Origin of the sequence: Agrobacterium pusense (genome assembly GCF_900102105.1) — a bacterium.
Lineage (GTDB): Bacteria > Pseudomonadota > Alphaproteobacteria > Rhizobiales > Rhizobiaceae > Agrobacterium > Agrobacterium pusense.
This window is the reverse complement of record NZ_FNBB01000015.1, coordinates 1-55,104: the sequence shown is the minus strand read 5'-3', so window position 1 is coordinate 55,104 and position 55,104 is coordinate 1. Positions and strand designations below refer to the sequence as shown.

The window sequence follows — 55,104 nt, the reverse complement described above, 5'->3', positions numbered from 1 at the left end:
CTTGGGGCTCGTCCGGCAATGGCCGCGGATCGGGTTCGTCCTGGAAGGGGCGATAGCCGAAGACCTGCATCTCGTAGATGAAGCGGTCGGTCGGGGAGGATGTATGGTGGGGCTCGAAGGTGTCTTCGGGGTGAAGGATCAGGTCCATGGTGGTCTCCATCGGTTTGGGGCCGCGCCTCTCGCGGCCTGACGGCGAACCCGATCACGCGGGCCGACGCCGGAACCGCAAGCGAAGTGCCGCGGCCCAGCGAAGCGCCGGGCGGTGGAGGGATGGTATCTTGATCCGCGCGGAATGACGGACCGCACCCGCGGTCTGGCAGGGGAAGAAACCCGACCGACCCGCTGAAGGCCCGGAGGCCCGCGTGGTAAGGGTCGCCTCTCGGCAGGCCCGCGGGCGCGCGCCCATCCCGAATGAGGCCAATGGATTGCGCCTCGCCAGTGCCGCGGCCGGGCCCTCCCCAACCTCTGTCCCCGACGTCAGGCTGGAAGAAAAGCCATCGCGTCTTCCGGGACGAGTTGTGCCCTGAGGTTTGCCGTCAGCCGGTCCCGGCCCAGCCAGCGAAGATCTTCATTGAAGTCGCCGAGCTCCGGCGACAGCACCAGTGGCAGGATCCCGCACTCCTGCGCCCGGCGGCTCATGCCCTCGATCCCATGCCGGCCGGCGGCATCCGCGTCTGCGGCGATATAGATGCGCCGGCATCCGGGCGGGAAACGGAAGGCGGCAAGGTGGTTGGCCGTGAGCGCCGCCACTATCGGCATGCCGGGCATCACGTGTTCGAGCGACAGCATGGTCTCGAGCCCCTCGCCTGCCGCCATCACCGGCACAGGCGCATTGACCGGAAAGTCAAAGCGGACGCCGTTACCGAGAAGCCCGCCAAGTGCGCGGCGCGGATCGTTGACCTTCGCCTTGCCGGCGCCGTCGGGATCCAGCCAGCTGCGATGCACGCCTGTGATTGCGCCGGCGGGGTCGGTCACCGCTGCGATCAGGGCCGGATAGCTGCTCGTATGGCCCGTGACGAGATCACGATAGTAGCAGGACGGATGGAAGCGCAGCGCCGCATGCGTCGATGCCCGTAAGATGCCGCGCCCGCGCAGATAGGTGTCGGCAAGCGTGCCCGCCAGAGGCTGCGTCATCCGGAACAGCCGCTGTGCCTGCACGCCCGTACACCGTACCACCGGGGCGAAATCATAAGCATCGGTCCCGCGAGACGACACCGGCTCTGGTCGAGGCAGGCTGAGGAAATGACGCGCCTCGTCTGCAACGTCCCGGAAGTCGACGAGACCGCAAGTCTCCCGGATCAGATCGAGCAGATCACCGAACTGGCCTGTCGCCGCGTCGGTCCAGCGGCCGGCGCGCGGGCCGACGAGGTGCACATAGAGCGACCGGCCCTTTCTGTTGCTGACATCGCCAACGAGCCAGTAGTTGCCGGCACGACGGCCGGCGGAGAGATAGTGCCGGCAGACCGCCTCCGCGTCCCGCGCGAGACGGCCCGCCAGATCCGAGGCGGAGTGCATGGCAGACCTCCATCATGACCGGTGTGCGACATCGACAAGGCGATGACGATCATTCAGCTTCGACAGGATCGCCGTGCCCTCACCTGCGACAGGCACAAAGGAACGGAGCTTCCAACTGATCATCCCCTTGGATCGGCGCGTGTGGGTCGGCGAGAGCCGGGCCACCTTCATCAGCATCGCACGCGCCGATTGAGGCGACTGGACCCGGGGAGGTGATTGAGCGGGATAGAAACAAGACCTGGGCGACCTCTGTTGGTTTATAGCATCCTTCCAGAGCCAGAGGCCCTCGGCGTCACTGCCGCCGAATACGTCCGTCATGATCCGTTGCAGGTCGGCTGAGGTGAGGACTTTACCTTGCTCCAGACGCGACGTGACTTGACCGGCAGCATTCCTAAAGGCTTCAGGGCGTGTTTTGATATCAGGACGTGGAGAGGTGGAAACGTTTTGGCGATGCGAGATGATATTCATCGAAGGTTGCTCCATGAGTGAGGAAAGAACGGCGGAGCCCGACGTCCTGCCGAACGGGTCGGAGGAGCGAAATCGGGCAGCCAGGAGGGATCGGGAATGCCAGTAAAACCGTCGGCGATTGTCAGCGGTTAGGTCGCAGGGCTCGCAATGAAGCCGGTTGGATCCTCTGGATCCGGCGGCAGGTAGGCGGCGTAAGGATTGCCGTCGGCCAGATGACCAAACGGTGTGAAGACGTATTCGCCGACACTGCGGCCGACGGCGCAAAGTACGTAACGCGGCTCGCGTGTAGACGCATCGAGACACTCCACAAGAGCAAGATTGCCATCGGCTGCGGCGCGCAGCAGTGTGTCGAAGTTTGTGCGGGCATGATCGGGGATAGCCATTGGGATTCTCCAAACAAAATGTGGCCCGGCGCTTGACCGGGCTCTGGGATGACTGCGATGGGGTTTGCGGATGCGGCCGGGTCCGAGCCTGGCGCGCATCAAGATGTCAGGCAGCGCTTTCGAGCAGCTTCTTCGCTTTGCCTTCGAGCTCCAGGCGCGTGTCCTGATTGGTTTTCGTGCGCGCCAGTGCGGTGATGCCCTGCACGAAGTCAAAGATCGACTCAGGCGGTCTCCCCTCCTCCGACAACACCATCTCGATCACCTTGCCGGTCTCGCCTTTCGAGAAGCCTCGCCGACGCAGGAAGGTTTCGCGGTCGTCGTCCTTGCGCGCGACGATCCGTTCGCGCGCCGCCTTGATGCCGGCGATGAACGGAGCGGGTGAGGATTTGGCGAAGCTTGTCAGCGCGGGTGCTGCTTCGTGCGCAAAGCGCTGGGCGGCGAACTTTGAATGGCGGATGGTGATCTCCTCGAAATTTTCCGTTCCCCACAAGTTGCGGTTGGCGCAGACCGCCCGCAGATAGAAGGAGGCGATGCCGAGGGTCTTCGATCCAACTTCCGAGTTCCAGGTATAAAAGCCGCGGAAATAGAGATCGGGTTCGCCGTTCGGCAGTCGTCCGGCTTCAATCGGATGGGTGTCGTCCACCAGGAACAGGAAAACGTCTCGGTCGCTGGCGTAGAGCGTGGTCGTATCGTTGCTGATGTCGATGAAGGGATTGTGCGTCATTGTCGCCCAATCCAGGACGCCCGGCACTTTCCACATGGTGTCACCGGTCCCATTGCCGGCTACCCTCATCACGGCGGACACCAGTTCATGATCCCAGATGCGGCCGTATTTCGGTCCGGTGACGGCGCGCAGTTCAAGGCGCCCATCGTCCATCTCGAGGGTCTTGACGAGCTCGGCACGATGATTGAGCAGGCCATGCTGCAGGTTGATCGCCGCAAGCGGGGCCGGCAGTTGGCGCATATAGGTGGCCGGTGCGCCAACCAGGCTGCAGAGCTGGCCATAGCTCCAGTGGGTCGGAGCGATCGGTTGTCGCTGACCGGGAACGAGAAGTTCAAGCCGCTCCGCATTGTCGCGGGTTGCTTCGACACGGATCGCAGCGCTTTCGATGGTGCGAGCATGAGCCCGTTCGGCTCGGGATCGAACGGTGTCGTAGAGATCTGTGAGTGACAGGAAGCGTTCGTCGTCAGGGCGCGAAAACCATTCCGAGGAAACGCGGCCGATCCGCTCACCGCGCGAGATATCGACCTTGAAGCTGGAGGAAGCCGGTTGGGCATTGGAAGCAAGTGGGGTCATTGCATTGTCTCCACGAAACGGAAACCCGGCGCGATGGCCGGGCGAGGTTGAGGGAAGTGGGAAGAGGAAAGATCAATCGGACGTTAGCCGGTGGTGCGCCGATCGGATCGCCGAGAGCGCCGCCTGGAACTCGGCAGTGCCAATGACGTCGGAAAAATCCATCGTAGTGGCGATGGAAAGGCAGGCGGCGTGGACTTCATCGTCGGTCACCGCTTCGCGTGATAGAGCTTTGAAGGCCGGATCGATTTCGAGCACGGCGGCGATTGAGTCGCGCACGCCAGCCTCCTGAAGCCTGGCCAGGACGTGGGAAGGCGTTGGTCGGGCGACCGGCTCTTCAGGATCTGGTTCTTCGGTGAGAATTGCTTCTCCTCGGGCAATCGCCCAGGCAGATCGAGCTAGCCATTCGAGCGATGGCGGCCGGGCCGAACTGATGTCATCCAACAACATCGTCAACAGTCCGAGCAGGATCTCGAAATGACGCGCCCGGCGCTGGACAGGTTCGTCGAACTGCTGCGGGATCTGGAGCGGCGGACCCGCATAGGCCGCATGTGTGCCGTCCCAGATGCCGGTGACATGAACTGGACCGGAGGAGTCGAAGTCCTTCTCGGCGATCTCCCAGCTGTCGTCGTCAATGGCGGCACGGCAGGCCGCCTCCAGCGTGTCGGCCGCGTAGGTGCGGTGCCGGAAGACCGGCAGGTGGTAGGTGGTCTCGATCGTGAAGTCAGGCATAGATGCCTCCTGAAACGGAAAAACCCGGCGCGATGGCCGGGCGGAAGAAGACCCGACCGCAACGGCGATCGGGTCAGGCTGATGGATGCTGGTGAACCTACTCGGCCGCCGCGAGATGCTCGCCGTCCATGCCACTTTCGGTATCGCCGGTGTCGTCGTCCGATGTTTCCGGCTGGTCGAGCAGGAAAGCGGGCAGGTCCTGAGCTTCCCCAGTCTCAGCATGATCGGAACCAACGGTCTCTCCGGGGGCATCGCTTTCGCTGATGCCGTCCTCGACCGTTATGCGAAGCGGTTCCGGTAACCAACTGCTGCCTGTCATCAGCCGTTCGGCCTCGCGGGCCATGTCAGTCTTCTTGAGATGGCCGATCAGCTCCGCCGCCTGATCACCCTTGGCTTCTCGAACCGCCTGTAGGATCCGCGCCTTGGTGACACGGCCGAGATAGTTGTCGGCGGTCGGTGTCCAGCCGGCCTGCACCATGTCGAAACCAATCGAGCGGGCAAGCTGATCGGCATGGGCGATCGCCCGGGTCCGCTTGTTCCACGGTTCGATCACCGCGTTGACCGACAGCGAGGCGCAATGGGCAAACAGAGCCTGCCGGCTGACCTCGTCAAGCGTGATCAGGAAGTCCCAGAGATCATCCGGATCCTTGGGAAGATCCTGGCCCCAGCCTTCGTGCCGCTGCTCGATCTCCTTTGCCCAGACTGTATCGCCGAGGCCGGGCGTCTGGGCGAAACGAGCGCTTTGCAGCGTCACCTCCAGGCATGAATCCGAGCCGTAAACGTAGAAGGTCTTCAGGACGAAGGCATGCAGGACCGCGATGAAGGCGATGACAGGATCGTTCGCGAGCGCGTTGCGCAAAGCGACCGTGCGCGCCGCCGTCAGATCGAGAACCATGCGGTCGGGAAGTGGCTTGATCGCTTCGTCCTCGTCGTCTGGTTGGGTGTCCTCGCCACCGGCGGCGCCTCTTACCGAGAGTTCATTGCCACGATCGTCACGATTGTGACCGACATCACTCGAGAGATCGGCTTCACTCTTCAGTTCGTCCTCGGGCCGCACGAAGCCTCGCTCGATCTTGAGCTCGCCACTGGCGCCGAGCGACACAAAGACACCGCCGTGGGCGATCTCTTGCGGATCGAACAGATATGGGCGGTCGTTGAGCCGGTCGAGCTCTGCGCCGAGCTCGTCCAGCTTTTGTTCGGTCGTTTCCGAGAACTCATCTGCCTCCGAATATTCCGCGTCGAGCTTGTCGTATTCGGCACGCGTGGCATCATAGCGCGCCAGTTCGTCTTCCGTCATTTCCGCCTGCTCGCCGTAGAAGCGGCGCAGGCCGGACGTGTGACCGTAGGGAAAGTCGAGAGCCGCCTCGACCCACTTCCAGCCTTCGCTCACGCGGATCGCCTCGGCGTCGGCCTTCAACTTTTCCATCACGAGCTGCTCGAGCAGCGCCGGATCCTGCAGCCAGCCGCCCTGATCCTGGTCGAACAGATCGCGCATGGTGACGCCGCCCGCGGCCTCGTAGGATTCGATGCCGACATAGACTGCGCGGCGGTCGCTGGCGCGGATCGCGGTCTCCGTCAGTAGTCGGCGGATATAATAAGGTTCACGGCTATGGGAGCGGGAGACCGTATCCCAGACCTGCTCCTGGCGAACATGGTCGTTGGTGATCGAGAAGGCCATGGTCTGTTCGAGCGTCATCTCGTCCTCCGCATAAAGATCGAGAAGCCGTGGTGAGACGGAGGCGAGCCGCAGGCGTTGCTTGACGGTGGTAACCGAGACGAAGAAGCGTGCGGCTATCTCCTCCTCACCGAGCCCCTGTTCACGCAAGGTCTGGAAGGCGCGGAACTGATCGAGTGGATGCAAGGATACGCGCTGGACGTTTTCGGCGAGCGAATCCTCGACCTCGAGGGTTTCGCCTTTGCTGACGATGCAGGGAACGCCGGCAGTCTTGGCAAGACGTTTCTGCGCGACCAGGCGCTCAAGCGCGCGGTAGCGGCGCCCACCGGCGGGGATGCGATAGATGCCGGTCTCGTTGCCATCGCCATCAAGCTCGGGACGGACGTTGAGGCTGGTCAGCAGCCCGCGATGGGCGATGTCTTCCGCCAGGTCCTCAATCGAGATGCCCGCTTTGATCTTGCGGACGTTCTGCTGGCTGAGCACCAGCTTGTTGAAGGGAATATCCCGGGCTGCACTGAGGGTGATTTTCTGGGTGGCTTGAGCCATGTCGTTTCTCCATGGCGGACCGGCCGGAACCTCTCTCCAGCCTCCTAACCCGCCACAAATCCCACTTCCCTCCTCTCCCTCTATGCCGCCCGCCTGGAGCTCGCCCTACGTCACGCTCATCGCCTGACTGATAAGGCAGTTTCACCCCGACTTCCCGGAAACTGTCTGGGCGCCGGCGAGAATTCATGGTCGATGAGCTCATTCAGTCCGTCGATAATATCAGCGGGCCGAACCGACAGGACGCCTTGCGGACTTGGCACCGCCGCCCGGGTGGTCCAGACTGTTCCGGCAAACAAATAGCAGGAAGCCGTTGCAGTGCCCGAGGCTCATCACGACATGTTGGAAAAGCTGCGCCGCCTGGCGGCGAAGGATCGCCGCCCGACCGTCGCGCCCGACGGGATCGGCAGCTATTCCACGCTTTTTACCTTTGTCACGCGCGAACGCGAACGCATCGCTGGCTCGGCCTTTTCACAGGTTTCGATCGTCACCATCCTGGAAGGGTCAAAGGAAGTCGTGAGCATGGGACGGCAGCGACGCTTTTCGGCCGGCAAGGCCCTCGTGCTGCCAGCCGGTTGGCGCGGCGATGTCGTCAATGATCCCGATCCGCAGACTGGTGTCTATCGGGCGATCTTCATCGCCTTCCCAAACGAGTTGACACGGCGGGCAGCGAAGGCTTTTCCACCTTGCCGGATCTCTTGCCAGACAGAGTTGACGCTCGACCCGTTACTGGCCGCGGCCATCAACCACGCCGGCCAGGGCATCGCCAACGGCAATGTGCCGGTCCCTCTGCTCGAGCACCGCCTTCTCGAAATCCTGATGGTGCTCGCGGTACGCGGCGCCCTGCCCGGTTTGCCGGAAACGACCGCCGAGGCGGTGCGAGCGCTGGTGCGCTGGCAGCCGGATCGCGCCTGGACCGCCGATCTGATCGCCGGGGAGCTCGGCACGAGCAACGCCACGCTGCGTCGCCGCCTGTCACGCGAGGGTGCTTCCCTGCGAGATGTTGTGGCGAGCGAACGGGTGGCCCTCGCAAAGACCCTCCTTGCAGAAGACGGGCTGTCGCTGCGGGAAGCCGCGCTCGCCACAGGCTATCGCTCGCCGCGCCGCTTCACCGATCGGCTTCGCAGCGCGTGAGCGTTTGCAGCTCCATATTGAGCGTTTTCGTGCACCGCCAGCCGGTACGACTTCGTTAGACCATGCCCTTGCAGCTCACCGAAGCAAACGCGAAAGGGCAACATTATGAAACCCATGCTCATACTTCTGAACGTCACCGTCGTCGCAGCAATCATCGCCACCCCGGCCCTGTCGGCCGATCTCAAGGTGACGTTTTCAAAGAGCAATGGCCCGATGCTGTCGCCGGAAAATGCCTCCTGCATTTCGACATCGTCCAGCAAGTCAGTACCCGGCCCCAACAAGAGCCTTGCCGTCTCCTGGTCGAATGGCCCCAGGGGCACGCGATCCTATGCGTTGACGATGGTCGACCCGGACGTACCCGCTGATTTCTCGCTGTTCAACAGGGCGGATAAAATCATCCCGGAGGATTTCAGGCGGATGGAATTCGTTCACTGGGTGCTGGCCGATATTCCTCCATCGCGCACGAGCCTTGGTGAAGGCACGGACGGAAACGGTCCGTCCGCCAATGGCCTGCCGCTCGAGCGCACGGCCCATGGGCGGCGCGGGCAGAACGGCACCGGCGGCGGCAACCTGGAGGATGGACCACATGGTGGTTATGTGGGCCCGTGCCCGCCGTGGAACGACGAGCGTGTCCACAGCTACCACGTTACGGTCTATGCGCTGGATGTCGACCGGCTGAACCTTCCCGATCTCTTCACCAGCGCCGATCTCATCGCTGCCGCGAAGGAGCATATCTTGGCATCGGGCAGCAGGGACCTGTTTTACACATTGAATGCAAAGGCTGGGAAATGACCGGGACGAGATGGGATGCCGAAGCGCGGGCCGGGCCGGAAACCGCGCATTGGATGCGAAATCTGATTGTTTGCCTCGTTGGCTCGTTCACGACGATCGTGGCGATGACGCTCCTGCTCCCCTTCCTGCCGCTCTATGACGAGGAGCTCGGCGTCAGCGACAAGGCCGCGATCGTGCAGTGGTCGGGCATCGCCTATGGCGCCACCTTCTTTGCCGCCGCGTTCGTAGCGCCGCTCTGGGGACGGCTTGGCGATATTTATGGCCGAAAGCTGATGCTGATCCGCACCAGCCTCGGCATGACAGTTGCCATCTCGCTAATGTGCGTGGCGGGCAATGTCTGGCAGCTGGTGGCGGCGCAAACGCCGAAGCATCGCTCCGCCTGGGCGCTGGGCACGCTATCCGCCGGCGCCTTCACCACCATTATTGCCTCCCTGTTTGGTCGCTTCATGTGGCACGGCAACGAGGCGCGGAAAGGTCGCCGTAAGTTCTTCGGCATTGAACTGTTTTGGGAACTGCCTGTCGCTCTCGGCATGGCAGTCATCGGCGAAAGTGCCGCCGCCTATGCCGATCTTGGTCAGCCTGCCTCAACCGGGCTGATTGCGCTTCTGGCCTATCTCGGGCCGCGTGGTGTCGAAGCGCTCTTCCATAAATGGTTTGACCGACGCATGGCCGGTTGATCAACTCTGTTAGTATCGTCAAAGCCGTCCGGTTCGCGCCGGGCGGCTTTTTGCGTTTCGGTCGTCAGCGAAGGCCAGATAGCTTTCGCAAATCGCTATTGATGCGTGATTGCCATCCCTTGCCCATCGCCTTGTAATGCTCCACCAAATCAGGGTCGAGACGGATAGTAACCGGCGTTTTAGGTGCGTCCGCCTTCGGCCTACCACGGCGCGCAATCTCCCGGTCGATGCTCTTGGCAAGGTCGGGAAATGCTTCGCCAAAGGGCTTGGCTTGCGCCATCTCTTCATCCGTGGCTTCGGGCGCGTCGGGGTCCGACGCAATCATCCGCTGAATTTCCACCTCTTCCTTCTCAGTGAGGGGGCGTTTCGAAGAAAACTTTGCGGGCATTAGAGCCTCCTTTCCTTGGCGCTGGCTGGCCGCATGGAAATGACGGACAGAGCCTGCGAACCTAACGGGCGAAACACCACTGCGATGATGATGCGGCCCTGAAACTCACCTACGGCCATGAAGCGGTTTTCCTTGGCAGGAAGGACAATAGAGCCCGCAAAAAACTCAATCGTCAAATCGGCAAAATCGAGACCGTGTTTCTCGAGATTCGTCAGCCGTTTCGTTTCGTCATAAGTGATTTTCATAATCTGTACGTACAATAATTACGCGGCCCGCGCAAGCTTTTTGTACGTACACAATATACAATCTAGCTCGTGCCGTTTCGTGCGGCAATCATCCGCCGCCGCAGCCAAGACACGGTAAGAGTGGCTCCATGGATATGATCGGCCGGAGTTTGCCGTAGCGAGGCTGTAACGCGCACCCGTCCAGCATACCGACGCGTTTGCAGCACCAGGACGGAAAAATATTTTATTACGGCAGAGAAAAGATAAGAGATACCGATGTTGTGAATGCACATGGTCTTTACACAACCGTATTTTCGCATGCAATACGGCAGATCGATGCTTATTGTGAGAGCATCGGACAGAACTTCGTTTTGATCGTTGACGAGCATTCTGCTCGGAAAGAACTATTGGAGACTGCCGCTAAAACTATGTACGGGAATGCTCCGACGCGGAAGCTTTTGAGTCCGCCATTTGAAGTTGAGAGTTACCTTAATCAGAACATGCAGGCTGCAGATTGGATTGCCACTATCGTAGGGCGCCTGTGGTCGTACCGCATCTGCACTGATGATTACAAAATGCTTGAGCCCTATGAAAAATACTACTGGCAGAGGCTGCATGCAGTTACGACGCATAGCACAGTCATGACCCGGCCCAAGAAGTCTGCGCCAACATTTTCAGGATCGAAAGGAAAAATCGGCTCCTTAGGTGCCGTTTTGCAGCAGGCAATTATTCAAAAAGAAACATTGGTCGTAGCGGAAAAAACCACGGTCGTAGTGCAAGATTCTCTGCCTAGGAAGGTCTAGATCAACCGAGCGCGCACCATTGTTTGCTCGTTGATGTGAAGTTTAGGCGAATCGTTGTTCGATGAACTGACGAAGTTTGGCATGGGCCTGACCATTTCGATCTGCCATTCCCCTAGAGTAACAATCTCGTTCCGCGTCGTCTGTCGTGAGCTTAGTGGTACAACAACAGTCAGGGCGGCAGGCATTCGACACTTTTTAAAGAAGCGTAATGGTTGCGTGGAAAAAAAGAAGTCCAGACGGCGACCAAGCCGCTGATTTCGTTTAGAATCAGCGGCCCGTACGGAGGCCGCCATCGCTTTGCGCCAGGATCGTTTACAGGTGTCCATGGGCGACGTTGGCATCGCAGGCGTCGAGCTTGCAAGCAGGTTTTCAGGCACAAACGCCGCAGCCGATAGCCGGGTTTGTTCGCAGGAAATTTTCGCGCGGCAATAATTCATTGAAAATTCCGGCTCTTCACCTTGAGCGTTTCGATATGGAGATCAGGCACGAACATATCCCTTGGGACGACCGGCTTCAGCCGATCGCGTGAATCCGGCCCGCCGCCTCCGTGGGCAAACTCATCGCCGCGACCAGCCGGCAGCCTGAACTCCGTATCTCGATCGGCAAGGCCAACCAGATCGCCTGAGAGATCGAAGAGTTGCTGGGCGACGAGATGGACGACCTCCCCTTCTCGCTGAATCCGTCCGTTGATCGCCATCATCGAAGATCCCAGCACGATGCGCCTGCGTTTCTCGAACAGGGTGGGCCAGACAACGATGTTGGCAGGTCCGGTCTCGTCCTCGATGGTGATGAACATCACACCCTTGGCCGATCCCGGCTTTTGCCGCACAAGAACAAGGCCAGCCGTATAAACCCAACGCCCATGCCGCGCATTCATTGCCTCAGCACAGGTGATGATGTTGCGTGCCGACAGGTCCTCGCGCAGAAAGGCGACAGGATGCTGGCGCAAAGTCAGCCCGATGTGGCTGTAGTCCTCGATGACGTTATGGCCGTCCGTCATTTGCCGAAGCGCCACCTCTGGCTCCTGCTGCTCGGCAATCGCCGTCGCCTCGCGTTCGGCTGCGGCTGCAAACAACGGCAAGGGCTCGTCGCGCAGCGCCTTGATCGCCCAAAGCGCATCGCGTCGTTCGAGTTTCAGCGATGGCAGAAAGGCGTCGGCCTCCGCGAGTTGAACAAGCGCTTCGGTCGGCACGCTAGACCGGCGCCACATCTCATCGACTGAGGCGAACGGGTTGTTCATGCGCGCTGCAACGATCCGTGCGGCGTCCGCGACAGCCAGCCCTTTCACCTGCCGAAACCCGAGGCGCACAGCATGACGATCGCTGCCTCCAATCCTTTCCAGCGTGCAGTCCCATCGCGAGCGATTGACGCAGACCGGCCGCACCTCGACGCCATGCTTGATCGCGTCCCCGACGATCTGGGCCGGAGCATAAAATCCCATTGGCTGGCTGTTGAGAAGGGCTGCACAAAAGACGTCGGGGTAATGGCACTTGATGTAGTTCGAAGCGTAGGCAATCAACGCAAAGGAGGCCGCATGACTTTCCGGAAAGCCGTATGAGCCAAAGCCCTCCAACTGCGAAAAGGTCTTTTCGGCGAACTCGGCCGAATATCCGTTCTTGACCATCCCTGACACCAGCTTGTCCTTGAAGCGCGAGACGCCGCCGGTGAACTTGAAGGTCGCCATGGATTTGCGCAGCTGGTCGGCCTCACCACCGGTAAAGCCGGCACAGACCATGGCGACGCGCATCGCTGACTCTTGAAACAGCGGCACGCCCAGCGTCTTGCCGAGCACCGCCTCCAACTCGGGTGTCGGATACTCGACCGGCTCCTTGCCTTCGCGACGACGGAGATAGGGATGCACCATGTCACCCTGGATTGGGCCCGGCCGCACGATCGCTACCTGCACGACGAGATCGTAGAAGGTCCGCGGTTTTAACCGCGGCAGCATCGCCATCTGCGCACGGCTTTCGATCTGGAAGGTGCCGAGCGTGTCAGCCTTGCGGATCATTGCATAGGTCGCCGCATCCTCTTGGCTGATTTTCGAGAGATCAAGATCCTGCCCTTTGTGCTCGCGGATGAGATCAAAAGCCTTGGCCATGCAGGTGAGCATCCCGAGCGCCAAGACATCCACCTTCATGAACTTCAGTGCCTCAACGTCATCCTTGTCCCATTCGATGATCTGCCTGTCTTTCATCGTCGCCGGTTCGATCGGCACGAGATCGTCCAGCCGGTCATGGGTGAGGACAAAGCCGCCGGGATGCTGACCCAGATGCCGAGGCGCGCCCATCAGCTGCTGCGCGAGTTTCAGGGTGAGCGCCAGACGCCGGTCATTGGGGTTGAGATTGAGTTCCCTGATGTTTCTGTCGGGTACTTCTTCCGACCACGACCACATGCCTGACGATAGCGCCTTGATGACATCCTCCGGCAAGCCAAGTGCCTTACCGACATCGCGGATCGCGCCCTTGGCGCGGTACCGCGTAACGGTGGCGCAGAGGGCCGCCTTATCCTTGGTGTAGGTCTTGTAGATCCACTGGATGACCTCCTCGCGCCGTTCATGCTCAAAGTCGACATCAATGTCCGGCGGCTCGTCGCGCTCCTGACTGACGAAACGCTCGAAGAGCAGATCATTGGTCGAGGGATCGATTGAGGTGATGCCGAGAATATAGCAAACAGCACTGTTGGCGGCGGACCCCCTGCCCTGACAGAGAATGCCCTGGCTTCTGGCAAAACGCACGATCGAAAACACCGTCAGGAAGTACGGCGCGTATTTCATGGTGCGGATGAGATCGAGTTCGTGGCGAACTGTCTTTAAAACATCCGGTGGCAGGCCTTCCGGATAACGATCGGGCGCACATTCCCAGACGTAATGCTCGAGCGAGGCCTGGGCGTCCTTGCCCGGTACGATGGCTTCCTCCGGGTACTGGTAGGTCAGCTCCTCAAGCGAGAATTTGCAGCGACGCACGATCTCCACCGTCCGCGCCAAGGCCTCTGGGTAGCGTGGAAACAACCGTTCCATCTCCTCCGGCGGCTTGAGGAACCGATCGGCATGGCGCTCGCGCTCGAAGCCGACATCGTCGATCGTGGTGTTGTGCCTGATACAGGTGACGATGTCCTGCAACTGCCGCCGGCCCGGCTCATGAAACAGCACGTCATTGGTGACGACGGTTCTGACCTTGAACCGCGCCGCCATGTTGGAAATCTCATGCAGGCGCAGCTGGTCGTTCGGTCGCCGACGCAGACAGAGAGACACGTAAGCGCGATCGCCAAACAGCTCAGCCATTTTTCGAAGCTGAGCGGCACAGGTAGCATCTGGCAGATCAGGCACGAGAATGCCGATCATGCCCTCGGAGTAAGCGACGATATCGTCCCAGTGCAGGATGCAGTTGTTCTTGCCGCCGCGCGATTTGCCCAGCGTGATGAGGCGCGTCAGGCGCGAATAGGCGGATCGGTCCATCGGATAGACCAGCACCGACATCCCATCCGCGAGATCGAGCCGACAGCCGACGACCAGGCGCAGACCGGTGGCGCGAGATGCTTCCAGGGCGCGGACGATCCCGGCCAGCGAATTGCGATCGACGACGCCGAGTGCTTCGATGCCGAGCTGTTCCGCCGTCTCGAACAATTCCTGTGCAGAGGAGGCGCCGCGCAGAAAGGAAAAGTGGGTCGTGACCTGGAGCTCGGCGTAGCTCATGCGAAGATTCCGTGGCAGAACCAGCGATGGGACCCGGTCTCGGGATCCACTCCGTCGCCGGAGCGGAACACCCACAGGCGCTCGCCTGCCTCGTCCTCGATGACAAAGTAGTCCCGCACCGCGTCCATTTCGGCGTCACGCTGCCACCACTCCCCGAAGATGCGTTCCGGGCCGTCGGCGCGTTTGACCTTACGGCGCTTGCCGCGCCAGACGATGGAAACAGGCGGCCGGTCCGGCATCAGCGCAATCGCCTCGATCAGTTCGGGTCGTGGCAAAAGCCGGACTGGACGGCGCCAATGGCTCACCCAGGCAACAGGGATCGGTTCAGCAACGGGACTGATCCGCCGGACGGAACGTTCCGGCACATCGGATGCAACCGGCGCGACGCGATAAACCCGCTGGCCCCGATTTCCATAGATATCGATGAGCGGTGTCACATCGGTGATGTCATCCTCGGCCAGAGCAGAGACTTTCTGCGCCTCCTCCAATGGCTCTACCATGACGGCGACGAGGGTGAGCCTCTCGATCCCGAAACCCGGCTCGATCTTTTCCGTCCGGTCCCGAAACAGTTTCGTCAGCCAGGCAACGTCGCGGGCCGGCTTGGCAGTGCCTGCGCGAATGGCTTGTCTGGTGCCGTCGACCTTCTCGACGATCAGGTCGGCGCGGCGCACCCCAAGGCCGCGCTTCTGAAGCTCATCGACCAGTTGCACGACCAGGCGGCCGACATATTTGTTGATCGTTTCGGCAGCGCCAATCGGTTCAGCGAAGGCTTTCGAGACTTCGAGCAGCTCAGGCGTCCGGATCGGCTCGATCGGCTCGGCGATGCGACAGAGCGTCTGGTCGAGACGGCGCCCAACCTCCGGTCCAAAGCGCAACGTCAGCGGCGCGCGCGGGGTATTGGCAAGCTCACCGATCGTCTGAAATCCGAGAATGCGGAGATCGCTGACAATCTTTGCCGGCAGGCGCAGGAGCGATATCGGCAGCTTTTCGACGGCCCGCACTGTCTCACCCGACGGAATGACAATCGTCTCGCGCTTGATTGCGCGGGCGCAGGCATGAGCTGCACCCCAGCTGTCGGCGACCGCCACGCGGGCAGTCAGCTTCCTGCCTAGAAACTGGTTGGCGATCTTTGTCACCATTGGCAGCTCGCCGCCCTGCAGGTGGTCGGCGCCTTCGGTGTCCATCACGATGCCGTCGATCCCGTCAATCGCGACGATCGGCGAATAGATTGTTAGTGCCCACAGTGTGATGCGTTCGAGGGCTACCCGATCGGCTTCGATATCCGCGTCGACCATCATCAGGCCATGAAACAGCGACTGCGCCTTTGCCGCCGGCATGCCGACATGCACGCCTGCCGCCCTGGCAGCCGGGTCGGCAGCCGAAACCCATCGCTTCGACCCGCTTCTTGCGATCACGGCAATTGGCTGTTCAGGCGAAATGGAGGGATCCGCCCGCCGAATACGATCCGTCGGCAGATCCGGAAGATAGATCGAGACGACCCTTGTCATCACACGCCCTCACGAGAAACTCAGCACACTCACCCGCTTTCACGCGCATCAATTCAAGAAACCATTGAGGCCTGCCCACCCCCGGTACCGGCAGCTCTTCCGATGGCATCACACTGACCCGCCATCTGGTTGTTGACGCCGTCGGCTGGCCAAAATCATTCGCCTCGGTCTGCCGTCGCCATCGCCGGACGGCAAGAGCCATCGTCCCGGTTCGCTCGGCGGCTAGCTGCAATCGGCGGGAACTGACCATCGGCAGGCGGACAAGTTCGCCGACGACCGCCCCGAGGCCGCCGAACGACAGTCCCTCCTCCATATTGGCCAGAACATCCTCTTCCCTGTCGGACTCGACAAAAATAACGCGGTCAGGATGGAGGCCTACCTGAGCAAGCGCCGGAAAAAACAGATCCGGTCGCGTCAGACACCAGATGACCGGGCCTCTGGTTCGCGCGGCAATGCCCGCCACAAAAAGCGCTGCTGCTGCGCCATCGACCGTACCGGATCCTCCGCCCGCAAACTCATGCAGGGCTCCATAGGCAAGCCCGCCGCCAGGCAAGGCCGCATCGATCTTGGGGACACCGAAGGCGAGCGTTCCGGGCCGCTTCGCGGCTGCGCCCTCCATCGAGGCGATGCGGTCACGCAAGTCACAGATCAGATCTGTTACCCCCTTGGGGCGGGCAGCAGTCATCGTTCACGGCTCCCTTCAAGGTCGTGTTCAAAGGATCGACATCATGTCGTACGGGCTATTTGTTCATTGTTTGTTCTTATAGTGCAAAAGAGTCAAGCACTACAAAGTTGAGGAATATTATCCCAATATTAGGAAAGTCGAAGATTCGAAAAAGATTCAAGGACGTAGGAAGCAAAAGATTTTTTCCGCATGTGCCTGTTGTCGACCCCACGCGGTATTGTGGCGGCGACGGACATGGTTGTCGTCAGTGCGAAAAGTGCACGTTGCGGCGATTGCATTGGCGTTTGGTACAGCGCGATGTCCCTGGATTTCTCTTTTTCAACGGGTTCTCCGGGCAACGAAACGCGATCCTGCGGATCTCGAACCGGAAGACCGTTGCGGGCGCGACCCTCTCACGTCGTTTAGGGGACTGAACGAAGCTGATATTGGCCGTACTCCATCGCTGTCGAAACGTCTCGTTAAAGTGCCTGTTCCGCATCGAGATCAGTTTGAAGCCCGCTTCCCCCCAACGAACTTCAGATTTGCAGCAGCGTTCCCTGCTTCGATGCAGTAGCAAAGTGGCTGATTACGCCCTATGACACAGTCCTGGCATTTAGACTTTGCGTCGCCCTCTTGCCACGGCTGTAGCTGGGTGCCACATCGCAAGCCATTGGCATTAGAGAGCGACCTTCATGACAGTAATAGCCTCTTACATCTATCGGCTCGGCGAGCGCACCGAAAAACTCCCCTTGACGGGCGACCAGTTCCAAGAGACCGACGGCGAATTTGCCTGGATCGGCATTGCCGACCCGACAGCCGATGAAATGGCATGCCTCAAGTCGATGTTCGATCTGCATCCATTGGCGGTAGAAGATGCCCTCAATGGCAAACAGGTGCCCAAAGTCGAAGTCTATGGCGACCAGCTGTTCGTCATCATCAAGACCGCCCATCTCGAAGGAGACAAGATTGCCTATGGCGAGACATGTATTTTTGTCGGCCGGCACCATGTGATCTCCGTTCGTCATGGTTCGGCACGCTCACACAGGGAGTTACGGGAACAGCTCGAACAGTCTCCACAACTCCTGGATCACGGGCCCGACTATGTCCTGCACGGTATCATCGACTTCGTGGTAGACGGCTATCTTCCGATGGTCGAGGCTCTGGAGGACAAGGTGCTCGAGATGGAAAAGCATATGCTGATCTCCTTTCTCGAACGCGAGCAGATCAGACGGCTTTTTCGCATGCGCCGACAGGTCATCCGCTTTCAGCGCATCCTCGGCCCGATGGCCGAGGTCGTGGGCAAGCTGACAAACCTCGAACTGCCCTGTATCGACGACAATGCCAAGGCCTATTTCCGGGATGTGCTCGACCACGTTCGGCGCGTCGAGTTCATGATGTCAGGTCTGCGAGAAATCATCACCTCCGTATTCGAAGCCTCAAACCTTCTGGAACAGCAGCGTCAGGGAACGATCACCCGCCAGCTTGCAGCCTGGGCCGCGATTCTCGCCGTGCCTACGGCAATAGCTGGCATTTATGGAATGAATTTTGAGCATATGCCGGAGCTGAAATCGGAATATGGCTATTATGTCGTAATCGGTGTCATTCTTACACTTTGCGCTATCCTGTATTCCAGTTTCAAGAAAACAGGGTGGCTGTAGTTTGATCTCGTCTATGGCTGTCGAGCGCACAGCCAAAAATCGCATCGCACTGAAGCCGTAAAGGAGTTGGATTTGGCCACTGGACTGATCGCATTGCTTGATGATGTTGCAGCCATTGCGAGGCGGCAGCTGCCTCGTTGGACGACATCGCAACGCAGACAGCGAAAGCCAGCGTGAAGGCGGCGGGCGTCGTGATCGACGATACTGCCGTTACTCCGACCTATGTTATCGGCCTGGCTCCTGCGCGTGAGCTTCCGATCATCGGAAAGATTGCGCTCGGATCGCTGAAAAACAAGCTGATCTTTCTCCTGCCGATCTGTCTTGTGCTTGGATATTTTGCTCCATGGCTCATTACCCCCTTGCTCATGATCGGCGGAATTTATCTGTCCTTTGAAGGCGCGGAGAAGCTTCACGAGGCCTTCTTTCCTCACGTCACCAAGCACGATCAGGCTCAGAACGCGGCGCTCGACGCGACGGATCTCGAAAACCGCAAAGTTTCCGGCGCGGTCCGGACCGACTTTATCCTCTCAGCCGAGATTATGGCGCTTACGCTTGCCGGGGTTTCGACATTGAGCATCTATTCGCAAGCTGCGGTGCTGGCAACCGTCGGCATCCTGATCACCGCTGCAGTATATGGTGTCGTGGCCATCATCGTCAAAGCAGACGATGTGGGACTGCACCTGGCAAAGGCAGGAAGCCCTTTAGCAAGCAAAGTCGGAGCGGGCCTCGTGAAGGGCGTGCCCGTGCTTTTGAAGACATTGGCTATCGTCGGGACGGCGGCAATGCTGTGGGTAGGTGGAAGCATCATCGTGCACAGTCTGGCAGGGCTTGGATTGCATCAACCAGAGCATCTGATTGAAACGTTTGCATCTAATATCGAACACACAGTGGCGGTTCTTCCGCAAATCACCAAGTGGCTGGCCACCTCTTTGGCCCAGGCAATCATCGGCATTGCGACAGGCGCAACTGCAATCCTGCTCCTGTCCATCTGGAAGCAACTCATTCCTGGCGACACCAGGACCAGCTAGCGTTCCGTCGCTGGTTTCATAGAACCAGGTGCGGTGGATTACGCACGTGTAGCTGCTATGGTCGTTCTGGATGGACCTTGCCAGACTTGACGGAGGCGCAAGGGCCTTCCGCATTGGGTTATGTCCGGCGCCACAGTGGCCGCGCTTGTGACGGCTTACGACAAAGTGCGACTGGCTCCTACCAGGTATGGGGGAACGGCAGGACAATACCCGCGTTTATATGCTCCACTAGTGAAGCGCACGTGATGCGGTGAACACATTGCATCCGGACCAAGGGGAACTGCCAGCATGTGCAACCTTTATCGGATGGAGGACAAGGACTGGGTCTCGAAGTGGGCCCAGGACGCCGAAAGCCTAATCAACCTCATGCCGGCCTATCAGATGAACCCCGACCAGATGGGGCCGATCGTTAGAAACACGGCGGACGGCAAGAAGCAGCTGGTTCATGCACGATGGGGCCTGCCCTCGCCGATTTTCGTGCAGAAGAAAGCTGCGGATGCGAGGGCGGGAAAACTGAAGGCCAAAGGTCAGGCCGTCGATATGGATGAGCTTATCCGCATGGAGCCGGACCGTGGTGTCACGAATGTGCGCAAACTCAATCTCCCTCACTGGACGCGATGGTTCGGCGTCGAGCACAGGTGCCTTGTCCCGGTCACAAGCTTTGCTGAACCGGATCCGATGAGCAAACAGGAGGGTGGCAATGTGCCTAACGCCTGGTTCGCTCGAGACGAGGCGAAATCACTCATGTTCTTTGCCGGCGTCCACGTGCCGCAATGGAAAAGCGTCCGCAAGGTCAGGGACGGGCTCACAACCGACGACCTATACGGTTTCCTGACGACCGATCCGAATGACCTCGTGAAGCCGATCCATGAAAAGGCCATGCCCGTCCTGCTGCTGACGAAGGAAGAAACCGAAGTCTGGATGCGGGCTCCGTGGAATGAGGCAAAGGAGCTCGCCCGCCCGCTCCCGAACGGCGCGCTGATCATTTCGTCACGCGAACCATACGGATCAACGATCGTTTCGCAAAGTGGAGAACCGGTGGAGGAGCAAGGACGCCTTTTATAATCGGCGGCCATTACCTCACCACTGTCCGGGCCACAGCCTTGTCGATGAGGAGACTAAACCCGCCGAACTGTTCGGAGAGAGGAGAAGGAAGATGCATATCCGCCCTTACATTCTCGAAAATCATGGTGTCTATCCCAAGAGATTTCTGGAGGACGGTCAATTCTTCGGCGTGCGGAAAACCACTCACGATAATCTCGACCAACGGCTGGTCGCCGAAGTCGACCGGGAATCCGACCTGACTGCCTATTCCGGATATGCCGCCATGGAACTCTGGGCAGATGATGACGACATTCCGACGGGAGCGAGGATAGAGATATTGTTCAGCGACCGGAAAGGCATCGCCGCCCTCCTCTATGATCATCCCAAAATATCCGATGCTTTCATTGAGTGGGTATTCTGCACCTCACCCGTCGATGCCTTGACTGAATGGAAGAGGAAGGTCCGCTGGCCGCTGATCGAAACATCGGGAGGGCCAGTCGATATAATCGGAGACGCCCATCAATGAACGTTGAGAGCCGTAAGGCCGGCAAGGGCATTCATGAGAACCAGTGGTGCAAGCATGCCGGCTGCAAGCGCCCCCAGTAACCTCAATTGAGGATCGAATTTTTCGGAACAAATCATCACAGCGACGGTTGGGTAGGCGGATGGTCTTTCCCCCGTCCATGCGCTTGCAGCCTGTCATGGTTGCACACCTTCGAACCCTCCGCTCTGGAGGGTTTCTTTTTGCTCGCATCGCAAGCAAGTTATGCCTTCAAAAGCCATCAGACCGCCAGCGACGGCCTGCTACCGGGCTGCAACTCCGTACCCTTGAAATCTAATCGCTCGACTCCTCCACGAGACGTGTTACACTTTTTTGCAGTGTCACCAACCGAATACATAGGCGGTGGCACCTGAGGGTTACTACGTGCTCCCGCCTATATCGTGTGGAGGACGGCTGCGTGCTCAAACCATCCGATTTCCAGGAATGTCCACTTCGACGCCTCCTTTCTCGCTGGGCCGCGCGGTTTACCTCTGACGAGCGGATGCAGAGCCGGCTTGTTGAAAAAACGATAGGCGAGGTCATCCGGGATTTTCCGGGCGCCGATCACGACACCAGGATCGATGTAGAGTTACTCGCGACTTTGCGAGGTGTCGCTTTGCGGGAATTCAGTACTCGTCCTCGCCCAGAGCGTCGTTCCGAGAACGATCAACTGTCGAGCGACGGTCAGTGAAGAGTGGACAACGTTCCCGGTGGACCGAAAAGTGCATCGGCTATTTCCCGAAGCTCCGCGCTATCGCCGCTCACAGAGTAACCGCGGTCGTTCGATTTGGCCCGGTTCGCGAAAACGAACGGCATTTTGACGTTCTCCAGTGCAATCGACACATTCAGCAATGTCTGATCGTGGATATCCACGTCAACGATTGTGGTGTCAACGTCCCACTCCAGTAACGGACTGAGCACGCATCGTGTTGATCGAACCGCGCTCAGGACGACGGCTGCTGCTGCCTGCAACCGCTGACGGCACGCAAATGTGTGTATAAGGCGCTGCTCTACGATGAACAGCTTCCCACGAAAACGCTCGCAACACGGGCATATCCTCAGGTGGCTCGAGGCGGAGGGTGGCTCGGGTATGGGGAAGGTCTCGCGACTGTTTGCATGAGGCAGGATTAATTATGCGCGCGTTCTGCCGAGCCTCCAGGGCAGACGCTGCCAGCCTCAGCCCATCGCCGCATCGCACCGGCATGGTTGCCGACTTGGAAACTGCAAGCCGCCCAGGGCCAGCCGGAGAGCTTGGTAGGGATGACCCAGTGCGAGCTTCGGGCCACGTCCCCAAAGCCGGGACGACGAACGCCTGACAAAATCGATAAAAGTAGGTCCAAAGCTAGCCCGCAACTCCGACCTCGGACCTATTCAGCCGCGATACTGCTTTTACCCAGCAACGCGATGAAGGCTTCTCGGAGGTTTTGGCAACGATAAAGCAAATCGGCCTTTTCATGCTTCAGCCGCCGCAAGAGAGCCAACTCCCTGTCGCTGGCGTCGTTCGACATAGCACGAAGTCGAAGGTCGGTTTCGATTTCTCGAACCGCCACTTCACACGCTGCAATCTCCTTAAGGAGGCGATCCCAGTGTTTCTCCAGCACAAAGCTCACGTCGTTGGTCCAACTCGATCGCGATTTTCACCAACTGTTAACATAACCGAAGAGACCTTGGAGCGGCGATTTTATGTATGGTTAACACCATGGCAAAATTCCGAAGTGGGGCTAACCCGGGCTCCGTCAGACAAGTCTTGGCGGAAACGCGTTGGAATTCATGGATTGCCGTATCTCTCGAAAATTCGAGAACCGCATGTGCTTGTTCAGCAAACACCCACGCCGACCTTACGCAAAGCGGCGTCACTCCATGCGAAGAACCGTGTTCATCAGCGATGCCCTGATAAATGGTTGTTACTGCCCTCGATTTTGCTTGTGAGAACTCCGGTAAAACGAACTGGTCTCGCCTGCGCATGAGCTGGATATCATTTTTACGGATATATCGCCTCGATGGTGAGCCGAATGCCGCTACCGTCCTCCTGAAAGACGGTTATTTTTACAAGACGATTGCACCCGACCTCGAGCAGATCAGCATGGGTTCCGGGCCTTCGCGCAGCTTCCTTCCTGCGGAGGATTTCCGGTTTAACGATCGTCGCCGATGTCCTGTTCGAGCGGATCGCGCATGACCGCACGGCCCGGCTGCCTCATAGGCTTCGGCGCCCGCACAGACGGCGCGGCGATCGAAGGCTCTCTTTGGAACCAGGGGGTGTTCTAGAATACGTTGCGGTGCACATCGCTCATCGCCCGCCGCAGATCATCGATCGCAGATGCCGTCTGTCCTGTTTCATCGTTGAGGGCCGGCGGCATTTTCCAACCCGGGTCGATGCCTTCCATGTTCGGCAGTTCATGGGCGATGCCCTTGTGGCAGTCGATGCAGGTGGCCTTGCCCGTCAGCAGATATTTGGAATGGATATCGGCGGCGCGCTGTGTCTGTTTGGTAAAGTCCATGGCGACGGAGGAGTGGCAGTTGCGGCATTCCAGACTGTCATTGGCCTTGAGGCGCGACCATTCGTGCTGGGCAAGTTCTAGCCGCTTGTCTAGAAACTTCTTGCGGGTGTCGATTGTGCCAAAAATCTTGCCCCAGACTTCCTTGGAAGCCTGCATTTTGCGGGCGATCTTGTCGGTCCATTCATGCGGCACGTGGCAATCGGGACAGGAGGCGCGCACGCCGGAACGGTTGGAGAAATGCACCGTTCGAGTGAGCTCCTCATAAACATTGGCACGCATCTCGTGGCAGGAAATGCAGAAGGCTTCCTTGTTGGTCATCTCGAGCGCGGTGTTAAAGGCGCCCCAGAACATCACGCCACCGACGAAGCCGCCTAGCGTCAGGAAGGCGAGGCTAAGCGTGCCAGCCGGCGTTGTCAGAACCGCCCATAGCCAGGCGAGAAATTTCTTCACACGGGTAATCATCATTCGCTACCCGCCGGTTTGACGCCCATCGTGCTCATGTCCTCAAACGTGCTGGGCACAAGCGGTCGGGTATCAGCCTGCGGGACATGGCAGGCGGTGCAGAAATAACGGCGCGGCGAGACGTCCGCCAGCATCTGGCCTTCGCGCGTCATATAGTGGGTGACGCTGATCATCGGCGCGCCGGAATCCTGCGTGAACTCGCGTTTGTGACAGGAAAGACAGCGGTTGGAATTGACCGAAAGCTGGTAACCGTCGATCGAATGCGGGATGACCGGCGGCTGCTCCGGGTAAGCGCGCATGCGTCTAAAATCGTCGACCACCCATTTCGGCAGGGGTTTGGCGGGTTCGGTCTGCATGGCGTCACCGCGCGGGCCGGACAATTCCGGCACCATCTGCGCAACGGCCCCCGTCGCCAACGCCACGACCAGAAGCGTGGCGGCGATCCATCCGTGTTTCCTGATCATGCGACTGGCTCTATCTTGACTGCGCATTTCTTGAAATCCGTCTGCTTGGAGATGGGATCGGTTGCGTCGAGCGTGACCTTGTTGATGAGCTGGCTGGCATCGAACCAGGGAACGAAGATGACGCCTGGCGGCATGCGGTTGCGGCCGCGCGTCTCCACCCGGGAACGTATTTCGCCGCGACGCGACACGATGCGGATTTCCGCGCCCTGATTGAGGCCGCGCTTTCGCGCATCGTCGGCATTCATGAAACAGCGGGCGCCCGGGAACGCCTTGTAGAGTTCCGGCACACGCATGGTCATGGAACCGGAATGCCAGTGCTCCAGCACGCGGCCCGTCACCAGCCAGGTATCGAATTCCGCATCCGGGGATTCCGCCGGCGGTTCGTAAGGCACGGCAATGATGACCGCCTTGCCGTCCTTGTTGCCGTAGAATTTCACGCCCTCGCCCGGCTTTACATAAGGGTCGTAACCCTCTCGGTAACGCCACAGCGTTTCCTTGCCGTCCACCACCGGCCAGCGCATGCCGCGCACCTCGTGATAGGCATCATAGGGCGCCAGATCATGGCCGTGGCCCCGCCCGAAGGCGGCATATTCCTCAAAGAGACCCTTCTGGAGATAGAATCCGAAGTGTTTTGCTTCCTGGTTTTCGTATTCAGCGTTGATCTCGCTCAGCGGGAACTTGCCGACATCACTGTCCTTGAAGAGCACCTCGTACAGCGTCTTTCCGCGATAGGCGGGATTGGCTTCCAGTATCTCCGCCGGCCACACCTCATCCGTGGTGAAGCGCTTGGAGAATTCCACCAGCTGCCAGAGATCGGAACGCGCCTCACCCGAGGCCTCGACAAGCTGGTGCCAGACATGGGTGCGCCGCTCGGCATTGCCATAGGCTCCCTCCTTTTCCACCCACATGGCGGCGGGCAGGATGAGGTCGGCACTCATAGCCGTGATGGTCGGATAGGCATCGGAAACAACGATGAAGTTTTCCGGGTTACGATAGCCCTGATAGGTCTCGTTCTTGGTGTTGGGACCTGCCTGTACGTTGTTATTGACCTGCACCCAGTAGAAATTCAGCTTGCCGTCATGCAGCATGCGGTCCTGCTGGACGGCGTGGTAACCCGGCTTTTCCGGGATGATGCCGTGCGGGATGCGCCAGATTTCTTCGGCATGTTTGCGGTGCTCGGGGTTGGTCACCGTCATGTCGGCAGGCAGGCGGTGGGCGAAGGTTCCTACCTCACGCGCCGTGCCGCAGGCCGAGGGCTGGCCGGTGAGCGAGAACGGGCTGTTGCCCGGCTCGGAAATCTTACCCGTCAGCAGATGGATGTTATAGACCATCTGGTTGGCCCAGACGCCGCGAACATGCTGGTTGAAACCCATGGTCCAGAGCGACATGACCTTGCGTTTCGGGTCGGCATAAAGCTCGGCCAGCTCCTCCAGAAAACCGGCTTCAACGCCGGTCATGGCTGCGGTCTTTTCCAGCGTGTATTCGGAGACGAATTCCTTGAAGGTTTCGAAATCGATCGCTTCGGTCTTGGTTGGATCGGCGGAATTGGCGGCATTCACCTCAACCGGATTGTCGGGCCGCAGGCCATAACCGATATCGGTGACACCGCGCACGAATTTCGTGTGGTTCCTCACGAAGTCTTCGTTGACGCGTCCGGTCTTGATGATGTGGTTCGCGATGTAATTGAGGATGACGAGATCCGTGCCCGGCTTGAAGACCATCGGAATATCGGCAAGGTCCATGCTGCGATGGGTGAAGGTCGAAAGCACTGCCACCTTCACATGGTCGAAGCCCAGACGCCGGTCGGCAATGCGCGTCCACAGGATGGGATGCATCTCCGCCATGTTCGAACCCCAGAGCACGAAGGCATCGGCATGTTCGAAATCATCGTAACAGCCCATCGGCTCGTCCATGCCGAAGGTGCGCATGAAGGCATAGGCAGCAGACGCCATGCAGTGACGGGCATTAGGATCGAGATTGTTGGAGCGGAAGCCGGCACGCATAAGCTTGGTTGCGGCGTAACCTTCGAAGATCGTCCATTGGCCGGAGCCGAACATGCCGACGGCCGTCGGTCCCTTCTCCTTCAACACCCGCTTGCACTGCGTGGCCATGACGTCGAAGGCCTCGTCCCAGCTCACAGGCTCGAACTCGCCATCCTTGGCGTAGACGCCGTTTCTCTTGCGCAGAAGCGGAGTTTGCAGCCGGTCCTTGCCATACATGATCTTGGACAGGAAATAGCCCTTGATGCAGTTGAGGCCGCGATTGACCTCCGCCTGCATGTCGCCATGGGTGGCGACGACCTTGCCTTCCTTGACGCCGACCATGACGCCGCAGCCCGTGCCGCAGAAACGACAGGGCGCCTTGGACCACTTGATCTGCAATGCGGAAACCCCGCCTGGCACCGGCTGGCCGGCGGCCGGCAGCGCAATGCCCGCCGTTGCCGCCGCAATGCCGGCGGCATGGGCCTTCAATAGATCACGCCGCGTCAGTTCGCTGCTCATCGCCGCTTGTCTCCTCTGTATCGACGTGTTCGAAAACCATGTTGGCGGCAATCACACCGTCGAGCGTCGAAATATAAGTGAGCGTATCGCCCAGCATGCCGGTGCTCGTGCCGTCTATGACAATGACGATCTTGCCGTTGCCCTCGCCATGAACCTCGACATTGTCGAGCGTAAAAAGCGTTGCCAGCACGGCGTCCCGCATCTGCGGCATCACCGCCACCACGGCGCTTGAAACATGATACCGGCCTGTATTTTCAGGCATATTGCATCTCCGTGGCTCTATCTTTGATCTCGATCACGCCGGCCGGGCAGACGGACACGCAGGCCCCGCAGCCGGTGCAGGCATCTTCCAGCAGTTCCGGAACGAAGGGGCCGCCGCGCCGGGGCCGAAACCGGATGGCCTCGGTCGGACAGGCATCGCGGCAGGCCTGACAATCGATATTGCCGAAGGCGAGACACCCCTCACCGATCGCCGTGACGTGACCGAAGCGCTGTGCCGTGGGGGCAGCAAAGACCGGCTCGGGACAGGCCTCAGCACATTTGCCGCAAAAGGTGCATTCCCCGGCGGAGAAATCCACGCAAGGCAAACCGTCCGCCATGGCGATGATGCCGGTAGGACAGGCCTCGACGCATTTTGCGCAACCGCTGCACGCGGCGAGGTCGCTCAACGCGACCCCGGGGGGGCAGATGCGTGGTCTATTTTTTTGCCCGCCGCGCAGGAAATCGCGCCGGCTGAGAGAGACTTCCATCATCATCTCGCCCTCAATGTCCGGGCGGCCCCGGCGGGCCGTAAATGATCTGGAACATCCAGACGATAAAGCCATAGGCTCCAACAAATCCGACCGCCAGAATGGGCCAGATTCCGAAGGCCAGAACGGCGAAGGTCACAAGTTCCCTCGTCCGACCTGGCTTTTCATCTGCGTGTTGAGGCGCGACTATTTTAGGCATATTCGCGTTTCCTATTCGTTTCGAGTCATCATCCCCCAAAAGACAGAAATATTCAACCACTTGATTTCATTGATTATTTATCAAAATTAACATTCATCAAGACGGCTCGCCTAAATCACTGATTTCGCATTGTGCTTCTGCTCAAAAAATAAACATTAGACGGGCAAACAGTGTCTCGCTCTCATCCGCAGGCTCCTGCATCGTCCATGCCAGGCGCGCGCATGAAGGGCAGGAAACTCTGCAACCAGACCCCGAAGCTCACCGCCCACAAAACGGCGCTGAGGCCATGGTGATAGGGAGACAATGTTGCGGCAAAGTCGAATTCCGGGAGGATGCGGACCAGCCCGGCCATCGCCATCAAAAGGGCGGCCAACTGCGCCTGCCATGGAAGATGCGTCAGATTGCGGCCCGTATGCCGCAGCCCGGCAATGATGAAGACGGCCATGATGGCGCATCCAAGCGCCCCGACCGAGAGCAGATGCAGCCCTGCGGCGGGCGTAACGGAAAAACCGAGCCGTATCGCGCCGAGCGCCAGAAAACCCACGCCCGCAAAGGCGTTGCCGAGGCCGAGCAACAGCACCTCGGTCTTAAAGACGGCACGCCCGATGAACCATTCGGCCAGCCGGTCGAAAAAGGCGGCGCCGGCCGCAAGCGAAAGCCAGGCGCAGACATCGCTCTGCGGAAAGAAAAGTTTCGCCGCCATGTAAAGCGTCACCATGGCGCCTGCCATATGCTGGCGGCCGGGATGCGGCCGGTAAGGCGTGGTCTCGCCGCCGGGATCGAGCGCCAGATTGATGACGACCACATTGATACGTGCGGCGGAAAGCGAAAACAGCACGGTGAAAATGCACAGCGCCGCCTCCAGCATGCGGGATGCAAGTTCGAGATCGCCGCTCCACCAGGCATAACGCACACCGGCTTCAGCCGCCGTAAACAGAAGAAGCCAGATAAGGAACGCCAGGTGTTTCATCGTGCGCCGCGCCAGCATCGCCCTGGCGATGAGAACAGAGAGCGCGAGCAGAAAGGCGAGATCGAAAAAACCTGCAAACAGGCTCCCTGCCTCCATCCCGAGAAAGCCGATAAGGCGGCCCGGCAACCAGAGACCGGCGAGATGAAGCAGCGTTCGTCCCTGCGCCGGCTTCGTATCCGTCCATTCCGGCACCGCCGAGCCAAGGAAACCGGCAAGCGCCATGCCATAGGTGCCGTAGATCATTTCATGGGCGTGCCATTGCGATGCAGGCACCGCATCGGCGAAAGGCAGGGCATAACCACCGATGACGATCCACAGGAGGGGCCAGCCCGCACCATGCAGTGCGGCCAGAGGGAAAAACAGCCGCAGGGCTTCGGAAAGGATGGGGGGCTGCCTCATCGCACCCGCTCCCTTGCTGAAAACAATTCGGCGAAGGCCGGGCTCTCGGACAGGCGTTCCGCTTCGTCGAAAACCGTACGCGCCATGCGCCGGCCCGGCGAACCCGCGGGCTTATGCGCGGCAATGACTCGGCCATCGACGCCGGAGAGCACGATCAGCCTGTCGGCAACCAGCAACGCCTCATGAAGATCATGGGTGACGAGAAGGGTGGAAAAACCGCGCCGACGGGCGGCGCCCACCAGAAGCTCCTGCAAATGACGGCGCAGGCCGACATCGACGGCGCTGAAGGGCTCATCCAGAAACAGCATGTCCGGCTCCACGGCGAGCGCCCGCGCCACGCCGGCGCGCTGGCGCATGCCGCCGGAGAGTTCCACCGGATATTTGCCGAAATCAGCCACCTCCAGACCGACCTCCAGCGCAAAAAGGCCCGCCCTTTCGCGCCGCTCCCGTCTCGGCAAGCCGGCCGCCGCAAGGCCGTAGGCAATATTGTCGATAAGCGTCATCCACGGCAGCAGCCTCGGCTCCTGAAACACCAGACCCTGCCGGCGATAATGGCGGTGCACGCGGCCGCGAACAGGATCGATGATACCAGCCGCGATCTGTAAAATCGTCGTCTTGCCGCTGCCGGAGGGGCCGAGCAGCGCCACGGTTTCCCCCGGCGCTATGCCGAGATCGAAATTCTCGAACAGGCTGCGGCCGAGAAAGGCGTGGCCGACATGTTCGAAACGCAGGATGGAACGGTCGCTCATCGTTTGACACCCCATGGCAGTCCGGCGGCGCGCCAGCGTTCCAGCACCTCGCGCAACAGATGCAGCAGGCCGTAATCGGTCAACAGTGCAAGGCCGACCGTGATGGTGAGCCAGGCGCTGACCTGCGCAATGTCGAACAGCGCGCGTGCGGTGGCCAGTTCGCCGCCAATGCCGCCGGAATTCGAAAGGAGCTCGGCCATGACGGTTACTTTCCACGCGCTTCCCGCCGTCGTCGTCCAAGCCGGGAAGAGGTAGGAGAGAACATGCGGCATGGTGACGGTGCGCAGCCGGTAAAACCACGGACCGCCGAAGGCCTGCGCCATCACCTCCAGCTGACGGTCCCGCTTGGCGACACCTTCCAGCGCGCCGGCAAAGGACACGGGAGCCGAGGCGATAATGACGGTCATGACAGCCGTGCCGCCGGACGAGCCGAACCAAATGAGCGCCAGCACGATCCAGCCGATGGGCGGCACGCCGAGTAGAACGGTGACGACAGGCTTCATCAACCGCATGGCCGCGAAGGAATAACCCGCCAGCACGCCCGCTACCGTGCCGATGCCGGCGGCGATACCGAAGCCGGTCAGGGCCCTGACGGCGCTCTGCGCCAGGATAGCGAGGAAATCGGGCCGCGCCGCCAAAAGCCCCATTGCCGCGAAGGTCTCCCCCGGCGAAGGCAGGATGAAGGAGCCATAAATCTCGTGCCCGGCCTGCCAGGCGGCGAGAAAACAGAAACTGCCTGAGAGCCCGGCCCAGCCCGCCCAGAGATAGCGGCCCATCCAACCAAGACTTTCGAGAACGCGGTTCATGCCTGCTACACCAGATAAAACCCTTCATCCGGCCGCCGGCCGCCGATGATTGCCGGGTCTGCCTTGGCAAGTTCATCGTAAAACGCCTCGAGATCGGCGCGCGCAGCGCTCGCCTTAAGGGCGCATAGATGACTTGTCGGGAAGGAGGCCGCGATGATGTCAGGCGGGAAACCCAAGGCATCAGCGGCCGCAGCGGCCGCCGCCTTCGGATCGGCCATAGCGCTGGCAAGCGCCGTCTCCATGGCGGCCTGTAGAGCCTCTATGCCGGACTTGCCAAGCTTTTGCTGGACCAGCGATGTCAAGGCGAGGCCAGCCTGCGGAATTTCAGCCTTGCCGGCCACCTTCGCCCATTCCCGCTGAATATCAATGGTGCGATGGACGGTCATGAAAAACGACTTCGCCTTGATCAGCACAGCGGTTGCGGCCGGTTCGCTGAGCAGCGCCGCATCCACCCTGCCCGTCAGCAGCAATTGCACAGCTTCCGGCGGCGAGGCGGCATATTCCAGCTTGATGTCGCCGGACTTCAAGCCGTTTTCGGCAACGAGGCGATGCAGCACGAAATCGGGCATATCATTCTTGAACGGCAAAGCGAGCGTCTTGCCGGAAAGGCTTTTCAGGGAGTTCAGCGTCTCGTCTTTCGAAACGATATAGAGCAGGCCCGTGGTCAGCACGTTCAACAGCCCGAGGCCGAGACCGCGATTATGGAGATTGGCGGCGCCGTAGCTCGGCATCACCACCGCCCCCATGGAACCGGAGGCAACGGCGGCGCGCATTTCATCCGGTGTTTTCCAGGCTTTGAAGAATGCTCCGGGTGCGACATCCTTCAGGAACCCGCCCTTTACCGCATGGGCCAGCACCGCGGAGGGCGCGGCCGGAGGGCCATAAAAGGTGAGCGGCGCTTCCGCCTTCGCGACATGCGGTGCGGCAAGTGTCGCCACCGCGAGCCCGGAAAAGGCCGAAAGAGCCTGACGACGGGTGAAATGATGGGCCATGGTCCTGATCCTTTCGCGCCGGAAGCGCCCTGATGCGCGTGACGCCCGCTCAGACCGTTTTCCGGTCCCGGCGCGTCGCCACCCCGGAAATGACATTTTGCAAGCGCCCGCTCTTTGCGCAGGATCAAACAGAGCCGAAAACAGGGATTATTCACCCTTCTTGAGTGAGAGCGCGTCCCGCAGGAGCCGCGAGCCCTCCTGAGCGGCGGCGGCGATATCGAGAAACATCAGGCTTGCGGTTTCAACCACGCCTTCATCCACCGTGTCGTCTTCGGCGAAATCGCAGAGCATCTCGGTAAGGAGCGCGATCTTGCGACGCTCCTCACGGGCGGCGGCAAGAAGCTTGACGATATTGCGCTGGCGCTCGAAATCCTCGAGTTCGCGCAGCGCCTCGTGCACCCTGTCGCGGCAGCTGCAATCAAGCGCGCTCTGCAAGACAATATCGCGCACCAGATGGATTGCCGCCGCGATATCCGCTCCGCCCGGTGCCGCTGCGGGCAGCTTTTGCTCGCTTTGCCCGTTCGTCGTCATGCATTCACCCCATGCGCCGTGTTGCGGGCACGGGCGATCCAGGCCGCCCCTTCCTGCCCGTGGTGGAAACCATTGGAAAAGGGCACGTCCGGGTAGATTTGCCCGAGACGTGCAAGACCGTCTTCCGCCTCCCGCCTGCCGGCCAGAACGTCGTGATGGATTTGCGCCACCGCAACCATGTCGCAGTCCTGCGGCGACAGCCGGAAGCGGGAAATGCCGGCGGCGGCTAGGTCCTGCAATTCGCCAAGCAGCGACTGGCAGGTATGCGACACCGTCTGTACGCCGTTCAGCGCCAGAAACGACTGCCGGTCAAGCGTGCGTACTGGCAATCCATCCGGATCGTCGCCGCAGACGAACTGGCAATTATCCTTGATATTGCCCTTGGCGCGGGCATGGGCGCAGCGCGCCGAAATGGCGAGCGGCAGGCGGCCGAAGGCGAAGATCTCAAAGTCCACATCAGGCGTCTGCGCCACGATGCGCTCCACCGAGGTCATCGGCAGTTCCGGCGGCAGGCAGATGGCGCTCGCGCCGCGAGACGACAGCAACCGCGCGGTCGCGGCATTATAGACATTCACCATCGGCCCGACGACATGCGGGGTGCCGTGCAGCATGCCGAGCGCGGAAAGATCGTTCGCCTCGACCGGATAGGGACTGTCGGCGATCAGACTGCGCAGGTGGCGGCTTTCCCGCTCCAGCGTCACCAGCGAAAGCGTCGAGAGGATCACCTGTTTTCCGGCACTCTCCAGCCGCTCGATCACCTCTGCCAGATGCGGCTCGGTGAAATGAAACCGTTTGGAGCAGACGGTTTCACCGAGATAAACATGGCTGACGGGCGCTTCATCGGCGATGCGGAAATAGAAATCTCGCCATTTCTCCCCCTGCCAGAGATAGAGGACCGGGCCGAGCGCCAATGTGGTTTTTGCGGGTTTTGCCATCGCCGTCATCTCCAGCGTTTCTCATAAGCGCCGACGGTGGTGCGCTGGCCTTCGCTTAGGAGCCGCAGGCGCGAGAGCAGCCGTCCCCGTTCTTCGGCGCTAGCGGCCAGCGCCCGGTGCAGGGTGGAAACCACTTCCGCCACATAGGCCTTGCCGCGCTGGCGGCCCTCGATCTTCAGTGCGCTGACGCCCGCCTCGCGCAAGGCATCGATCTGGTCCATCACATCAAGCGACACCGGATCCTCAAAGGCATAGGACCTGTCATCGGCGATCTCGAAACGGCCCTTGCACAGCGTGGGGTAACCCGCCGCCTCGCCGGCCGGAAAACGGTTGATGGTGTAATCGCCAAGTTCCGACACCAGCGCCTGCCCGTCCTGCCGGTAGCGGACGTGGCTTGCCGGCGAACAGACGCCGTTCATGTTGGGTGACTTGCCTGTGGCGTAAGACGACAGCGAGCAGCGCCCCTCCGCCATGACGCAGAGACCGCCGAACACGAAAATTTCGATCTCGCAGCGGATTTGCCGCGCCAACCGGGCGATGTCGGGGATAGTCAGGGTGCGCGGTAGCACCACGCGTTTCGCGCCGAAGGCATCGACGAGGAAATTCACCGCATCCGCATTGGAGGCGGAGGCCTGCACGGAGACGTGGATACGCTGCTGCGGATGATGTTCCGCCACATGCGCCATCAGGCCGAAATCGGCAAGGATAAGTGCGTCCGCCCCCGCCTTCACGGCATCGGCCGCGCCGCGATACCAGATATCCTCATTGCCAGCACGCATGAAGGTGTTGAGCGCCACGAAGGTCTGTACACCGCGCTTTTTTGCGTAAACGATGGCCTCGGCAAGTTCCTCGCGGGAAAAATTAAGGCCGGGGAAATTGCGGGCATTGGTTTCATCGCTAAAACCGCAATAGACCGCATCCGCCCCGGCATCCACGGCCTCGCGGAAGGCGGCAGGCGTTCCTGCAGGACAGATCAGTTCCATGCCTCGCCTCCCCGCGTTTCGGATAGAACATGGCCGCGCAGGCGGTTCGCAAGGCCCGTTACCATTGGCGCGAAAGGTCCAGCAAATGCACCGAGATCGCGCGGCAGATCGATGCCGCTGTCATCGAGCGCATTGCGCAGCGCCAGCATCGCCTCCATGTCGCCGGTGACGCTGAGATCACGCGAAAAGAACAGCGCATCGGCATCCTGCCGCCCCTCCATCAGCGCAAGCAGCATGAAAAGCGGTCCCTCGACCGCCGCATCCGCCTTGGCCAAGCGAGCCTTGCGGCTGACGGTGATGGCGGGACCTGCCGGCTCGACCATGAAGGCGAAGGGGAGATCGACGGGCAGAAAGGCGTAGCGCTTGCCACGATGTTCACCGAGCCGGACGAACATATACGGATGCCGCTTCATGATCTGTGCCAGCATCGCCGCCGTCGCTCGCTGCAACACGGCAAGGGGTAGGAAATTCAGGGGGCGGGCGATGGCGGCGGGAAAAGATCTCATGAAAGGTCCTGTCGGCTCAGTTGCGGGCGGCAACCTAACCGCAGCGCGCGGGGTGGCGGTTTGAGCGAACGCAAAGACAGGGAAATTTTCGGGTGCGCCTTCACAAAAGCCGCTATAATTCATTCACTTGCCAAGCGACGGAGGCCGCCCGTGTCCGATTTAAGGGTCAAACGGATTTACGAACCCGCCAGCGACGATGACGGCGCGCGCATTCTGGTGGACCGGCTCTGGCCGCGCGGCATGAGCAAGGACAACGCAAAGCTCTCCCTGTGGATGAAGGACATCGCTCCCAGCAACGAATTGCGCAAAAACTTCTCCCATATACCGTCTCGCTTTGAGGAATTTACCCGGCATTATCATAAGGAACTCTCGGCCAATCCCGATGCCGTGGCGCACATGAAGGAGCTGATGGCGAAAGGCCGGGTCACGCTGCTTTATGCCGCCCATGATATCGAACATAACCACGCCCTGGTTCTCGCCGACTATCTTCGTTCGCATTGAAGCCGCATTTGCGGCAGCGCAAGGACATGCCGCACTGCCATCGGCAAACAGGCGGCATGAGAGACGAGAAAACAGAAACTAAACCCGCCCACGCAGCCGATCTGCGCAGTTTCGCCCGGTTGCTGGAAGAACGCGGGCAGCTGCGGCGAATTCGCCAGCCGGTCTCGCTGTTGCACGAAATCACCGAAATCCACCGCCGCGTGCTCGCCGATGGCGGGCCGGCGCTGCTTTTCGAGCAACCCGTCGACCATGAGGCAAAGGTGCGGGACATGCCGCTGCTTGCCAATCTTTTCGGCACGCGGCAACGTATCGAGTGGGGGCTGGGGCTTGAGACCGGCGGCCTGCCCGCACTTGGACAAAAGCTCGCCGAATTACGCGAGCCGCGACCACCGAAATCCATGGCCGAGGCATGGGGTAAGCTGCATTTGCTGAAAGCCGCACTTTCGATGCGGACACGCAACGTCTCACGCGCGCCGGTGCAGGAAAGGGTGCTGACGGGCGATGCTGTCGACCTCGCCCGCCTGCCGGTGCAATGGTGCTGGCCGGGCGAACCGGCCCCGCTCGTCACCTGGCCGCTGGTCATCACCCGTTCGCCTGACGATCCCGATGATATCAATGTCGGCATCTATCGCATGCAGGTGCTGGGCCCGGACAGGGTGATCATACGCTGGCTGGCGCATCGCGGCGGCGCGCATCACCACCGGCTGTGGCGAGCGCGCGGGCTGGATATGCCCGTTACCGTCGCCATCGGTGCCGATCCCGCCACCATTCTCGCCGCCGTCATGCCGCTTCCCGACCATATCAGCGAGCTTGGCTTCTCCGGCCTGCTGCGCGGCTCGAAAAGCCGCATTGCCAGAGCCTTGACCGTGCCGATGCCGGTGCCCGCCAATGCCGAAATCGTGCTGGAAGGGACCGTCTCAGTAACGGAAACGGCCCTGGAAGGACCTTATGGCGACCATACCGGCTATTATAATTCGGTCGAAGCCTTTCCGATCATGACGCTCTCGGCAATCACCATGCGCCGCGATCCGATCTATCTTTCCACCTATACCGGCCGGCCGCCGGATGAGCCTTCGGTTCTCGGCGAGGCCATGCTTGACATTTTCCTGCCGCTCGTGAAAAAGCAGTTTACGGAAATCGTCGATCTGTGGATGCCGCCGGAGGCCTGTTCCTACCGCATCATGGTCGCCTCCATCGACAAGCGTTATCCCGGTCAGGCAAAGCGGGTGATGATGGGTCTCTGGTCGATGCTGCCGCAGTTCAGCTATGTGAAGCTCATCATTCTGGTCGATCCCGACATTGATGTGCGCAACTGGGCGGACGTCGTCTGGGCGCTCTCAACCCGTTTCGACGCTTCGCGCGATACGACGATCATAAACGATACGCCAATCGATTATCTCGACTTCGCCTCGCCGAAAGCCGGGCTCGGCGGCAAGATGGGGCTGGATGCGACCCGCAAGCTGCCGCCGGAAACGGAGCGCGAATGGGGCCGTGTGCTGTCGATGACGCCTGACGTGATCGCGAAAGTGGATCTGATGTGGCGCGATCTCGGCCTTGGAGAACGGCCATGACCCCGTGCCGCGTCGTGGTTGGCGTCACCGGCGCCTCGGGTGCCGGCATTTCGTTGCGGATCGTCGAGCGCCTCGCCGAGATGAAAAGCGTCGAAATCCATCTCGTCCTGTCGCAATCGGCCAGGCGCACCGTGCTGCATGAGGAAGGTGCGCAAGCCATGGGGCGCATGTTGTCGCTCGCCAGCGTCAACCACGCCGTCGATGATATCGGCGCGGCAATTGCCAGCGGCTCCTTTCCGACCAAAGGCATGATCGTTGCGCCCTGCTCCATGCGCACACTTACGGCCATTGCAACCGGGTTTTCGGACAATCTTCTCACCCGCGCCGCCGATGTGCATCTGAAGGAACGCCGGAAACTTGTGCTGATGACGCGCGAGACGCCGCTGCATCTCATCCATCTGCGCAACATGTGCACGGTGACGGAGGCAGGTGCGATCGTCATGCCGCCGGTGCCGGCCTTTTACAACCGGCCGCAACGCGTCTTCGATATTGTCGATCAGCTCGCCGCCCGCGCCATCGATCAGCTCGGTATCGCGCCCGCGCCGCAGGCGCCGATATGGCAGCCGCATATGGAGAAGGCGCGCTAAACGATCAGAGATAGGCCATGGGGTCCGCGCCGAAAAGCATGGCATGGCCGCCGGCCAACAGCCACCAGACCATCAACCCTGTCAGCAAGGCGGCTAGTAGCATCGGCCCGTCCACCGCGAGGCGCGTTTTACCCGAAAGCAATGCTACGAAAGGGATCGTTGCATTTTTAGCAGCCGCCGCGCTCCATGCATCACCCAGTCTTTTTCGCGCGCGTTTTTCGGTCATCGCCATCCCGCCAAGCGAAAACAGCGCAAAACCGCCGAACAGGATGACGGAACGCAGGTCGCCATTTGGCACAACATGACCGAGCGACCAGAACAGAAAGCCGACGAGTACCGGGTGCCGCGTGATGCGCACGATTGCCCCCGGTATATCTCCCTGCCGCACGGAAATAGAAAGCGGATTGACGCTGAGAAGGCCGGCCAGCACGAAAAACAGGCCAATTGGAGCAGCGAGAAACGTGACATGCGCCTGCCAGGGCGCGACATCCCAAAGCGGAATATAATCGACCGACAGCGCGGCATAAAATACCCAGCCCAGCGTCAGAAGCGAAACGGCGGAATAACTCCCGAAATAGGCGGGCCTGCCGATGGCCGCGATCAGCCGGCCGCGCACGGCAGGTACGGCGGGAATGGAATGCAGCGCTACGAAAAGCGAAAGAGCGGCGACAAGTTCAAGCATGCGATTGCCTTTTCACTGGTTCAGGAACAGCACCGAAGCAATGGCCACGGAGGCAAGCACGGCGGAAACCGCACCCATGCGCTGCAACACACCCATACGGTACAACAGCACCGCAAAGCCAATGATAATAGGGGTTGCGACAATCAGCCCGACCTGCGCGTCGTTCATGGGAAGCTCCATTTTCCAGAGTTGCGCTTTGTCATGACAATAGGACTTTGCACGCTCCCTTCTTTGACCGACCGCAAAGAAGCGGGGTTTGAGGACGCCTAAGCGTGGCTTGCTGTTTTACCATTACGGACAAGACCATGGCGATCAATACGGAAGAGGAAAGCGGAAACCTGCTTTTGTGGATTCTGGTCTGGAGCGAACTTGCCGCTTTCGGCGCGCTGACCGGCGCCTTCATCATTGCCTTCACCCTCAATCCCGATGCATTTGCCGCCGCGCGCCAGCATCTGCAGCCACAACTTGCCGGCCTCAACACACTGATTTTGCTGGCGAGCGGCTGGCAGGCGGCCGTTGCGGCCAGTCGCCCCACCGCGCTGCCGGGCAGAAGGCGGGCGCTCGCGCTTGCCGGCCTGCTGGGCTTCGTTTTCGTCGGCGTAAAACTCTATGAATACTCCACCGAAATCGCATTCGCCTCCGATCCCGCCTATGGCGCTTTCTTCGAGCTTTATTTTCTGCTCACCGGCTTCCACCTGCTGCATGTCGTCTTCGTGGCCGTACTGCTGTTTCTCGTCGCAGTCTTCCCGAAAAACGAGAACGTCACGCTGGTGACGACGCTGTGGCATGTGATCGATCTCGTCTGGATCGTCATTTTTCCGGTTATTTACCTGGTTTGACATCATGATCCACCGCACCTCCCGCCAGCTTGCAAGAAGTTTTGCAGCACTCGCCATTCTCGTTCTCGCCGGTACGGCCGTCGTGACATCGTGGAAAGCGGCGCTTCTGCCACCGGTCGCCGCCGCCTGCCTGATGCTGCTTTTCGCGCTCCTAAAATCCAGACGCGTCATCGACGACTTTCTCGGCTTTCGCGAAGAGCGTGGCCTGCTGCGCACAGCACTTCTGGCATGGCCGGCCATCTTTGCCGCCGCAGCCCTGCTGCGGGCGCTCCTGCAGGGCATTTTGTCGCTCTGAAAAAGCGGACCACATCACCTCTGCACTTGTTTGCCAAATGGCAAAGAACGCCTGCAGCCAGCGGCTAGAAAGGCGTCAGACCCCACCGCATTCCGCCAGCCTGCTGGCAAATCCCGGCAAGAGGGTTCGATCAAGCCAGTCCGCATAAGCGGTCTTCCGGATGGAAAGGACCATTGGCATGGCAGAACGCCTGACCAAAACAGGAGCGCGAAACGTCTTTTACGGCGGCTCCATCTTCTTCTTCGCCATATTCGTCGGGCTGACCGCCCATAGCCATTATTACATGCGCACCACCTCGACGGATGAAAGCACGCTGACCGAAAGCGTCGCACGCGGCAAACATGTGTGGGAGAAAAATTCCTGCATCAACTGTCACACGCTGCTCGGCGAAGGCGCCTATTTCGCGCCCGAACTCGGCAATGTCTGGAAGCGCTATGGCGGCGTGGACGACAAGGATGCGGCGCGCGATTCCATCAAGGCCTGGATGGCAGCCCAGCCCACCGGCATCGAGGGCCGGCGCCAGATGCCGCAATTCAATCTCACCGAACAGGAACTGGATGATCTCGTCGACTTCCTCGAATGGACGAGCCGGATCAAGACGCAGAACTGGCCGCCGAACGATGCGGGCTGAGGCTGACGGCAAGGAGATGATGAGATGAAATACCAGACGCAAAAAGTCGCCATGCTGTATTTTTACGGCGCAATCGGGTTGTTCGTGGCGCAGATCCTGTTCGGCGTCGTCGCCGCGACGATCTACGTGCTTCCCAATACGCTTTCAGAGCTTCTGCCCTTCAACATCGTGCGCATGATCCACACCAATGCGCTGGTCGTGTGGCTGTTGATGGGCTTCATGGGCTCGACCTTCTACCTGCTGCCGGAAGAGACGGAAACCGAGCTTTACAGCCCCAAGCTCGCCATCGCGCAGTTCTGGATCTTCCTGGTGGCCGCAGCCGTTGCCGTGGTCGGATATATGTTCCGCATCCACGAAGGCCGTGAATTCCTCGAACAGCCCTTTGCGATCAAGGTCGGCATCGTGCTTGTCGTCCTGATGTTCCTGTTCAACATCACCATGACGGCGCTGAAGGGCCGCAAGACCACCGTCATCAATATCCTGCTCTTTGGCCTCTGGGGTCTGGCGATCTTCTTCCTCTTCGCCTTCTACAACCCCATGAACCTGGCGCTCGACAAGATGTACTGGTGGTACGTCATCCATCTGTGGGTGGAAGGCGTGTGGGAACTGATCATGGCCTCGATCCTCGCCTTCCTGATGATCAAGCTCAACGGCATCGACCGCGAAGTGGTGGAAAAATGGCTCTATGTCATCGTCGGACTTGCCCTCTTCTCGGGCATTCTCGGCACCGGCCACCATTATTACTGGATCGGCGCGCCAGGTTACTGGCAGTGGATCGGCTCGCTCTTCTCGACGCTGGAAGTGGCCCCCTTCTTCACCATGGTCATCTTCACCTTCGTCATGACCTGGAAGGCCGGCCGCAAGCATGAGAACCGCGCAGCGCTTCTGTGGTCGATCGGCTGCTCGGTCATGGCCTTCTTCGGCGCCGGCGTCTGGGGTTTCCTGCACACGTTGTCTTCAGTGAACTATTACAGCCACGGCACGCAGCTTACCGCCGCGCACGGCCACCTCGCCTTCTTCGGCGCCTATGTGATGCTGAACCTTGCGATGATGGCCTACGCCATCCCCGAAATGAAGAAACGCGCGCCCTACAACCAGTGGCTTTCGATGACGAGCTTCTGGGTGATGTGCACGGCCATGTCGGTCATGACCTTCGCGCTGACCTTTGCCGGCGTGGTGCAGATCCAGCTTCAGCGCGTCATGGGCGAAAGCTTCATGGATGTGCAGGACCAGCTGGCGATCTTCTACTGGATCCGTCTCGGCTCCGGTTTCGCAGTTCTCATTTCGGCGGTCATGTTCATCTGGGCAGTCCTGGTGCCGGGCAAGCAGAAACAGGGCGACGTCGCCCGCCTCGTGCAGCCCGCCGAATGAGAAACGGACCGGCTCTCCTTTTCCCCCGGAGAGCCGGTCCTTACCACCAACCATGGAGATGACCATGAATACGATTTTCCGCCCCCCGCCGCAGCCTTTGCCGGACACGCCGTTCTATACACCGCTTGGCAATGAATGCACGCTGTTCGAAAGCGCCTGGGTGCGGCAATTGCCGCTGCTGCTGAAAGGCCCGACAGGTTGCGGCAAGACCCGTTTCGTCAGCCATATGGCGGCGAAACTCGGCCTGCCGCTTTCGACCGTTTCATGTCACGACGATCTCGCCGCCGCCGATCTGACCGGTCGTTACCTGCTGAAAGGCGGTGAAACCGTGTGGATGGACGGCCCGCTGACACGATCCGTGCGTCAGGGCGGCATATGTTACCTCGACGAGATTGTGGAAGCGCGCAAGGATGTGGCCGTTGTGCTGCATCCGCTCACCGACGACCGTCGTATCCTGCCGCTGGAGCGCACCGGCGAGGTGCTGGAAGCGCCCTCGGGTTTCATGCTCGTCGTATCCTACAATCCCGGCTACCAGAACCTGCTGAAAAGCCTGAAACCCAGCACCCGCCAGCGCTTCGTCGCCATTGAATTCGATTTTCTGCCCAAGGAGCAGGAGATTGCCGTCGTGTCGCATGAAAGCGGGCTCGATGCGCGCGATGTCGAGCCGCTCGTCGATCTCGCCCACCGGCTGCGCGGCCTGAAAGGCCACGATCTGGAAGAAGGCGTCTCCACCCGCCTGCTCGTTTATTGCGCCAGCCTCATCGATACCGGCCTTCCCGCCCGTCAGGCCGTGCGCGCGGCGATGATCGAACCGCTGTCCGACGAGCCGGATGTGAAGGCCGCGCTGCATGAAGTCGCGGATGCGGTCATACGATAAGGCACATTTATATCAATATCTGAATGCGCGGTATTACCCGCGCATTCCGGCTCGATGCCATGAGGATAAACCATGCTGGACTTTCTGGAACTGGAAGAAACCGTCGGCCGCGCCTGGCACAGGCTGATCGGCGATACCGGTACATGGTTGCGCTTTCCGGATCACGCCGTGAAGCTGGAAGATATGCAGGCCGTGCTGGCCATTTGTTTCCGCGGTTTTGGCGGTGAACACGCGGTGCAGATCGCTCCCGCCCGCGCGCGCACTTCCAGCCACCGGTTGAGGCTGCGCCAGCGCATGGGCCTTGGCGAAGAGAAGCTCGCCCAACCCGGACGCGATCATGCCACGCTGATGCTGCCGCCGATGCTCGATCTGTTTCCCGACCGGTGCCTCAACCGCGATCTTTATCTCTGGCTCGCCGCCGCCATGGCGATGATGCCGCTTAAACCGGTCGTGGCTGCCGATCCGCTGCGCAACGATCTTGCCCGGCTCGACCGCGCCGCGGAGCTGGCCAAGACCGTAACCCGTACTTTTCCCGGCATGAAGACCCGCTATCGCCGGCTATGCGCCGCCATGCTCGCGGTGCGGCAAAAGCGGCCACTGCCGCAGGCCGAACAGCAGGTGGAACAACGGGTGCTTTCCATGCTGGCCGATGCGGCAGGGATCGAGGGACATGAGCCACCCGCCGGCTTTCTGGCCAAAGCGCCGCCACGCTACCTGCCGATGCTGCCGGTGCCGCTGTGGCCGGATACGCTGCTGCGCGAGACATCCGAAGCCCGGCAGGGCAAGGACCAACCGGCAACGAGCGCCGCGCCGCAGGGGGCGGAGACCGCCCGCCATATCGCCGTGCGCGAAAAAACTGAGAACCGCCAGACCGAACGCAGCCCCTTCATCCTCAATCGTTTCGAAAAAATCCTCGCCATGGCGGAGATGGTCAATGTCGACCGCCCCGTTGACGACAGCGACGATGCCGACGGCAGCGCAGCCGACGAGCTGGATGATATGACGCTGGGAGAGAGAAAGGGACGGCCTTCCGCCCGCTTCCGCTTCGATCTGGACCTGCCGCCCGAAGCGCTGAACCACACCGCGCTGACGGCAGAGCTCACCTATCCCGAATGGGATTATCGCAGCGGTACCTATCTCTCCGATCATTGCCGGGTGATCGCCGGTCCGGCGAAGGACGCCAAGACGGCACCGGAACCCGACCCGGACACCAAAAGCCTCATCCGCCGAGTCAGGCGGCAATTCGAGGTGCTGCGGCCACGCCACGAGATGCTGCGCGCCCAGCTTGACGGAAATGATCTCGATCTTGACGCGGTGGTGCGCGCCAGAAGCGATATCACCGCCGGCGGACAGGGCAGCGACCGCATTCATATGGCCAGTCGCCCGCAGGCGCATGATCTCGCCGTAACGATCCTCGTCGATGTGTCCTTGTCCACCGATGCCTGGTTCGACAATCGCCGGGTTCTCGATGTGGAAAAGGAAGCCCTGCTGGTGCTGGCGCACGGGCTTTCCGCCTGTGGTGACAGTCACTCCATCCTGACCTTCACCTCCCGCCGCCGTTCGTGGGTGCGGGTGGAAACGGTGAAAGATTTCGATGAGCCGATGGGCCACACCGTCGAGCGTCGCATCGCGGCGCTGAAGCCCGGCTTTTACACCCGTATCGGCCCCGCCATCCGCCATGCCAGCGCCAAGCTGCATGAAAGGCCGGAGCGCCGCAAGCTGCTTCTGCTGCTAACGGACGGGAAGCCGAACGATGTCGACCACTATGAGGGCCGCTTCGCCATCGAGGACAGCCGCCGTGCGGTCTCCGAGGCCAGACGTTCGGGCGTAAGCGTCTTCGGCGTGACCGTCGACAGCAAGGCGCAATCCTATATTCCGGCCATGTTCGGCCAGAACGGTTATGCCATCGTCAACAGGATCGCCAAGCTTCCATCGGCGCTGCCGGCAATCTATCGCAGCCTTGCCGGCTGATTGTCGCGCAGACGGACCTGACGAATCTCAGGTTTGTTTGCGCGGCGACAATGTCTCCCAACCGCACGGCGGATAGGTTTTTCCAGTCCGCCGGCCGGCCGCACCGCCGGGCATCATTCCATCCGCGGCCGTGGAGCCAGCCTATGTCCGAAGCTCATACCGCAACCAATATCGATGTGCGCATCATTCCGCATCGCGAACGTCATCCGCGCATTTTCGGTGCGCTCGGCGCGTTGACCGAGGGGCAATCGCTACAGATCACCAGCGATCACGATCCCCGTCCGCTGCTTTACCAGCTGGCCACCAATTTCCCTGGCCAGTTCGGCTGGGAATATCTCGAACAGGGTCCGGACGTCTGGCGCCTCGATATCGGCCGGCTTGAAGAACAGGCCGAAGGTTCGGAAGACGATATCTCCGGCTGCGAATGCTGCTGCGGATCCGAACATTGAGCCCAGCGCCTGCGGCATGGTGAAAATTCCTCTGGCGGACGGCCCCTGCCGCCGCCAGCCGACAGATGAGGTGATGCAATGACGGAAATGATCAGGGAACTCGATGTCCGGCCGCTTTTGCTGAGCGGCGGCGAGCCTTTTCCGGCCATCATGGAAGCCGTGGCAGGGCTTGCGCCCGGTGAGGCGCTGCGATTATACGCCACCTTCCGGCCCAGTCCACTGTTCAAGGTGATGGCCGAACGCGGTTTCAACCATCAGGTTCGGGAAATCGGCGGCGGCGACTGGGAGGTGCTGTTCACGCCGCGATCCAGTGAAGCCGAGCAGATTTCCGTGTCGCCCGCGCTTGCGGGCAACGCGGAGGAGCCGCAGATATGGCCCGACCCGGTCGTCTATCTCGATCTGAGCGATGAGGCGACCGAGGGTCAAACGACCCGTACGCTTGCCACACTTGACAGTCTTCCCCTAGGTTCCGTGATCTTCTTGCTGATGCCGCAGGAACCGACCTTCCTCTACCCGGAGCTACTGGCCCGGGGTCATCAATGGGCCGGAAATTTCGACGAGGCGCGCACGGCGTTTCGCATCTTCATCCGCGCCGGTGCCGGCGCGCATTAAACCAGAAGTCAAACTCCCGGAAAACGAAACGCCCCTGAAATTGCTTCCGGGGCGTTTTGTTTTGGCGGTATGGCAAGCAGGCCTTCTAGGCTTTGAGCGGTTTGCGCTCGCGCATCAGGATCGGCCCGTACTCGAAGCAGAACAGACCGAAACCCACGATCCAGAGAAGCGCCGAGCAGGCGTAGAGACGCATCATCGCGCCGGGGAAGAACTCGGCTGCCGGCCTCAGCAGTGCGCAGGCGATCAGCGCCACATAAGCGGCAATAGTAACTTTGCTAGCCGCGAGCTTTCGTCCGGTATGGCCGAGACTCGCTCTGGTCATCACCGCAAGCATCATGCAGCCGATGACGCCGACGGTGAAGACATGCAGGACCGAGCGTGTGTCCATGACATCGAGAGCCGCCAGCGCGATGGCGATGAAACCGGCGGGGATGAAGGCATAGGCCGCATGCAGCACCACCAGCACCTGGTCCGGCCATGTCGTCCAGCCGCGCCAGCGGATGAGCCGCATCGCATGCATGAAAGCCGCCAGAAGCGCCGTTATCACGGCCAGCATGCTCTCGGGTTCCATTGTCCAGGTGGCCAGCGCCGCAATGCCGGTGAGGATGGCGGCGGTGTCGAAGCCGTTATAGGGCACAGGAAAATCCGTGCGGCCGAAACGGTTCAGCCAGTTGCGAGTGAAACTCGGCACGATCCGGCCGCCGACGATAATGACGAGCACGGTGTAGGCTGAGACGGCAAGACGGGTCGCCGTCTGGCTCAGGTCGCCTTCAATCGCCGCCAAATGGAAAACGATATTGGCGACGGAAAGCGCCAATAGCCCACCCAGCACTTTGAGGTCCTTCCACTTGCGCCCTGCAATGACCTCGCGCGCGCAGATCGTGAGAAGTGCCGGCAGGAAAAGTCCGTCAACGGTTGCGGCGGTGACCACACCTACCTTGCCTGGCACCAGCAGCAAGATCCGGCCCGCGCACCACAGCGCAAACAGCCAGACCAGCGGTTTGCCCGATACGGGCAGCCGCCCCGTCCAGTTGGGCACAGCCGTCAAGAGAAAGCCGGCCAGCACCGCTGAAGCGAAACCGAACAGCATCTCATGGGCATGCCAGTTCGGCGCGCCATAATCTCCGCCAAGGTCGATGAAGCCGGAAAGTGCTGCGATCCACAACACCATCGCCACGATGGCCCAGAGGGCGCCACCGAGAAAAAACGGCCGGAAGCCGTAGGAGAAGATAACCGGGCCGCTGCGTGCCAGCCCCCTTGGAATGCCGCCCTTTGGCCGGCTACGTCCTTTGGTGGGAACGGGTTGGCTGCCACTCATTATAATGCTCCTTGCTTGGTCTTGACATATGTCTAGACCCAAGCCCGTCAGGCTTCTTTGCGAACGGGCAAAGAGGCGGTGCTACCCGTCCGCATGAAGCCGTAACCGCCTGCCAAAATGTCGCAGGTGGCCCGACGCGCAGTTTGCTCCATCTCAAATTGTATTTCCGCCCCTCCACTACAAATGCTGGGACAGAGCGAAGCATGCTCTGCCCCAAGAGGGACAGGAGAAATATGATGACGGAAACCTTCCACATCACACGGCGTAATATTCTCGCAGGCGCGGCATTTGCAGGGGCTATAGCTCCGGTCATCATGCCATCGACAGCGAGCGCGGCAGAGGAAAAAAAGGCTGCGGCCAAGCCATTGACGAACGCGGATATTGGAGTACTGCCTCGCGTAAAAGTTGATCTCGTCAAGCCGCCCTTCGTGCATGCTCACACGCAGAAAGCCGAAGGCGGACCGAAGATCGTCGAGTTCACGCTCACGATCAAAGAGCAGAAGATGATCCTCGACGACAAGGGCACCGAGGTCCACGCCATGACCTTCAACGGTTCGGTTCCCGGGCCTCTGATGGTGGTGCACCAGGACGACTATGTCGAACTGACCCTCATCAACCCCGATACCAATGAGCTACAGCACAATATCGATTTCCACTCGGCCACCGGCGCGCTCGGCGGCGGCGGGCTCACCATCGTCAACCCCGGTGAAAAGGCGATCCTGCGCTTCAAGGCCACCAAGGCCGGCGTCTTCGTCTATCACTGCGCACCTCCCGGCATGGTGCCGTGGCACGTCACCTCGGGCATGAATGGCGCGATCATGGTACTGCCGCGTGAGGGCCTGACGGACGGCCACGGCAAGGAGCTCGTTTATGACAAGATCTATTATGTCGGCGAGCAGGACTTCTACATCCCGCGCGACGAGAACGGCAATTTCAAAAAATATGAAAGCGCCGGCGACGCCATGGCCGACACGCTGGAGGTGATGCGCAAGCTGACACCGAGTCACATCGTCTTCAACGGTGCGGTTGGCGCGCTAACGGGAGAACACGCCCTTCAGGCCGCCGTGGGTGAAAAAGTGCTGATCGTGCATTCGCAGGCGAACCGTGATACCCGCCCGCACCTTATCGGCGGCCATGGCGATTATGTCTGGGCAACGGGTAAATTCCGCAATCCGCCGGATATCGACCAGGAAACATGGTTCATCCCCGGCGGCACGGCAGGCGCGGCCTTCTATACCTTCGAGCAGCCCGGCATCTACGCCTATGTCAATCACAACCTTATCGAAGCCTTCGAACTGGGCGCGGCCGCCCATTTCAAGGTGACAGGCGAGTGGAACAACAGCTTGATGCAGGCGGTGCTCGCCCCGTCGAGCATCTGACACAAGCGGAAGCGCGCCCGTCGACAGCCGCGGGCGCGCTTAAGGTTCTGCTCTCCGCGCCTGAACGCAGGCCCGACTTTGGCGTCTTCTCGACGCAGGCAGGTTCCCATGGGCATTTCTGGCAACAGCCACTTCCCAAAAGCCGTCTCGCTTCTTCTCCCGCTCTCGATTGCAACGCTGCTGGCAACGGCCATCGGTTTCCAATCCGGGATCATCCGCAGCGGCATTGATGACCGCGCGACCATGATGGCTCCACAGGTCGTCACAGTGCCCGCCGGGCATTTCACATACCGGGCGGAGGGCGAATATTTCCGCAATGGCTATGCCGTCGATGGCCCGATGGTCGACGTAGTGATGCGGCAAAATCTGACGATCATGAAATATCAGGTATCGAGCGGCGATTATGCGCGCTGCGTAGCGGAAGGCGGCTGTCAGCAGCCGGAACCCGGCTTTACCGCTCCGGTCGGCGGCGAGATACCGGCAACCGGAATCAGCCAGGATGACGCCCGCGCTTATGCGACGTGGCTGAGTGAGCGGACAGGCGAGGTCTGGCGCCTGCCGAGCGACGCTGAACTGGCTTTCGCCGCCGGGTCGCATTTTCCGGATGAGACGCTGGGTGTCGGCGCGGACAGCGAAAACCCGGCCTTGCGTTGGCTGGCCGATTACGAGCGGCAGACCAGCCGTAAAGCCTCGGACAACCCGGTTCCGCAATCCTATGGCAGCTTTGGCGAAAACGAATATGGCCTTGCCGATTTCGGGGGCAACGTCTGGGAATGGACATCGAGCTGCAGCCACCGCGTGACGCTCGGCAAGGATGGTGAGGCGATCGATAGCGTTGCCTCCTGCGGTATCCCGGTCGCGTCGGGAAAACATCGGGCGGCTATGAGCGCCTTCGTCAAAAACCCGAAGAGCGGAGGCTGCGCTGTCGGAGTACCGCCTGACAATCTCGGCTTCCGGCTGGTGAAGGATACGCGCTGGTATGCTCCGCTCGTCGAAAAGCTCCGGGCAGCCGGTCGGGCTACGTGATAGTCGTCACTTAAAACATCCAGTTGATTTATATCATTTGTTCTTCTTCGCCCGATGGGTAGAGCTGTGTCGTTGAGAATACAGAACGCTCGCATCATGTTTCTCTTGGCAGGGAGCGCGCGGTGCCAGTTAACCGGAGAGGGTGCAAGTGAAGATTGACCGAAGCGTCATCCGGTCGCTGGCCTTGTTTGCCAGGATGGCCGACGATGAGCTGGACGGACTGCTGACGCACGCCACATCTCGGCTGGTGCCGCCGGGCGAAGCCATCTTTGAGCAGGGCCAGCCAGCCAAGCATTTCTTCCTGCTCATTCATGGCCGCCTGAAGGTGACGCAGGTCACGCACGATGGCCAGCAAATCATCGTGCGTGTGGTGCATCCCGGTGATCTCTTCGGTTTCGCCCGGGCGCTGCAGCGGTCCGATTATCCCGGTACCGCGACCACGGCCGCCGAAAGCGTGATCCTTTCCTGGCAGACGGACCTCTGGCCGCACTTCGTCGAGCAGAACCCGCACCTTGCCGTCTCCGCCATGCAGACCATTGGCCAACGTCTTGAGGAAGCCCATACGCGCATCCGCGAAATGTCGACGCAGGAGGTAGAGCGTCGGGTGGCGCACGCCGTACTGCGCCTTTCGCAACAGGCAGGGCGCAAGGAGGTGGACGGTATTCGAATCGACTTCCCGATCTCGCGGCAGGATATAGCGGAAATGACCGGCACCACGCTCCACACCGTTTCTCGCATCCTGTCCAGTTGGGAGAGCAAGGGCCTCGTTCAGGGCGGCCGGCAGAAGCTTCTCGTATGCGATCTGCCGGGCCTTGCTCAACTGGCGGACGGCGATACCAGTCAAGTCTAGGGCGAGCCTTGGCCTCGCTCATTGCGGCAGCCTGCTCTTGCGCGTTTCTTACGCTCTGTCGGTTACAGGGAGGTTGCTAGTTTAAGTCGCGGGACATATGATTTTTATAAAAGCGGTAAAACTGAATGGAGCGAACCATGCCCCATGTCACCCGCGTATTTCAGTCCGGTACCTCTCAGCCGGTTCGCCTGCCGAAAGAATTGTGTTCGACGCCCATCGTGTGGACTTACGCAAGCGGGCGATTCACCGATCTTGCGTCCCATATTGAGCGTGCCGAGGCCTGGAACTCTCTGAAAGCAGCGATGGCGCGCGGCGTGAGCGACGATTTTATGAAAGACGTGCGCGACCAGCCAGATCCACAGGACCGGCTGGAGAATACGATGTTTCCGTGATCTCGCATCTTCTCGACACGACTGCGGTCATAACATTGATGGCCGCCGATCGGACGAATTCCTAGCCTCCAAATTGACGAGGGCCGCGTGCGCTTCTGCGCCGGTCGTGGGCGTGGCGCAGCTCCGGAAGCGTCGATGATTATCGACTTCTTCGATGCACCGAACCAGGCGGATGCGCGGGCACTCGCGTTGTCGCTGCAGCGCGGCGCGCCGTCTGCATTTTTGCAGGATCGATCTCCGCTACGATCCATGCAGAACCAGAAACAAGCCGCATGTTGTGCATTACCAAGCGGCCATGATCGGCGAGGCCGCCTGGACGTCCGTGATCACCCTACACCAACACAAAGGCCCTCTTCGAGGTTTAACGCTCTGGGAATCGCCCTCGTTGTTGACCCGAACCTCACTCGCGCCTATCGCTTACGAATGAGACCATCGACAAGAACCAGAAGATCCGTGCCGTCTCGCCTCGAGATCTTGCGTATGAAACTACGTCGTATCGAACGCGGGCGCGATCAGTGGGCACTTGCCTGGCAGGCCGCGCTCGCGGTGATCGACGTCAGTATCATTGCATTCTTCATCTTCGGGCCGTTTTTGCGAACCGGACCGTCCTATCTGATCATCGACTACATCATCGCCGTCTGGATCTTGGCGGAGCTGTTTGCGCGTGCATTCGCTACCGGTTCCGTTACGACGTTGCTGAGGCGCCCGATGACATGGATCGATCTTGTCATCCTCGCGACGCTGCTGTTTCCTGATGCACTTTTCAATTTCGCTTTTCTGAGAGCGATGCGATTATGGGCAGTGGGAGCGAGCCCGCTTTTTGTTATTGTTCTGAAACGGCTGGGCTGTCATCACTTTAAGGACGTGGCGCGCGCATCGTTGAACTTCCTCGTCTTCCTTTTCATGGTGACGGGGTTTGTTTACACGACGTTCTTCTACCATCAGGGCGGACTCATCGGGTTCGTCGACGCCCTTTACTTCACAGTTGCCACAATGACGACGACCGGGTTCGGTGACATCACTCTTCCGGGCCCCCTCGGAAAACTCACCTCCGTTGTCACGATGATCGTCGGAATCTCGCTTTTCGTTCGGCTCGCGCAATCTATCGTGCGTCCCTACAAGGTCCTGTATCCATGCGAGACATGTGGCCTCCAAAGGCATGAGATTGACGCGGTCCACTGCAAAGCCTGCGGGCAGTTGCTGAATATTCCGAACGATAACGATTGATTGCGCTAGTTGCGCCAGAAAAGCGGCGAGAGAATAATAAGGACGGTGACGATCTCCAGACGACCCATCAGCATCAGCATAGAGAGGAGAAGCAGAGCGGGGTTCGACATTTCCGCGAAGTTGCCGGCGGGGCCGACCATTGAACCGATCCCGGGTCCGACGTTCGACAACGCGGTTAAAACGGATGAAGCTGCTGTCTGGAAGTCATATCCGAGCGCGCTCAGGACGACCGTTCCCATCGCCCAGAACGAAACGAAGACAGAAAAGAAAAGAAAGATCGCCTTCTGCATGTCCGCGTCCACAACAGTTCCTCCATATCGAATGGTGGTGACGCTGTCTGGATAGATAACCTTCATAATTGCTGGTCGCAGCGACCTGTACATGATGACAAAACGATATGCCTTGATGCCGCCCGCTGTCGACCCTGAGCAACCGCCAACAAATGTAGCGACAAAGGCCAGCGACACCGCGAGAGGTCCCCACGCCGTATAGTCCTGGCTGGCGAATCCGGATGTCGACAAGATCGAGGCCAAATTAAAAAACGAGTGGGCCAGCGATGTCCCTATTGCGACGTTGTTATGCAGATGGTGGTACACGCCCAGTGCCAGAGCCGAAAGGATGAGGTAACCGAGAAACGTGATGATCTGCGGGTCTCTCAATGGGGCAGAGGAGCGTTTTACAGCGAACAGAATGAGGATCGAAAAAGGCAGGCTGCACAAAGACATGAAGAACGTACCGGCCCACAGCAATGGCACGCTGTCAAAATAGGCAAAGGAAGCATCGTGGGTGGAAAAACCACCCGTAGCGACTGTGGTCATCGCATGGTTCAGCGCATCAAACTGATCCATTCCGAGCACATGATAAGCCGAAGCGCATACGAGTGTGATTGTGACATAGATCGCCACGAAAGCGCGAAGGAAACTCGCGATACGCGCGAAAACCTTGTCGCCCTTGTCCGAAGATTCCAGCCGGAAAAATGACATCCCCCCAAGGCGCAAAAAAGGCATCACAAAGAGACCTAATGCGACGATCCCGATTCCGCCGAACCATTGCAGCATCGAACGCCAAAGAAGAACTCCAGGCGGGGCATGATCAAGATGGGTCATCACCGTTGATCCGGTTGTCGTCACCGCGGAAACGGATTCAAAAAGTGCTTTGAAAAAGGTGAGGCCTTCTCCACTGAGCCAGAGCGGTAAGGCGCCAAGAACGCAGAAAACAATCCAGAGCAGATTGACGAGCAGCACCCCCATGCGTCGATTAAGTTGCGGTGTGCCCTCCCGGGTTGCCATGGCTGTTCCGGCAAACAGGGCCGTGCATAGAACACTCACTCGGGTGAAAACAATTGCGTCCGGGTTCGAAACGTAGAAATCAGCAAGCGCAGGCACCATCATCGCGACGCTGAGGTAGATGCCGAACAAGGAGGCAATGTGGATCGCGGAACGGAGGTTGGCGGCGGTCAACTGTGTCTCCCATAGCTTTGCTACGTCTAGAATGCGGTGTTTGGCTCAATCGTAAAGTCTTGGCGGTCCACTCAGCGAAAAATTTCCGGTTTTTGTGGAAACCGTCTACAGCTTCGGATATTTATATTCGAACAGCGCGTGCTGCGTGCGCTGCGGGTTCCCCGAAATCCACGGAGACTGAGATCAACTTCCAAGCAAGGGAGCGTGAACCTGTGTCTTCGACATCAAATCCAGGTCGCATCAATTCCACACTTCGCAAGTTTCTTGACAATGAAGCCTCGGGCGGCCTCGTCCTCATGGCCGTCGCTTTACTCGCGATCATTACAGCCAACTCACCTGTGGCGGAAAGCTACTTTCATGTCCTTCATGTCTATCTGGGACCGTTGAGCCTTCAACACTGGATCAACGACGCTCTGATGGCAGTCTTCTTCCTGATGGTCGGGCTTGAAATCAAGCGCGAAATGCTTGATGGGCAGCTCTCCACCTGGATTCGGAGGGTTTTGCCAGGAGCTGCAGCAGCAGGCGGCATGCTGTTTCCGGCCATCTTCTACGTTCTTCTGAACCGCGGCAATCCCACAGCACTACAGGGATGGGCGATCCCCACGGCAACCGACATCGCGTTCGCGCTGGGAGTCATCTCATTGTTCGGATCACGAGTTCCGACGTCGCTCAAGATTTTTCTCGCGGCGCTTGCTATAATTGATGACCTCGGCGCTGTTATCGTCATCGCTCTGTTTTACACGGCAGACCTGAACCTCACCGCTCTTATTGGCGCTGCACTTGTTTGGGGCAACCTCTTCATCTTCAACAGGATGAAGGTAAAGGTGCTGTGGCCTTATCTCACACTCGGTGCTGTCCTTTGGGTGCTAGTCTTTGCGTCAGGTGTTCATGCCACACTTGCTGGTGTCATGCTCGCACTGACGATCCCGTTGAAGCTTACCCCCGGCACCCCGGAGGCAACGCCAGCCGAGTCCCCCCTCCATCGCCTTGAACATGCGCTTCACAAGCCGGTTGCTTTCATCATTGTGCCAATCTTCGGCTTCGCCAACGCTGGCGTGTCACTTTCCGGTCTCAGCGTCTCTGTCTTCAGCGAGCCGTTAACAATGGGCGTTGCTGGCGGCCTCGTTTTCGGCAAGCTCGCTGGCGTACTTGGCGTCGTCACCTTGCTGGTAAAGCTTCGGCTTGCACAACTTCCCGCGCAGGCAAGCTGGGGTCAGGTGACCGGCACTGCCCTCTTATGCGGGATCGGCTTTACCATGTCCCTCTTTATTGGCTTGCTCGCCTTCGACGACCCGGAAGTTCAGAATCATGTTAAGGTGGGAATTTTGATGGGATCGGTCGTTGCAGGTGTCTTGGGCGCCATTGTGCTGGGCGCATCAAGTCGCCGGACGTCGAAGGCTTCCGGCGAGACTGTCTCCACCTCGTGATGTATTCCGGACACCTCTTGGGGCCACTTCGCCGGATTGGCGGGCTGGCCTCTCAAGCCCTCTACCATTTGCGCGAGACACGTTGAGCTAGAGTTGCAGTCACGCCTGCCGGGACAGAAGCGAGCCAGACGAGCAAATCGGGAACGAATAAAATGCCCCGGACCATTGTTTTCGCCACAAAACTCGGCAAAAGACGCACAGCGACTTGCGTCGTGCCGAAAGGGAGGACAATCCAGACATGTTTCAACCCGTTGAGCGCACTCACCACTTGCCGCAAAAGGTAGCTGATGAGATAGGAAAGAAGATCGAAACTGGAGAGCTGCAACCGGGAGGCAAGCTTCCGGCGGAGCTGAGCCTTGCCAGGACATTCGGCGTGAGTCGATCCGTTATCCGTGAAGCAATTGCAAAGCTTCGGAGTGAAGGCCTGGTCGAGACCCGTCATGGTATCGGAGCGTTTGTATTGTCGACGGTTCGTCGATCGAAAATTCGTCTGGAGATCTGTGGTGTTCCCGATCCGAATGATCTGCCTGGGCTGTTCCAACTGAGGCTGCCTCTTGAAAGGCAAGCTGCTCGATTGGCCGCAACGGAGCATAAGGTCAACGATCTTTCCATTCTAAGAGAGCATGTCTTCGAAATGAGCCGGGTCAGCGACTGGCTTGCGAAGGGCATCGGCTCTGATATCGCATTTCATCTGGCTGTCGCACGGGCAACGCAAAACCGATTCTATGTCGATATGTTGTCTCCCCTGTTAACCTATCTGGGCGACATCATTCCCCTCGCCTTTCGCTGCACAGGCGACACAAATATCGCGACAACAACATTCGACGAACACCGCGCTGTTTACGAGGCAATCGCCGCTCGCGACCAGGATGGTGCGGAGAAATGGATGACCTATCACATCGTTAATTCGGCCAGCCGATTAGGACTTGGTGAGGACGCACTCTTCGGCATGCCATTGCGGGCAAATAAAAATGTTTGAATTTCACATAGGTCGGGTTGTCTGACATCCAGTCGTATGCTAGCGAACGCATAGATAGTGGGAGGATATACATGGCCGGCGTAAGGTCGATCGACGCTACCGCAATTTTGCCTGAGGATTATGAAAACGCTTTGCTCGTCGGCCGCGTCTGGTC

At 59.9% G+C, this 55,104-nt stretch carries 57 protein-coding genes and 2 pseudogenes (1 of these 59 only partly in view); 27 read left to right on the top strand and 32 right to left on the bottom strand.

Annotated elements, in window-relative coordinates; genetic code table 11:
- The 7 genes from BLU28_RS23560 to BLU28_RS23530 form a co-directional block, all read right to left on the bottom strand.
- Positions 1-148 carry the 5' portion of a DUF2493 domain-containing protein gene (locus BLU28_RS23560; RefSeq protein WP_077986013.1) on the bottom strand. It extends 794 nt beyond the left edge of the window, so 148 of the gene's 942 nt are visible here — the first part of the coding sequence; it begins with the start codon at positions 146-148; its stop codon lies off the left edge, out of view.
- A 329-nt stretch (positions 149-477) separates the two neighbouring features.
- Positions 478-1,515: a DUF7146 domain-containing protein gene (locus BLU28_RS23555; protein ID WP_077986014.1), complete on the bottom strand. Its 1,038-nt coding sequence runs from the start codon at positions 1,513-1,515 to the stop codon at positions 478-480.
- 12 nt (positions 1,516-1,527) lie between these two features.
- Positions 1,528-1,983 carry a hypothetical protein gene (locus tag BLU28_RS23550; protein ID WP_077986015.1) on the bottom strand — a complete coding sequence of 152 codons (456 nt, stop codon included), beginning with the start codon at positions 1,981-1,983 and terminating at the stop codon, positions 1,528-1,530.
- A gap of 128 nt (positions 1,984-2,111) precedes the next feature.
- Positions 2,112-2,366 carry a DUF6117 family protein gene (locus tag BLU28_RS23545; RefSeq protein WP_077986016.1) on the bottom strand — a complete coding sequence of 85 codons (255 nt, stop codon included), beginning with the start codon at positions 2,364-2,366 and terminating at the stop codon, positions 2,112-2,114.
- A 106-nt stretch (positions 2,367-2,472) separates the two neighbouring features.
- Positions 2,473-3,663, bottom strand: coding sequence for a DUF932 domain-containing protein (locus BLU28_RS23540; RefSeq protein WP_077986017.1), 1,191 nt, complete (start codon positions 3,661-3,663; stop codon positions 2,473-2,475).
- A gap of 72 nt (positions 3,664-3,735) precedes the next feature.
- Positions 3,736-4,392 carry a hypothetical protein gene (locus BLU28_RS23535; protein ID WP_077986018.1) on the bottom strand — a complete coding sequence of 219 codons (657 nt, stop codon included), beginning with the start codon at positions 4,390-4,392 and terminating at the stop codon, positions 3,736-3,738.
- A gap of 97 nt (positions 4,393-4,489) precedes the next feature.
- A complete protein-coding gene (locus BLU28_RS23530; RefSeq protein WP_077986019.1) occupies positions 4,490-6,613 on the bottom strand; it encodes a ParB/RepB/Spo0J family partition protein in 2,124 nt (707 codons plus the stop codon).
- Between the two features lie 315 nt (positions 6,614-6,928).
- Here BLU28_RS23530 and BLU28_RS23525 point away from each other — a divergent pair, with 315 nt between their 5' ends.
- The 4 genes and pseudogenes from BLU28_RS23525 (at position 6,929) to BLU28_RS26420 (ending at position 9,213) form a co-directional block, all read left to right on the top strand.
- Complete coding sequence (locus BLU28_RS23525) at positions 6,929-7,744, top strand: helix-turn-helix domain-containing protein (protein WP_077986021.1); 816 nt, start codon at positions 6,929-6,931, stop codon at positions 7,742-7,744.
- A gap of 105 nt (positions 7,745-7,849) precedes the next feature.
- Entirely contained in the window at positions 7,850-8,536 is a 687-nt protein-coding gene (locus BLU28_RS23520) for a YbhB/YbcL family Raf kinase inhibitor-like protein (protein ID WP_092651403.1), read from the top strand.
- Positions 8,533-8,976: pseudogene (locus tag BLU28_RS26425) on the top strand (MFS transporter); the annotation flags it as partial. The gene BLU28_RS23520 and the pseudogene BLU28_RS26425, both read left to right, overlap by 4 nt.
- 6 nt (positions 8,977-8,982) lie before the next feature.
- Entirely contained in the window at positions 8,983-9,213 is a 231-nt protein-coding gene (locus BLU28_RS26420; RefSeq protein WP_234794441.1) for a phage holin family protein, read from the top strand.
- 64 nt (positions 9,214-9,277) lie between these two features.
- Here the strand turns inward: BLU28_RS26420 and BLU28_RS23510 are convergent, their stop codons facing one another.
- Together BLU28_RS23510 and BLU28_RS23505 are read right to left on the bottom strand one after the other, a co-directional pair.
- A complete protein-coding gene (locus tag BLU28_RS23510; RefSeq protein WP_042936313.1) occupies positions 9,278-9,601 on the bottom strand; it encodes a BrnA antitoxin family protein in 324 nt (107 codons plus the stop codon).
- On the bottom strand, positions 9,601-9,846 hold the full coding sequence (locus BLU28_RS23505; RefSeq protein WP_077986022.1) for a BrnT family toxin: 246 nt from the start codon (positions 9,844-9,846) through the stop codon (positions 9,601-9,603). Before BLU28_RS23505 ends, BLU28_RS23510 begins: the two co-directional genes overlap by 1 nt.
- A 197-nt stretch (positions 9,847-10,043) precedes the next feature.
- Here BLU28_RS23505 and BLU28_RS23500 point away from each other — a divergent pair, with 197 nt between their 5' ends.
- The gene (locus tag BLU28_RS23500; protein WP_077986023.1) at positions 10,044-10,628 is read left to right on the top strand and encodes a DUF3800 domain-containing protein; all 585 of its coding nucleotides are present in this window, start codon (positions 10,044-10,046) and stop codon (positions 10,626-10,628) included.
- On the opposite strand, the gene BLU28_RS26105 is transcribed toward BLU28_RS23500, so the two are convergent.
- Genes BLU28_RS26105 through BLU28_RS23485 form a run of 4 tightly spaced genes read right to left on the bottom strand, consistent with a single transcriptional unit; the run spans position 10,625 to position 16,512 of the window.
- Positions 10,625-11,065 (bottom strand): hypothetical protein, encoded by a 441-nt coding sequence (locus BLU28_RS26105; RefSeq protein WP_139190415.1) that lies wholly within the window; start codon positions 11,063-11,065, stop codon positions 10,625-10,627. The two genes, BLU28_RS23500 and BLU28_RS26105, sit on opposite strands and share 4 nt — an antisense overlap.
- Positions 11,062-14,319: an error-prone DNA polymerase gene (locus BLU28_RS23495; protein ID WP_077986025.1), complete on the bottom strand. Its 3,258-nt coding sequence runs from the start codon at positions 14,317-14,319 to the stop codon at positions 11,062-11,064. Before BLU28_RS23495 ends, BLU28_RS26105 begins: the two co-directional genes overlap by 4 nt.
- Positions 14,316-15,827 carry a Y-family DNA polymerase gene (locus BLU28_RS23490; protein WP_175477732.1) on the bottom strand — a complete coding sequence of 504 codons (1,512 nt, stop codon included), beginning with the start codon at positions 15,825-15,827 and terminating at the stop codon, positions 14,316-14,318. The genes BLU28_RS23495 and BLU28_RS23490 overlap by 4 nt, the downstream gene beginning before the upstream one ends.
- On the bottom strand, positions 15,748-16,512 hold the full coding sequence (locus BLU28_RS23485) for an ImuA family protein (RefSeq protein WP_006699057.1): 765 nt from the start codon (positions 16,510-16,512) through the stop codon (positions 15,748-15,750). The genes BLU28_RS23490 and BLU28_RS23485 overlap by 80 nt, the downstream gene beginning before the upstream one ends.
- 671 nt (positions 16,513-17,183) lie before the next feature.
- Between BLU28_RS23485 and BLU28_RS23480 the strand changes: the two genes are divergently transcribed.
- The 4 genes and pseudogenes from BLU28_RS23480 to BLU28_RS23465 all read left to right on the top strand — a co-directional run bounded on the left by BLU28_RS23480 (position 17,184) and on the right by BLU28_RS23465 (position 20,747).
- A complete protein-coding gene (locus tag BLU28_RS23480; RefSeq protein ID WP_077986026.1) occupies positions 17,184-18,149 on the top strand; it encodes a magnesium and cobalt transport protein CorA in 966 nt (321 codons plus the stop codon).
- Between the two features lie 72 nt (positions 18,150-18,221).
- Positions 18,222-19,177 (top strand): annotated as a pseudogene (locus BLU28_RS23475) (DUF808 domain-containing protein).
- A 288-nt stretch (positions 19,178-19,465) separates the two neighbouring features.
- Positions 19,466-20,242, top strand: coding sequence for an SOS response-associated peptidase family protein (locus tag BLU28_RS23470; protein WP_077986028.1), 777 nt, complete (start codon positions 19,466-19,468; stop codon positions 20,240-20,242).
- Between the two features lie 91 nt (positions 20,243-20,333).
- Positions 20,334-20,747 (top strand): hypothetical protein, encoded by a 414-nt coding sequence (locus BLU28_RS23465; RefSeq protein ID WP_064263838.1) that lies wholly within the window; start codon positions 20,334-20,336, stop codon positions 20,745-20,747.
- Positions 20,748-22,129: 1,382 nt separating this feature from the next.
- On the opposite strand, the gene BLU28_RS23455 is transcribed toward BLU28_RS23465, so the two are convergent.
- The 15 genes from BLU28_RS23455 to ubiT form a co-directional block, all read right to left on the bottom strand.
- The gene (locus tag BLU28_RS23455; RefSeq protein ID WP_022557570.1) at positions 22,130-22,372 is read right to left on the bottom strand and encodes a hypothetical protein; all 243 of its coding nucleotides are present in this window, start codon (positions 22,370-22,372) and stop codon (positions 22,130-22,132) included.
- 651 nt (positions 22,373-23,023) lie between these two features.
- Positions 23,024-23,725, bottom strand: coding sequence for a cytochrome c3 family protein (locus BLU28_RS23450; protein WP_077986030.1), 702 nt, complete (start codon positions 23,723-23,725; stop codon positions 23,024-23,026).
- Complete coding sequence (locus tag BLU28_RS23445) at positions 23,722-24,213, bottom strand: nitrate reductase cytochrome c-type subunit (RefSeq protein WP_077986031.1); 492 nt, start codon at positions 24,211-24,213, stop codon at positions 23,722-23,724. The genes BLU28_RS23450 and BLU28_RS23445 overlap by 4 nt, the downstream gene beginning before the upstream one ends.
- Positions 24,183-26,687 (bottom strand): periplasmic nitrate reductase subunit alpha, encoded by a 2,505-nt coding sequence (gene napA, locus BLU28_RS23440; protein ID WP_077986032.1) that lies wholly within the window; start codon positions 26,685-26,687, stop codon positions 24,183-24,185. Before napA ends, BLU28_RS23445 begins: the two co-directional genes overlap by 31 nt.
- The gene (locus BLU28_RS23435; RefSeq protein ID WP_064263844.1) at positions 26,662-26,949 is read right to left on the bottom strand and encodes a chaperone NapD; all 288 of its coding nucleotides are present in this window, start codon (positions 26,947-26,949) and stop codon (positions 26,662-26,664) included. Before BLU28_RS23435 ends, napA begins: the two co-directional genes overlap by 26 nt.
- Positions 26,942-27,442: a ferredoxin-type protein NapF gene (locus BLU28_RS23430; protein ID WP_034499579.1), complete on the bottom strand. Its 501-nt coding sequence runs from the start codon at positions 27,440-27,442 to the stop codon at positions 26,942-26,944. Before BLU28_RS23430 ends, BLU28_RS23435 begins: the two co-directional genes overlap by 8 nt.
- A 7-nt stretch (positions 27,443-27,449) precedes the next feature.
- Positions 27,450-27,635 carry a periplasmic nitrate reductase, NapE protein gene (gene napE, locus BLU28_RS23425; protein WP_022557563.1) on the bottom strand — a complete coding sequence of 62 codons (186 nt, stop codon included), beginning with the start codon at positions 27,633-27,635 and terminating at the stop codon, positions 27,450-27,452.
- 181 nt (positions 27,636-27,816) lie between these two features.
- Positions 27,817-29,004, bottom strand: a complete 1,188-nt coding sequence (locus BLU28_RS23420) for an NnrS family protein (RefSeq protein WP_077986033.1) — start codon at positions 29,002-29,004, stop codon at positions 27,817-27,819.
- Complete coding sequence (locus tag BLU28_RS23415; RefSeq protein WP_034499575.1) at positions 29,001-29,753, bottom strand: ATP-binding cassette domain-containing protein; 753 nt, start codon at positions 29,751-29,753, stop codon at positions 29,001-29,003. The genes BLU28_RS23420 and BLU28_RS23415 overlap by 4 nt, the downstream gene beginning before the upstream one ends.
- Positions 29,750-30,559, bottom strand: a complete 810-nt coding sequence (locus BLU28_RS23410) for an ABC transporter permease (protein WP_077986034.1) — start codon at positions 30,557-30,559, stop codon at positions 29,750-29,752. The genes BLU28_RS23415 and BLU28_RS23410 overlap by 4 nt, the downstream gene beginning before the upstream one ends.
- A gap of 5 nt (positions 30,560-30,564) precedes the next feature.
- A complete protein-coding gene (locus BLU28_RS23405) occupies positions 30,565-31,551 on the bottom strand; it encodes an ABC transporter substrate-binding protein (RefSeq protein ID WP_077986037.1) in 987 nt (328 codons plus the stop codon).
- Between the two features lie 147 nt (positions 31,552-31,698).
- Positions 31,699-32,082 carry a hypothetical protein gene (locus BLU28_RS23400; RefSeq protein WP_022557558.1) on the bottom strand — a complete coding sequence of 128 codons (384 nt, stop codon included), beginning with the start codon at positions 32,080-32,082 and terminating at the stop codon, positions 31,699-31,701.
- Positions 32,079-33,017, bottom strand: coding sequence for a ubiquinone anaerobic biosynthesis protein UbiV (gene ubiV, locus BLU28_RS23395; protein WP_034499926.1), 939 nt, complete (start codon positions 33,015-33,017; stop codon positions 32,079-32,081). The genes BLU28_RS23400 and ubiV overlap by 4 nt, the downstream gene beginning before the upstream one ends.
- A 5-nt stretch (positions 33,018-33,022) precedes the next feature.
- Positions 33,023-34,000 (bottom strand): ubiquinone anaerobic biosynthesis protein UbiU, encoded by a 978-nt coding sequence (gene ubiU / locus BLU28_RS23390; RefSeq protein ID WP_022557556.1) that lies wholly within the window; start codon positions 33,998-34,000, stop codon positions 33,023-33,025.
- Positions 33,991-34,506 (bottom strand): ubiquinone anaerobic biosynthesis accessory factor UbiT, encoded by a 516-nt coding sequence (gene ubiT / locus BLU28_RS23385; RefSeq protein WP_034499567.1) that lies wholly within the window; start codon positions 34,504-34,506, stop codon positions 33,991-33,993. The genes ubiU and ubiT overlap by 10 nt, the downstream gene beginning before the upstream one ends.
- A gap of 150 nt (positions 34,507-34,656) precedes the next feature.
- Here ubiT and BLU28_RS23380 point away from each other — a divergent pair, with 150 nt between their 5' ends.
- Genes BLU28_RS23380 through BLU28_RS23370 form a run of 3 tightly spaced genes read left to right on the top strand, consistent with a single transcriptional unit; the run spans position 34,657 to position 37,165 of the window.
- Entirely contained in the window at positions 34,657-35,007 is a 351-nt protein-coding gene (locus tag BLU28_RS23380) for a DUF488 domain-containing protein (protein WP_022557554.1), read from the top strand.
- Between the two features lie 56 nt (positions 35,008-35,063).
- Positions 35,064-36,578 (top strand): UbiD family decarboxylase, encoded by a 1,515-nt coding sequence (locus BLU28_RS23375; protein WP_175477731.1) that lies wholly within the window; start codon positions 35,064-35,066, stop codon positions 36,576-36,578.
- Complete coding sequence (locus BLU28_RS23370) at positions 36,575-37,165, top strand: UbiX family flavin prenyltransferase (protein ID WP_077986038.1); 591 nt, start codon at positions 36,575-36,577, stop codon at positions 37,163-37,165. Before BLU28_RS23375 ends, BLU28_RS23370 begins: the two co-directional genes overlap by 4 nt.
- Positions 37,166-37,169: 4 nt before the next feature.
- Here the strand turns inward: BLU28_RS23370 and BLU28_RS23365 are convergent, their stop codons facing one another.
- Entirely contained in the window at positions 37,170-37,847 is a 678-nt protein-coding gene (locus tag BLU28_RS23365; protein ID WP_077986039.1) for an NnrU family protein, read from the bottom strand.
- A gap of 12 nt (positions 37,848-37,859) precedes the next feature.
- Positions 37,860-38,015: a hypothetical protein gene (locus BLU28_RS23360; RefSeq protein ID WP_003520964.1), complete on the bottom strand. Its 156-nt coding sequence runs from the start codon at positions 38,013-38,015 to the stop codon at positions 37,860-37,862.
- A 137-nt stretch (positions 38,016-38,152) separates the two neighbouring features.
- On the opposite strand from BLU28_RS23360, the gene BLU28_RS23355 reads away from it, so the two are divergent.
- From BLU28_RS23355 to BLU28_RS23320, 8 genes are all read left to right on the top strand, one after another.
- Positions 38,153-38,686: a cytochrome c oxidase subunit 3 gene (locus tag BLU28_RS23355; RefSeq protein ID WP_077986040.1), complete on the top strand. Its 534-nt coding sequence runs from the start codon at positions 38,153-38,155 to the stop codon at positions 38,684-38,686.
- Positions 38,687-38,690: 4 nt separating this feature from the next.
- Entirely contained in the window at positions 38,691-38,981 is a 291-nt protein-coding gene (locus tag BLU28_RS23350; protein ID WP_077986041.1) for a hypothetical protein, read from the top strand.
- Positions 38,982-39,159: 178 nt separating this feature from the next.
- Positions 39,160-39,612, top strand: coding sequence for a c-type cytochrome (locus tag BLU28_RS23345; protein WP_022557547.1), 453 nt, complete (start codon positions 39,160-39,162; stop codon positions 39,610-39,612).
- A gap of 24 nt (positions 39,613-39,636) precedes the next feature.
- Positions 39,637-40,983, top strand: a complete 1,347-nt coding sequence (locus BLU28_RS23340; protein ID WP_003585385.1) for a nitric-oxide reductase large subunit — start codon at positions 39,637-39,639, stop codon at positions 40,981-40,983.
- A 64-nt stretch (positions 40,984-41,047) separates the two neighbouring features.
- Entirely contained in the window at positions 41,048-41,860 is an 813-nt protein-coding gene (locus BLU28_RS23335; RefSeq protein ID WP_077986059.1) for a CbbQ/NirQ/NorQ/GpvN family protein, read from the top strand.
- 72 nt (positions 41,861-41,932) lie between these two features.
- On the top strand, positions 41,933-43,831 hold the full coding sequence (locus tag BLU28_RS23330) for a nitric oxide reductase activation protein NorD (RefSeq protein ID WP_077986042.1): 1,899 nt from the start codon (positions 41,933-41,935) through the stop codon (positions 43,829-43,831).
- Between the two features lie 143 nt (positions 43,832-43,974).
- Positions 43,975-44,280 (top strand): DUF2249 domain-containing protein, encoded by a 306-nt coding sequence (locus tag BLU28_RS23325; RefSeq protein ID WP_034499555.1) that lies wholly within the window; start codon positions 43,975-43,977, stop codon positions 44,278-44,280.
- Between the two features lie 78 nt (positions 44,281-44,358).
- Positions 44,359-44,892 carry a DUF2249 domain-containing protein gene (locus tag BLU28_RS23320; protein ID WP_034499553.1) on the top strand — a complete coding sequence of 178 codons (534 nt, stop codon included), beginning with the start codon at positions 44,359-44,361 and terminating at the stop codon, positions 44,890-44,892.
- Between the two features lie 85 nt (positions 44,893-44,977).
- Here the strand turns inward: BLU28_RS23320 and BLU28_RS23315 are convergent, their stop codons facing one another.
- Entirely contained in the window at positions 44,978-46,210 is a 1,233-nt protein-coding gene (locus BLU28_RS23315; protein WP_077986044.1) for an NnrS family protein, read from the bottom strand.
- Positions 46,211-46,446: 236 nt separating this feature from the next.
- Here BLU28_RS23315 and nirK point away from each other — a divergent pair, with 236 nt between their 5' ends.
- From nirK to BLU28_RS23290, 5 genes are all read left to right on the top strand, one after another.
- Positions 46,447-47,589 (top strand): copper-containing nitrite reductase, encoded by a 1,143-nt coding sequence (nirK, locus tag BLU28_RS23310; protein ID WP_077986045.1) that lies wholly within the window; start codon positions 46,447-46,449, stop codon positions 47,587-47,589.
- A 108-nt stretch (positions 47,590-47,697) separates the two neighbouring features.
- Positions 47,698-48,615, top strand: a complete 918-nt coding sequence (locus tag BLU28_RS23305) for an SUMF1/EgtB/PvdO family nonheme iron enzyme (protein ID WP_022557538.1) — start codon at positions 47,698-47,700, stop codon at positions 48,613-48,615.
- Positions 48,616-48,763: 148 nt separating this feature from the next.
- Positions 48,764-49,465, top strand: a complete 702-nt coding sequence (locus BLU28_RS23300) for a Crp/Fnr family transcriptional regulator (protein WP_003585377.1) — start codon at positions 48,764-48,766, stop codon at positions 49,463-49,465.
- Between the two features lie 137 nt (positions 49,466-49,602).
- A complete protein-coding gene (locus BLU28_RS23295) occupies positions 49,603-49,857 on the top strand; it encodes an antitoxin (RefSeq protein ID WP_077986046.1) in 255 nt (84 codons plus the stop codon).
- A 423-nt stretch (positions 49,858-50,280) separates the two neighbouring features.
- Positions 50,281-51,084: a potassium channel family protein gene (locus tag BLU28_RS23290; RefSeq protein ID WP_072495342.1), complete on the top strand. Its 804-nt coding sequence runs from the start codon at positions 50,281-50,283 to the stop codon at positions 51,082-51,084.
- A gap of 5 nt (positions 51,085-51,089) precedes the next feature.
- Here the strand turns inward: BLU28_RS23290 and BLU28_RS23285 are convergent, their stop codons facing one another.
- A complete protein-coding gene (locus BLU28_RS23285; RefSeq protein WP_077986047.1) occupies positions 51,090-52,544 on the bottom strand; it encodes a TrkH family potassium uptake protein in 1,455 nt (484 codons plus the stop codon).
- 212 nt (positions 52,545-52,756) lie between these two features.
- Between BLU28_RS23285 and nhaA the strand changes: the two genes are divergently transcribed.
- Positions 52,757-53,971, top strand: coding sequence for a Na+/H+ antiporter NhaA (gene nhaA / locus BLU28_RS23280; RefSeq protein WP_175477730.1), 1,215 nt, complete (start codon positions 52,757-52,759; stop codon positions 53,969-53,971).
- A 238-nt stretch (positions 53,972-54,209) separates the two neighbouring features.
- Entirely contained in the window at positions 54,210-54,950 is a 741-nt protein-coding gene (locus BLU28_RS23275) for a FadR/GntR family transcriptional regulator (RefSeq protein WP_077986048.1), read from the top strand.
- Positions 54,951-55,104: the final 154 nt, after the last annotated feature.

What these genes read in the sequence shown, in the direction of transcription:
- nirK (WP_077986045.1), top strand. Translation starts at nt 46,447, where the DNA reads ATGACGGAAACCTTCCACATCACACGGCGTAATATTCTCGCAGGCGCG.
- BLU28_RS23360 (WP_003520964.1), bottom strand. Translation starts at nt 38,015, where the DNA reads ATGAACGACGCGCAGGTCGGGCTGATTGTCGCAACCCCTATTATCATT.
- BLU28_RS23290 (WP_072495342.1), top strand. Translation starts at nt 50,281, where the DNA reads ATGAGACCATCGACAAGAACCAGAAGATCCGTGCCGTCTCGCCTCGAG.
- BLU28_RS23485 (WP_006699057.1), bottom strand. Translation starts at nt 16,512, where the DNA reads ATGACTGCTGCCCGCCCCAAGGGGGTAACAGATCTGATCTGTGACTTG.
- BLU28_RS26105 (WP_139190415.1), bottom strand. Translation starts at nt 11,065, where the DNA reads ATGAATTATTGCCGCGCGAAAATTTCCTGCGAACAAACCCGGCTATCG.
- BLU28_RS23450 (WP_077986030.1), bottom strand. Translation starts at nt 23,725, where the DNA reads ATGATGATTACCCGTGTGAAGAAATTTCTCGCCTGGCTATGGGCGGTT.
- BLU28_RS23555 (WP_077986014.1), bottom strand. Translation starts at nt 1,515, where the DNA reads ATGCACTCCGCCTCGGATCTGGCGGGCCGTCTCGCGCGGGACGCGGAG.
- BLU28_RS23550 (WP_077986015.1), bottom strand. Translation starts at nt 1,983, where the DNA reads ATGAATATCATCTCGCATCGCCAAAACGTTTCCACCTCTCCACGTCCT.
- BLU28_RS23370 (WP_077986038.1), top strand. Translation starts at nt 36,575, where the DNA reads ATGACCCCGTGCCGCGTCGTGGTTGGCGTCACCGGCGCCTCGGGTGCC.
- BLU28_RS23510 (WP_042936313.1), bottom strand. Translation starts at nt 9,601, where the DNA reads ATGCCCGCAAAGTTTTCTTCGAAACGCCCCCTCACTGAGAAGGAAGAG.
- BLU28_RS23530 (WP_077986019.1), bottom strand. Translation starts at nt 6,613, where the DNA reads ATGGCTCAAGCCACCCAGAAAATCACCCTCAGTGCAGCCCGGGATATT.
- BLU28_RS23320 (WP_034499553.1), top strand. Translation starts at nt 44,359, where the DNA reads ATGACGGAAATGATCAGGGAACTCGATGTCCGGCCGCTTTTGCTGAGC.
- BLU28_RS23520 (WP_092651403.1), top strand. Translation starts at nt 7,850, where the DNA reads ATGAAACCCATGCTCATACTTCTGAACGTCACCGTCGTCGCAGCAATC.
- BLU28_RS23535 (WP_077986018.1), bottom strand. Translation starts at nt 4,392, where the DNA reads ATGCCTGACTTCACGATCGAGACCACCTACCACCTGCCGGTCTTCCGG.
- BLU28_RS23405 (WP_077986037.1), bottom strand. Translation starts at nt 31,551, where the DNA reads ATGGCCCATCATTTCACCCGTCGTCAGGCTCTTTCGGCCTTTTCCGGG.
- BLU28_RS23495 (WP_077986025.1), bottom strand. Translation starts at nt 14,319, where the DNA reads ATGAGCTACGCCGAGCTCCAGGTCACGACCCACTTTTCCTTTCTGCGC.
- BLU28_RS23465 (WP_064263838.1), top strand. Translation starts at nt 20,334, where the DNA reads ATGCATATCCGCCCTTACATTCTCGAAAATCATGGTGTCTATCCCAAG.
- BLU28_RS23490 (WP_175477732.1), bottom strand. Translation starts at nt 15,827, where the DNA reads ATGACAAGGGTCGTCTCGATCTATCTTCCGGATCTGCCGACGGATCGT.
- BLU28_RS23365 (WP_077986039.1), bottom strand. Translation starts at nt 37,847, where the DNA reads ATGCTTGAACTTGTCGCCGCTCTTTCGCTTTTCGTAGCGCTGCATTCC.
- BLU28_RS23375 (WP_175477731.1), top strand. Translation starts at nt 35,064, where the DNA reads ATGAGAGACGAGAAAACAGAAACTAAACCCGCCCACGCAGCCGATCTG.
- napE (WP_022557563.1), bottom strand. Translation starts at nt 27,635, where the DNA reads ATGCCTAAAATAGTCGCGCCTCAACACGCAGATGAAAAGCCAGGTCGG.
- napA (WP_077986032.1), bottom strand. Translation starts at nt 26,687, where the DNA reads ATGAGCAGCGAACTGACGCGGCGTGATCTATTGAAGGCCCATGCCGCC.
- ubiV (WP_034499926.1), bottom strand. Translation starts at nt 33,017, where the DNA reads ATGGCAAAACCCGCAAAAACCACATTGGCGCTCGGCCCGGTCCTCTAT.
- BLU28_RS23480 (WP_077986026.1), top strand. Translation starts at nt 17,184, where the DNA reads ATGACAGTAATAGCCTCTTACATCTATCGGCTCGGCGAGCGCACCGAA.
- BLU28_RS23415 (WP_034499575.1), bottom strand. Translation starts at nt 29,753, where the DNA reads ATGAGCGACCGTTCCATCCTGCGTTTCGAACATGTCGGCCACGCCTTT.
- ubiU (WP_022557556.1), bottom strand. Translation starts at nt 34,000, where the DNA reads ATGGAACTGATCTGTCCTGCAGGAACGCCTGCCGCCTTCCGCGAGGCC.
- BLU28_RS23315 (WP_077986044.1), bottom strand. Translation starts at nt 46,210, where the DNA reads ATGAGTGGCAGCCAACCCGTTCCCACCAAAGGACGTAGCCGGCCAAAG.
- BLU28_RS23345 (WP_022557547.1), top strand. Translation starts at nt 39,160, where the DNA reads ATGGCAGAACGCCTGACCAAAACAGGAGCGCGAAACGTCTTTTACGGC.
- BLU28_RS23410 (WP_077986034.1), bottom strand. Translation starts at nt 30,559, where the DNA reads ATGAACCGCGTTCTCGAAAGTCTTGGTTGGATGGGCCGCTATCTCTGG.
- BLU28_RS23275 (WP_077986048.1), top strand. Translation starts at nt 54,210, where the DNA reads ATGTTTCAACCCGTTGAGCGCACTCACCACTTGCCGCAAAAGGTAGCT.
- BLU28_RS23305 (WP_022557538.1), top strand. Translation starts at nt 47,698, where the DNA reads ATGGGCATTTCTGGCAACAGCCACTTCCCAAAAGCCGTCTCGCTTCTT.
- BLU28_RS23420 (WP_077986033.1), bottom strand. Translation starts at nt 29,004, where the DNA reads ATGAGGCAGCCCCCCATCCTTTCCGAAGCCCTGCGGCTGTTTTTCCCT.
- BLU28_RS23540 (WP_077986017.1), bottom strand. Translation starts at nt 3,663, where the DNA reads ATGACCCCACTTGCTTCCAATGCCCAACCGGCTTCCTCCAGCTTCAAG.
- BLU28_RS23435 (WP_064263844.1), bottom strand. Translation starts at nt 26,949, where the DNA reads ATGCCTGAAAATACAGGCCGGTATCATGTTTCAAGCGCCGTGGTGGCG.
- BLU28_RS23350 (WP_077986041.1), top strand. Translation starts at nt 38,691, where the DNA reads ATGATCCACCGCACCTCCCGCCAGCTTGCAAGAAGTTTTGCAGCACTC.
- BLU28_RS23330 (WP_077986042.1), top strand. Translation starts at nt 41,933, where the DNA reads ATGCTGGACTTTCTGGAACTGGAAGAAACCGTCGGCCGCGCCTGGCAC.
- BLU28_RS23470 (WP_077986028.1), top strand. Translation starts at nt 19,466, where the DNA reads ATGTGCAACCTTTATCGGATGGAGGACAAGGACTGGGTCTCGAAGTGG.
- BLU28_RS23400 (WP_022557558.1), bottom strand. Translation starts at nt 32,082, where the DNA reads ATGACGACGAACGGGCAAAGCGAGCAAAAGCTGCCCGCAGCGGCACCG.
- BLU28_RS23545 (WP_077986016.1), bottom strand. Translation starts at nt 2,366, where the DNA reads ATGGCTATCCCCGATCATGCCCGCACAAACTTCGACACACTGCTGCGC.
- BLU28_RS23430 (WP_034499579.1), bottom strand. Translation starts at nt 27,442, where the DNA reads ATGATGATGGAAGTCTCTCTCAGCCGGCGCGATTTCCTGCGCGGCGGG.
- BLU28_RS23335 (WP_077986059.1), top strand. Translation starts at nt 41,048, where the DNA reads ATGAATACGATTTTCCGCCCCCCGCCGCAGCCTTTGCCGGACACGCCG.
- BLU28_RS23445 (WP_077986031.1), bottom strand. Translation starts at nt 24,213, where the DNA reads ATGCGCAGTCAAGATAGAGCCAGTCGCATGATCAGGAAACACGGATGG.
- BLU28_RS23505 (WP_077986022.1), bottom strand. Translation starts at nt 9,846, where the DNA reads ATGAAAATCACTTATGACGAAACGAAACGGCTGACGAATCTCGAGAAA.
- BLU28_RS23295 (WP_077986046.1), top strand. Translation starts at nt 49,603, where the DNA reads ATGCCCCATGTCACCCGCGTATTTCAGTCCGGTACCTCTCAGCCGGTT.
- BLU28_RS23355 (WP_077986040.1), top strand. Translation starts at nt 38,153, where the DNA reads ATGGCGATCAATACGGAAGAGGAAAGCGGAAACCTGCTTTTGTGGATT.
- BLU28_RS23340 (WP_003585385.1), top strand. Translation starts at nt 39,637, where the DNA reads ATGAAATACCAGACGCAAAAAGTCGCCATGCTGTATTTTTACGGCGCA.
- ubiT (WP_034499567.1), bottom strand. Translation starts at nt 34,506, where the DNA reads ATGAGATCTTTTCCCGCCGCCATCGCCCGCCCCCTGAATTTCCTACCC.
- BLU28_RS23325 (WP_034499555.1), top strand. Translation starts at nt 43,975, where the DNA reads ATGTCCGAAGCTCATACCGCAACCAATATCGATGTGCGCATCATTCCG.
- BLU28_RS26420 (WP_234794441.1), top strand. Translation starts at nt 8,983, where the DNA reads ATGTGGCACGGCAACGAGGCGCGGAAAGGTCGCCGTAAGTTCTTCGGC.